We start from the raw sequence: 57,671 nt of genomic DNA on the forward strand, positions 1-57,671 counted from the left end.
GCTTGCCCATCAGGTCGGCTATGACACTGGTGCCATCGATGACGACGCATTTGGCTTCGCCACCTTCGTTGCCGCCAAGATGGCTCTGACCGACATGATCACCCTGCAAGGTACGCTGACCTATACCGACGGTGCCAACAGCTACCTGTACCGTTCTGGCGAAAACTTCGGTGCCGCCAGTGCCTACGTTGATGGCAGCGGCAGCGTTGAAACCCTCTCCGGCTACGGCGGCTCCATCGGTGCCGGCATCAACCTCGGCGGCGGCCGCAGTATCAACATTGGCTACGGCTATGTTGAGGTTGACTGGGACGATGCGGTGAGTGATCTCGGTGCAGCAGCAGTTGCTGATCAAAGCGAAAGCAACCAGGCCATTATGGCCAACTACCAGTGGACACCGGTCAAAAACGTCATGATGGGCGTTGAGTACCAGTTCCTGAAGCGTGAAAACGTGGACGGTACCGACGGTGATGCCAGCCGCATCCTGTTCGCTGCGCAGTACAACTTCTAACCCTTCCTGTTAGAAGTTAACTCAGAATTACCCCGGCTTCGGCCGGGGTTTTTCGTTTCAGGTTGGTGCAGTTTGCACCGCCATGAATCACTGCGCTCACTTGCCCCGAATTGCGCTTCACACCAACCCTGAAAACTCAACAAGTTAGCCGTTTCCGCACCTTTGGCACGACTGATGCAAAGTTCTGATTGCAAAGCCGGCCTCCGCAACGCTGCCCGGCCTCTACTGTCGCAACCCCATGAGGTGACACCATGAAAATAGCCCAAGACCAGTCTGTTCTGTTCGAGCTTACCCAGCCTTCTGAAGCCATTGCCATGCAGGATCTGCACGACTATTTCGATTGGATGTTCTTTGCTAATTGATCAAACCAGCAGCAGGCCAGCGGCCAAGGCCCTGACCTGCTGCTGAGGAACTCTATTAGCCAGTTTGCCGGGTTCATGGGAGCCTCATGTCATTGTTCTCAATGTTCATGGGGCTGATAGTGGATGGCTGGCATCGGTTCGGCATTGGCCGAGGCGACAGGCTCAGAAGAAAGCCTGAATCCCTGTCTGAGCCCGGCCAAGAATCAACGCGTGGACATCGTGGGTGCCTTCGTAGGTGTTCACCACCTCCAGGTTCACCAGGTGGCGGGCCACACCGAATTCGTCACTTATGCCATTGCCACCGAGCATGTCGCGGGCCAGGCGAGCTACCTCGAGTGCCTTGCCGCAGGAGTTGCGCTTCATGATGGAGGTTATCTCCACCGCCGCCGTGCCTTCATCTTTCATCCGGCCCAGGCGCAGGCTGCCCTGCAGGGCCAGGGTGATGTCCGTTTGCATGTCGGCCAGCTTTTTCTGGATCAGCTGGTTGGCGGCCAGCGGCCGGCCGAATTGTTGGCGGTCCAGCACATACCGGCGAGCGGTGTGCCAGCAGTCTTCTGCAGCACCTAGGGCACCCCAGGAAATGCCGTAGCGGGCGGAGTCCAGGCAGGTGAACGGGCCTTTCAGGCCGCGCACATCGGGGAAGGCATTTTCTTCCGGCACGAAGACGTTATCCATCACGATTTCACCGGTGATCGACGCCCGCAGGCCCACCTTGCCGTGAATGACCGGGGCGCTCAGGCCCTGCCAGCCCTTCTCCAGCACAAAGCCCCGAATCTTGTCGTCATCGTCCTTGGCCCAGACCACAAACACATCCGCAATGGGGCTGTTGGTGATCCACATCTTGCTGCCGGTCAGGCGATAGCCGCCGTCCACTTTGCGGGCACGGGTAATCATGGCACCGGGGTCTGAACCATAGTCCGGCTCGGTCAGGCCGAAGCAGCCAATCCATTCACCGGAGGCCAGCCTGGGCAGGTATTTCTGGCGGGTTTCTTCGTTACCAAATTCGTAGATGGGCACCATCACCAGTGAGGACTGCACACTCATCATGGAGCGATAACCAGAATCCACACGCTCGATCTCACGGGCGATCAAACCATAACTCACATAATTGAGACCACTGCCGCCGTATTGCTCCGGCAGGGTGGCGCCCAGCAGGCCGTTCTCGCCCATTTCGCGAAAGATAGCAGGATCGGTGTGTTCGTTACGGAAAGCCTCCACCACACGGGGGCGGAGTTTCTTGTCAGCGAACTGCCGGGCGCTGTCGCGCACCATGCGTTCGTCTTCGGAGAGCTGCTGGTCGAGCAGCAGGGGGTCTTCCCAGTTGAAGCTTGGTTTGTTGGCCATGACGGTTTCCCTGAACCAGAAAACCATCATCCTGCCAGTTTCTGCCGCCCCCGTCATCGCTAACGGAGGCGGCAGCAGGCATGCATTACAACAGCAGGGTACGAATATCCCCCAACAGCTGCGTCAGCAGGTTGGTAAACCGGGCTGCGTCCGCCCCGTTCACCGCCCGGTGGTCGTAAGACAACGACAGCGGCAACATCAGCCGTGGCTGGAATGCCTTGCCGTCCCACACGGGCTTCATGGATGCCTTGGAGACACCCAGGATGGCCACTTCCGGTGTGTTCACGATGGGCGTGAACGCGGTGCCGCCAATGCCACCCAGGCTGGTGATGGTAAAACAGGCGCCCTGCATTTCTGCCGGCTTCAGCTGCTTGTCCCTCGCCTTCTGGGCCAGTTCGGCGCTCTCGGCGGCCAGTTCCCACAGGCCTTTCTGATCAACGTCCCGGATCACCGGCACCATCAGGCCATGGGGTGTGTCCACCGCAATACCGATGTGGATGTACTTCTTGCGCACCACCTCTTTGCGCTCCATGTCCAGGGACACGTTGAACTGAGGCAGTTCCGCCAACGCGGCGGCGCAGGCCTTGAGCAGGAACGGCAGCGGGGTCATTTTCACGCCACGCTTTTCGCCGGCCGCTTTCTGGGCCTTGCGGAAGTCTTCCATCTCGGTGATGTCGGCATCGTCGAACTGGGTGACGTGGGGCACGTTCAACCAGCTGCGCTGCATGTTGGTGGCGGTAGCCGCCATCATGCGGGACATGCCTTCGCGCTCCACTTCACCAAACTGGCTGAAGTCCGGCAGCTTCACACCGGGAATGCCGGAACCTGTCGCCACACCCGTGCCCTGCTGGGCCTGTTGCAGCTGGCTCTTCACATAGGCGTGCACGTCGTCTTTCAGGATGCGGCTTTTCGGGCCGGAACCTTTCACCCGCGTGAGGTCGGCACCCAGTTCCCGGGCCAGCTTGCGCACGGCTGGGCCGGCATGCACCTTGGTGCCCGGCGCCGGTGGCTCGTAGGTGGAACCCTGGGGCTGGGGCGCGGCTTCCTGTTTGTCGGCTTTTGCTTCGGGCTTGCTGCCCTGGCTGTCAGCCTTGGCGCTTTCACCGGAATCTGACGTTTCTTCCTCGTCGCCACCCTCCTCTTCGATGGTCATTTCCAGCAGGTCAACGCCTTCAGAAAGTTTGTCGCCTTCCTTCACCAGAATCTTGCCGATCTTGCCGGCATAGGGCGACGGAATTTCCATGGTGGCCTTGTCGGACTCCACGGTGACCAGCGGATCATCCTCGCCAACGGTGTCGCCTTCCGCCACGTTGATTTCAATCACCGGCACGTCGTCAAAGCCATCCAGCGACGGAACCTTCACCACTTCGGTGCGGGAGCCGCCGGATTTTTTCCTGGGCGCCGGTTTGCTGTCTTCGGATTTGGCCTCGGTTTTACTTTCTGCTTTCGGCTCGGGCTCGTCGGCTTTGTCGCTGCCGTCGTCGTCAGAGCCGCCGGCACCACCTTCCATCATGCCGATCACATCGCCTTCCTTGACCTTGTCACCCACCTTCACGGTGATTTTGGTGATCTTGCCGGCGGCGGGCGCCGGCAGTTCCACGGAGGCTTTGTCGGATTCTACGGTGAGAATCGGATCTTCTTCTTCAACGGAGTCCCCTGCACTGACGATGATTTCGATGACCTCGACTTCATCAGCACCGCCGAGATCGGGAACCTTGATTTCCTGTTCACTCATGGCGGTCTCCTTAGCTCAGCACCGGGTTCGTTTTGTTGCGATCGATTCCGTACTTGCGCATGGCTTCGAGAACCTGTTCAAGCTTGATCTCACCATCTTTGGCCAGGGCAGACAGGGCGGTGACGGTGATGTAGTAGCGGTCCACCTCAAAGAAGCTACGCAGCTTCTCGCGGGTGTCGCTGCGGCCGAAACCGTCTGTGCCCAAAGTCATAAAGGTTTTCGGGATAAAGGCCCGCAACTGCTCGGAGTGCAGCTTGATGTAATCGGTGGCAGACACCACCGGCCCCTGGGCCTTCTCCAGGCACTGGGTAACATAGGCCTGGCGCGGCTTGTCGTCCGGGTGCAGGTGGTTCCAGCGCTCTACGTGCTGACCGTCACGGGCCAGTTCGTTAAAGCTGGTCACGCTCCACACATCGGAGGCGACGCCCCAGTCGTCCTTCAGCATCTGGGCGGCTTCGCGCACCTCGTTCATGATCGCGCCGGCACCCAGTAGCTGAACCCTCGGGCTCTTCTTACGGCCCTTGGTTTCCACCGATTCATACTTGTACATGCCCTTGATGATGCCGTCTTCGCAGTCTTTCGGCATGGCAGGCTGTTCGTAGTTTTCGTTTTCGATGGTCAGGTAGTAGAAGACATTTTTGTTGTCTTCGAACATTTCTTTCATACCGTGGCGAATCACCACGGCCATTTCGTAACCGTAGGCCGGGTCGTAGGCCTTGCAGTTCGGAATGGTGTTGGCCAGTACGTGGCTGTGGCCATCCTGGTGCTGCAGGCCTTCACCGTTCAGGGTGGTACGGCCGGCGGTACCGCCAATCAGGAAGCCGCGGGCCTGCATGTCGCCGGAGGCCCAGGCCAGGTCGCCCACACGCTGGAAGCCGAACATGGAATAGAACACATAGAACGGAATCAGCGGGTAGCTGTTGGTGCTGTAGGACGTGGCAGCGGCCATCCAGGTAGCCATGGCACCGGCTTCGTTGATGCCCTCCTGCATGATCTGGCCTTTCTTGTCTTCCCGGTAGTACATGATCTGGTCACGATCCTGGGGCACGTACTTCTGGCCTTCGGAGGTGTAGATACCGAGTTGACGGAACATGCCTTCCATACCAAAGGTACGGGCTTCGTCCGGCACAATGGGCACCACGCGTTTGCCGATGCGCTTGTCTTTCACCAGTGCGCTCAGAATCCGCACAAACGCCATTGTGGTGGAGATGGCTCGGCCGTCTGAGCCTTCCAGCACCTGCTTGAAGATATCCAGTTCCGGAATCTGCAGCGGCTGGCAGTCCTTGTTGCGCTTCGGATAGAAGCCACCGAGATCCTGCCGGCGCTTTTTCATGTACACCAGTTCCGGGCTGTCTGGCGCCGGGCGGTAGTAAGGCACCTCTTCCAGTTCGTCGTCTTTCAGGGGCACGCCGAAACGGTCCCGGAATTCCTTCAGGGTGTCTATATCCAGCTTCTTCAGGGAGTGCGCGGTGTTCTGGGCTTCGCCCGCCGCGCCAAAACCGTAGCCCTTAATGGTATGAGCCAGAATGACCGTCGGCTTGCCGTTGGCCTGGTTCACCGCCTTGTGGTAAGCGGCATAGACTTTGTAGGGATCATGGCCGCCACGGTTGAGTTTGCTGATTTCTTCATCAGACATGTCCTCAACCAGCTTCGCCAGCTCCGGGTAACGACCGAAGAATTCCTTTCGGGTGTAAGCCGGGCCCTTGAAGCTGAAGTTCTGCAGGTCGCCGTCGCAGATTTCATCCATGGCACGCTGCATGGCGCCGTTCTCGTCTTTGGCGTAGAGCGGGTCCCAATGGCGACCCCATACGACTTTGATCACGTTCCAGCCAGCACCACGGAACACGCCTTCGAGTTCCTGGATGATCTTGCCGTTACCACGCACCGGGCCGTCCAGGCGCTGCAGGTTACAGTTAACCACGAAGATCAGGTTATCCAGGTTCTCGCGGCCGGCCTTGGAAATGGAGCCAAGGGTTTCCGGCTCGTCGCACTCGCCGTCACCGATGAACGCCCACACCTTGCGGTTGTCCATATCGGTCAGCTCACGGCTGTGCAGGTACTTCATCACGTGGGCCTGGTAGATGGCCTGAATCGGCCCCAGACCCATGGAAACCGTGGGGAACTGCCAGTAATCCGGCATCAGCCAGGGGTGCGGGTAGGAGGACAGGCCTTCGCCGTCCACCTCTTCCCGGTACTTGTCGAGCTGTTCTTCGCTAAAGCGGCCTTCCAGGAAGGAGCGCGCATAGATACCCGGCGCCGCGTGGCCCTGGAAGTACACCAGGTCTGATTCCCGCTTGTCGTCGCCACCGTGGAAGAAATAGTTGAAGCCCACGTCATACAATGTGGCGGCAGAAGAGAAAGTGGAAATATGGCCGCCCAGGTCACCCGGGCGCTTGTTGGCCCGCACCACCATGGCCATGGCGTTCCAGCGGATCAGTGAGCGAATGCGCCGCTCCATGAACAGGTCGCCCGGCATCTGCGCCTGCTTGGCAACCGGAATGCTGTTGCGGAATGGCGTGGTGATGGAATACGGCAGCGCGGTGCCATCGCGGCTGGCGCGCTCAGACAGGCGCTCTAGAATGTATTTGGCCCGATCAACGCCTTCGTTCTCGATCAGAGATTCCAGCGCATCAAGCCATTCACTGGTTTCAATGGGATCATCATCCTGGTACATCAAACCCTCCCCTTGGACTCAAAAGGTGCCTCGTGGGCCACGATCAGCAGCCTGTCACGGTGCAAACTTGAAATGCTGCGATAACCTGCAGTTTTATTGTGGATACATCAGCTTGCGAGAAATGCTTAATAGCGCGTTTGACCTCTCTCAAGCATAGAACAGCTTTCACATTTTTCCTGCCGCGCGGGCCGGGCTGCGGGCGGAGCTTTTGGCCCCATTTTTTCCGACCCCGGCTGTGCTGGGTGCGCCGCACCACAAAACTTTCGTACTTTTACTACAAAATAAGCCAGAAAAACAAACAAACAGCCGTTTGAAATGTCGTTGCAACCAATTTATTTAGATTAGTTACGCAATAATGTCCGGTTTCGATAATTTTCACAACCAGGCATCAGACCAATGTCTGAGCGCATTGGTACTTACGAATTGCATCGCCCTGCTAAACACCTCAACACTGAAAAAATCTCCGATTTTTGGGCTATTTCACCTTAAATTAGCGACATTCGGCGAACTTAGACGATGAACTCAACCCACAAACACTGAATTATTAATTAGACCTGAAAATGAATTTCGATTTATGTATACTTGCCTGCCCGTTTTTTAACCAGTGAAGGAGGTCACTACCCCTCCTTTTATCTTTGGCACCTAATCAGAGGGCGATCTATGAACTCCATCGTCACCTTTCCGAACCGCATCCCGGTTCAGGAATTCGAGGAACGCCGGTTCAAGGTTTTTACCGACCGCCAGCTCGATAAAATTGAGGCGATCCAGAATCTCCCCGAAGAGACCCTGTTCGAAATGAAAGTGGTGGCCAGCGTGCTGCCATTCCGGGTCAACGAATATGTGATCAACGAACTGATCAACTGGGACAAGGTACCGAACGACCCCATCTATCAGCTCGTATTCCCTCAAAAGGGTATGCTCAAGGACGAACATTACGAACGAATGGCGGCACTGCATCGCGAGGGTGCCGACAAGAAGGAAATTCAGGCCGTGGCCAAGGAAATCCGGGACGAACTGAACCCGCACCCGGCGGGCCAGATGGAAATGAACATGCCGGAACTGGACGGCGAGGTGCTGGACGGCGTGCAGCACAAGTACCGCGAAACCGTGCTGTTCTTCCCGTCCCAGGGCCAGACCTGCCACAGCTACTGCACCTTCTGTTTCCGCTGGGCGCAGTTTGTCGGTGACAAGGACCTGAAGATGGCCAGCACCGACGCCGAGAAACTGCACGGCTATCTGCAGGAGCACACCGAAGTGACCGACCTGCTGGTCACCGGTGGCGACCCCATGGTCATGAAGACCAAGAACCTGGTGCAGTACCTGGAACCGCTGCTGCAGCCCGAGTTTGACCACATCCAGACCATCCGCATTGGCACCAAGGCCCTCACCTTCTGGCCGTACCGTTTCGTGACCGACAAGGATGCCGACGAGCTGATCGAACTGTTCGCCAAACTGGTTGATGGCGGCAAGCACGTGGCCATCATGGCCCACTACAACCACTGGCAGGAAATCACCACCGACATCGCGGAAGAAGCCATCCGCCGCATCCGCGCCACCGGTGCCGAGATCCGCGCCCAAGGCCCGCTGATCAAACACGTGAATGACAACGCCGATGACTGGGCCAAGCTTTGGAAGAAAGAAGTGAAGCTGGGCATCATCCCCTACTACATGTTTGTAGAGCGGGACACCGGCGCCAAGAACTACTTCGAAGTGCCCCTGGCTGAGGCCTACCACATCTACCGCGAAGCCATGAAAAAGGTCAGCGGCCTGGCCCGCACCGCCCGCGGCCCAAGCATGAGCGCCGGCCCCGGCAAGGTGGAAGTTCAGGGCATTACAGAAATCAAAGGCGAAAAGGTGTTCGTACTGCGCTTCCTGCAGGGCCGCAACCCGGACTGGGTACAGCGCCCGTTCTTTGCCAAGTACAGCGAGACAGCTACCTGGCTGCATGAGCTGGAGCCCGCCTTCGGGGAAGAGAAGTTCTTCTTTGAGGATGAGTTTGAGGCGATGAAGCAGGGGAAAGCATATAGTCGTTAGCTGGAACTGCCTTCAAAAGCCGGATGTGCCAGTCATCCGGCTTTTTTTGTTCTGCCATAGGAACAATAAAATCAAATACCTCTTCTGCCTATTGACTTGTCAAAAATCAAACAATCCGAAAGACTATATTTTACAGTTATTTACATTTTTTAAATTGCTGATATATCAGTAACAGCCTAACTTTTCCTGTAGCCCATTTAGACGTATTTGGGCTGCAGGATACGTTGTTCAGGGATGATTCAGGCTGCTCGTCATCACCCCTGCCCGATGTTCCTGTTTCCTGGCGCCAAACCTTGGCGCCGCACTCAAAGACTAATGACAACGGAAACAGTGATGTTTGAAAAAAACAAACTTTTGCTCGCTATTCTTGCAACTTCTCTCACCGCTGGATTAACAGCATGCGGCGGTGGATCCTCCGGCTCTTCAACCTCTGGCAGTGATCAAGATGGACAGCAGCAGGACACTGAGACTGCTGTCTCAGCAGGCTCCGAGACAGGCAGGTTCGTTGATAGTGCTGTAAGCGGCATTGAGTATGAAACCAGCAAGGGCTATAAAAGCCTGACCAGCGAAAACGGCGAGTTCCGCTATGACGATGGTGATACGGTAACCTTCCGCCTGGGCACTCTGAATTTCGGAACTGTTAATGCTGGCGGGCTGATCACTCCAATTGAGCTGTCAGGCAACAATCCTGACCGAGCAGCAAACATTGCCCGCGTTCTGCAAACTCTTGACGACGATGGCATTCCGGGTAACGGCATCACCATCACATCAGCTACTCGTGAAAAAGCCGCTAACCAGAACCCAACAGACGTGGCCACGGTTGATCTGGAGGAAGCAAAAGACGTTATTCTCTCACTCGCCAGCGAGAACACCGTTGCACCCACAGAACTCGTTACCCGCGAGAAGGCTGAAAGCCACCTGAATGAGACTTTGGCGGCAGAAAAGCCTGTAACCAGCTGCGGAGAAAGCACTACCCCAGTCACTAAAGGCCATCTCCAAGACAACACTTTTGGCTACATCAGACTCGAAGAGGACGATAAAGAAGTCAACCTGTTGAGTTTCGGTCCGAGCGATAGCTTGATCGAATTCCACAATGACATGGGCGATATCGAGAAGAAAACAGGGACTACCTGGAGTGTAAACAACGGTGAGGTGACATTCAGCGACTCAGAAGGAACAGAAACCTTCACGGCTTGCGCCGTTGGCCCAACCGATGCTCCCTACTACATGATCTTCAACAGCGACGACGGTGCCGTCACGCTCTACGCAACCAAGCCCTACGAAGCAACCAGCGCCTCCCAGTCTTACCTGTTGACTTCAATCGACAGCGTCCTGAACGAAACTCAGCACAACATTGTAACCATCGATTCTGAGCTAAATGCAGAGTTTCTGTCCGATGTTGGCTTTGAAAACGCCAGCATTGCGGATAACGGCGCATTGGAAGTTTCCGATAGCTCGGACAACAGCACCGATGCACTTTATCTGCTGGCCGCCCAAGGTAAGCAAATCGGTATCTACCTCGACTTCAACGCATCCGACACTTTGGTGGATGTAGGTATTGCTGCCGGAATCCCAGTAGCCAACCCTGTCTCAACGGCTTCCGTAGCTGGCAAAACCTTTATTGCGCGTAATGAAGCGGAGAATGAAACCATCATTCTCGTTCACAAGAGCGACGGTACGGCTTTTGACTACCACAATGATGACTACGACGGCAGCACCCAGAAAGCTGGCGTTTATATCAGCACCTGGGAGGTAAATGACGAAACCGGTGAACTGACCTACACAGAAACTAACGAGTTTGACGAAGAAGTCGCGGAAACCTTCCGCGTCTTTGAATCCAACACTCGAGTATATGGGCCTGATGACGAAGATGCTTCTATCGAGACACTGAGCAAAACAAAAGCGATCACTGAAGCAAGCTTCGTTGGTTCCTTCAACGTGAACGTGCCAACCGAGAATACGGTTGATAACGCTCTGGTCATCAACAGCGACAAGACCTGCTCCTACGATGGAACTGCTTGCTCTTGGGCAATTGATGCCAGTGGTAAAGCCGAGCTCTCCTTTGCCGGGGAGACCGTCGTGACCGAGATTTGGCAGTTGGCCACCAGCAACGATCAGTTCGCACTTCTTATGACCATGCCGGATGATGCTACCGACATTCAGGTAGGCTTCATGACCCGCAACTAAGCCAACAGGCTTCCAGGCCCGCTGCGGCGGGCCTGTTCATCTCCCCTTCTTCGGCACAAACCCCGCCGGCTTATCCCGAATCCATTCCACAAACGCCCTCACCTCCTCCAGTTCCAGCAGCCGTTCCCGCGTGTTGAAGTGCAACCCCAACTCACGCTCCGAACGCGCCCGATGAATCGCGTTATGGCATGGCCGGCACACCCACAAGGTGCGGGTGATCAGTTCCTCTTTGCTGAACAGTTTCTGAAACCGCTTTTTGCGGTGCAGGTGTTTGGGTATAAGGTGATGGCGGGTGAGCTTGAGCACGGCACGTTCGCAGAGTTCACAGTTGTCAGGCTGGGGCGGGAGTTTTAGCATGTTACTCGGTTCGCTGCGGTAAAACGGTTACGCTGCCTTGCGCTGCTCTAAACCAGAATACGTTGTTTGGGGGATTCGGGATGTATCTATGGTTCAAGCCGTGGCGAATGCTGGCCCTGCTGGCCGCTTTCCTGTCTACGGCCAGTCTCCAGGCGGGCGAACTGGTGCGCATCGCGGCGGCTTCGGATTTGCGCTATGCCCTGGACGACATCATTGAGCTGTATCGCGAGGCCAACCCGGCCGCCAATGTGCAGGTGGTGTATGGTTCCTCCGGCAAAATGACTACGCAGATCATTAACGGTGCGCCCTACGACATTTTCTTTTCGGCCGACATTGCGTTTCCCAGGCGGCTAGAGCAGGAGGGGCTGACGGCTACCCCGCCAGCGGTCTACGCCATTGGCCGCATTGTGCTCTGGAGCAACACCCTGGACGCCGGCAGCCTGACCCTCAACGATCTGACTTCGGATGCCATTACCCGCATCGCCATCGCCCAGCCGGCCCATGCACCTTACGGGCTGCGTGCCAGGGAAGCCATGCAGGCGGTCGGCGTATGGGAGGCCGTGCAACCCAAGCTGGTGTTTGGTGAGAACATTGCCCACGCGGCGCAGATGGCCGCATCTGGTGCCGCTCAGGTGGGTGTGATTGCACTGTCTCTGGCGAAGTTTCCGGAACTGGCCACCCACAGCCATTACCTGATCGACGACAACCTGCACAACCCGCTGACCCAGGGCTATGTGGTTACCCGGCGTGGCGGCGACAAGCCAGAGGCCATGCACTTTGCCGATTTCATGGCCACAGAGCAGGCACACTCTATAATGGAGCAATACGGATTTGTGATGCCCTGACCGGCGCACGGCCAACCGGCATCTTCACCTGAAAGGACCCCAATGTTTCAACTCGGCCCCGCAGAGTGGCAGGCCATTGAAGTCACCTTCAAGCTCTGCCTGTATACCACCATCATTCTGTTATTGCTGGCCACACCTTTGTCCTGGTGGCTGGCGCAAGGGCGCACCCAGTTCCGTACCGTAGTGCAGGCCATTGTGGCGCTGCCATTGGTGCTGCCGCCCACCGTGCTGGGGTTCTATCTGCTGATCACTCTTGGGCCCCGGGGCGTGGTCGGCCAAACCCTCCAAGACATGGGTTTTCAGCACCTGGCGTTTTCCTTTGAGGGGATTCTGATCGCCTCGGTTATCTATTCCATGCCCTTTGCCGTGCAGCCGCTGACGGAGGCCTTTCGCAACCTGGGCCGGCGCCCGGTCGAGGTGGCCAGCAGCCTGGGCGCCGGCGCCTGGGACCGGTTCCGAACGGTGATCTTCCCCCTCAGCCGGGGCGGTTTTGTGGTGGCAGCTACACTGACCTTCGCTCACACCCTGGGAGAGTTCGGCGTTATTTTGATGCTCGGCGGCAGCATTCCGGGTGAAACCAAGGTGCTGTCGGTTTTGATCTACGATCACGCCGAAGCCATGAATTACGACGCCGCCCATAGCCTGTCACTGATGCTGCTGATCTTCGCCTTTGTCACCCTGTTTGTGGTGTACAGCATTAACCGCCGGTTCGAGGTCGCCAAGCTATGACCCTGTACCTGCAGGCACACCTTCGCCACGGCAAGGACTTCGAACTCAAGGTTAACCATGAGCTACCGCTGGAGGGTGTCACCGCGCTGTTTGGCCGCTCCGGTTGTGGCAAAACCACCCTGCTGCGCATTATCGCCGGCCTGGAACGGCCACGGGGTGCGGTGGTGCGCTTTGGCGGGCAGCACTGGCAACGGGGCCGGCAGTTTCTGCCCCTGCACAAGCGCAGGATTGGCCTGGTGTTTCAGGAACACAGCCTGCTCCCTCACCTGTCCGCTCGGGAAAACCTGCTTTACGGATACCAACGAACACCGCCGGAGCAACGTCGGCTTCACCCGGATGAAGTAACCGCCATGCTGGGAATTGAGCACCTGCTGGACCGGCGGATTGATCAACTCTCCGGGGGCCAGCGCCAGCGGTTTTCCCTTGGCCGTGCGTTGTTGATCAGCCCTCAGTTGCTGCTACTGGACGAACCCATGGCGGCGCTGGATACCCAGACCAAACGGGAAATCATGCCGTTTCTGGCGCGCATGGCGGCGGAATCCGGGGTGCCGATTATCATGGTCAGCCATTCCCCGGATGAGGTCACCCGGCTGGCAGACCGGGTGGTGTTCATGCAGAACGGCCAGATTCAGAACGTGGAAACCTTGCGGGAGGCCCTGGCCCGGCCAGACTCACCGTTGTTCGATGATGCGGGTGCGGCTTCAGTTCTGGAAGGTACTTTGGGCGAAGCGGGAGAAGATAACGCCCGGCCTTTTGGTCCGCCGGAGGCTCGCCTGTGGTTAACGAGTTCTACGCCGGCAGCCGGGATGAACAGAACCCGGATCAGTATTCTTGCCCGGGATGTCAGTTTGTCTCTGGTAGACCCTCAACACATCAGCATCCAGAACCACCTGCCGGTGACCATTGAGCGCATAGACCCGCCCAGGGACAACCGTTGCGTGGTGGCCTGCCGAACGGCGGACGGTCAGCTGCTGTTGGCGGAAATCACCGCCCGGGCGGTCCAGCAACTGGGACTGGCAACGGGCAAGCAGGTGTACGCGCTGATCAAATCGGTGGCGTTGCTGGCCTGACATTGACAACCAGGCCAGCCACCCGTTGTCAGTGCATCAGGGTGTAGAGTTTGCGGCGGTATGTTCGTACATCCGGATTGTTGTTACCCAGCTTCTCGAACAGTTCCACCAGCGTGGCCTTGGCGATACCGTCTTTGTAGGTGCTGTCTGACTGCATCAGGCGAATCAGCAGATCCATGGCTTCGGCGTTTTTGTCCTGCAAAACCCTATGCAGGGACAACTGGTGCAGGGCTTCCGGGTCTTTCGGATTGGCTTCCAGCTTGGCTTCCAGTTCCGACTGCGCCGGCAGTTCACCGGACTGCTTCAGAAACTTCACCCTGGCTGCCAGCTGCTTGGCCTTATGCTGCATTTTCTCTTCCGGCGGAAGACTGTTGAGCACCTGCTCGGCGGTGTCCAGATCGCCCTGCTCGGCTTTCAGCTGGGCCAGGTCAATCAGCACATCCAGGTTTTCCGGGTCTTTCTGGTTCATCTCCGTAAGGATGGCCAGGGCACCATCCACATCACCGGCTTCCCACAGGGTGTGAGCTTTCTCGTAGGGGTCTTCAGACGGCGCCTCGATGTGCTTTTCCAGCACCTTGCGGATCTCGCTTTCCGGCAGGGCACCGTTAAAACCATCCACCGCCTGGCCGTTTTTCACCAGAATCACCGTGGGCAGGCTGCGCACACCCAGGGAAGCCGTCAGTTCCTGCTGCTCGTCGGCATTCACCTTGGCCAGCTGGAAATTCCCCTGATACTCCTCCGCCAGCTTCTGCAGAATCGGCATCAGCTGTTTGCAAGGCGCACACCACTCGGCCCATACGTCCACCAGGATTGGGGTGGTGGCGGAGGCTTCCATTACTTTCTGCTGAAAGTTGTCGGCGGTGGCGTCGAAGATATACGGAGAATTGCTCATATGTCGGGAACCTGAACCAGAATGAATGAAATTGTCTGAAGATATGGAGCCAACGGCGGAAAAATCAAGCCAGCTTGAAAACCCAGCTTTTGTCGCTACATAGGTCTTTAACCACTCAGCCTTGAGAGCAACACGGTATGAATGACGAGAACCGCAAAGACTCCCTGGAAGAATTTGAAGAAGATGTGACCGAGTACATCGGCAAAGACGAGAACAGCAAAAGCCTGGTCTTGCCTCAACAGGCCAGGCCGCGGCGTATGTATGTGTTGCCGGTGTCGAACCGGCCGTTCTTTCCGGCCCAGGTGCAGCCCGTGGTGGTGAACCAGGACCCCTGGCAGGAAACCCTGAAGCGGGTGGGCGAAACCGACCACAAGGTTCTGGGCATCTGCTTTGTGGAAGATCCGGAATCCGACACCGGTATTCCCGCCAGCGATGAGCTGGAAACTATGGGGTGTGCGGTGAAGGTTCACCACGCCCAGAGCGAAGGTGGCAAGGTTCAGTTTATTGCCCAGGGTATGCAGCGGTTCAGGATTGTTCAGTGGCTCCGCCGTCGCCCGCCTTATCTGGTGGAAGTGGAATACCCGGAGGAGCCGGAAGAACCGGCGGATGAGCTCAAGGCCTACACTCTGGCCATCATTGCTGCCATCAAGGAATTGCTGCGCACCAACCCTCTGTATGGTGAGGAAGTGAAGCAGTACCTGTCCCGCTTTGGCCCGGAAGACAGCTCGCCCCTGGCGGATTTCGGCGCCTCCATGACCAGCGCCCCGGGCCGGGAATTGCAGGATGTGCTGGATACCGTCCCCCTGCTCCGGCGCATGGAGAAAGTCCTGCTGCTCATGCGAAAAGAGCTGGAGGTGGCCCGCCTGCAATCCGAGATCAACGAGGAAGTGAACGAGAAGGTGCAGAAGCACCAGCGGGAATTCTTCCTGCGGGAGCAGCTGAAAGTCATCCAGCGGGAGCTGGGCATCGCCAAGGACGATAAGACCGCGGACGTGGAGCGTTTTGAAGAGCGCATGGCCAGGCTGAATCCACCGGAGGCGGTGCAAGAGCGGTTCAAGGATGAAATCCAGAAACTGCAGGTACTGGAACAGGGCTCCCCGGAATACGGCGTTACCCGCAATTATCTGGACTGGATTACCCAGGTGCCCTGGGGTGTGCATTCCGAAGACCATTTCGACCTGGCCGAAGCCCGCCGCATTCTGGACCGGGACCATGACGGCCTGAACGATGTGAAAGATCGCATCATTGAGTTCCTGGCCGAAGGCACCTTCAAGGGCGAAGTAAGTGGTTCCATACTGCTGCTGGTCGGCCCGCCGGGGGTTGGCAAAACCTCCATCGGCCGTTCGGTAGCGGATGCCCTGGGCCGTGAGTTCTACCGGTTCAGCGTGGGCGGTATGCGCGATGAAGCCGAAATCAAGGGTCACCGCCGCACCTACATTGGCGCCATGCCCGGCAAGTTCGTTCAGGCCCTGAAAGACAGCAAGGTGGCCAACCCGGTCATCATGCTGGATGAGATCGACAAGATCGGCAGCTCTTATCAAGGCGACCCGGCCTCTGCCCTGCTGGAAACGCTGGACCCGGAACAGAACCGGGAATTCCTGGACCACTACCTGGACGTGCGCATGGACCTGTCCAAGGTGCTGTTCGTGTGCACTGCCAACCAGTTGGACACCATTCCCCGGCCTCTGCTGGACCGGATGGATGTGATTCGCCTGTCTGGCTACATCGGCGAAGAAAAACTGGCCATCGCCAAGCACCACCTGGTGCCGCGGCTACTGAAACGGGCCGGTCTGCTGAAGAAACAGCTCAACATTACCGATGCCGCGCTCCGGCAGGTGATCGAAGGCTATGCCCGGGAAGCCGGCGTGCGGAACCTGGAAAAGCTGCTGCACAAGATCATTCGCAAAGGCATCGTGAAGCTACTGGAGAACCCGGACAAGCCGGTAAAAGTGGGCGTTGCCGACCTGCCGGACTACCTGGGCCAGCCCGCCTTCCGCAAAGAGAAATCCATGAAGGGCACTGGCGTGGTCACAGGCCTGGCCTGGACTGCCATGGGTGGCGCTACCCTGAGCATCGAAGCCTCCCGCATTCACACCAGCCAACGGGGCTTCAAGCTCACCGGGCAACTGGGGGATGTGATGAAGGAATCGGCAGAGATTGCTTACAGCTTTGTGTCTTCCAACCTGAAGCGTTTCAAGGGAGACCCGACCTTCTTCGATAAATCCTTCGTGCACCTGCACGTACCGGAAGGCGCCACCCCGAAAGACGGCCCGAGCGCCGGCGTCACCATGGCCACCGCCCTGCTCTCCATCGCCCGCAAAGAAGCCCCGCAGCAGAACATCGCCATGACCGGAGAGCTGACACTAACCGGGCAGGTGTTGCCGGTGGGTGGCATTCGGGAGAAGGTGATTGCTGCGCGCAGGCAGAAGATCAACAACCTGATACTGCCGGAAGCAAACCGCGGGGATTATGAAGAGTTGCCGGAGTACTTGAAGGACGGGATATCGGTGAATTTTGCCAAGCACTACAACGATGTGTTTCAGGTGTGTTTTGGGAATAAGCCCAAGCAGGGGTCTAGTGTGCATTAGTAATAGGGTCTGTCCCAGGGGTCTGTCCCCAAAGGGGACTGACCCACTTTTGCCCGTCCATGCCCCCAAACTAGAACCCATTGGTTCCAAGGTGGGTCAGTCCCCGAACGGGGACAGACCCCTAGCCAAACTCGAGCCCATGGGTCCAAAATGGGTCAGTCCCCATTCGGGGACAGACCCCTGAGACAGACCCCTTAGGCCTTCTCCTTCCACCCATCATCCTTCAACACCGATCCAACGGTCAGCACCGGTGAGGCATCAATATCGTCGGCATCCATCATGTTCGCCACCCGCTGTAATGAGGCCAGGATCATGGTCTGCTCCCATTCGGCCAGGCTCTGGAACTTGGCAATAAAGTCTTCCTGCAGCGGGTTGGGGGCGCGGGCGAGTATCTCGGCGCCTTGTTCGGTCAGGTGCGCGTGTACTTTGCGTTTGTCCTGGGTGCTGCGCACCCGGTACACCAGTTTGCGCAGCTCCAGGCGGTCCAGGATGGTGGTTACGGTGGCCTGACTAAGACTGACATTTTCGGCGATGGTGCCAATCGTCACCTCTCCGAGGTCCCGGATAGTGCGCATGATCAACAGCTGTGGCCCTGTCAGCCCGGCGTGCTTGCTCAACCGCTTGGAATGAAGATCGGTCGCCCGGATAACCCGCCGAAGCGCCACCAACACCTGCTCGTAATTGTTCACACCACTGCTCCAGAATCAACGCATTGTTTATACCTCTAATAATTAGAGGTCTTTGCACTGGTAATTGCAAGTGGGCATTATCACCTAGCTTGCGTCCTATATTGCTCAGCATGCCGCGCACCAGGTATGCGGCATTTTTTCTGGTGGCCATTATGCTATGGTCATCAGCTTGCCACTCACCCAGAAACGGATAACGGTTGATGATCAGGTTTTTCCTCACACTCGTTTTTGCTATCACTTTCGCCGGCGCCTCCATGGCCCAACAGCAACCTGCTGAATCGGCCCAGCAAGTGACGGACGAAGACGTTGAAGAGCGAATCGGTGAATTGGAAAGCCCCCTGTACAATCCATTCGTGGAGCGTTATCTGCTGGATGAGGTGAAAGCGTTGCGGCAGGAGATGCAGAACACCCGGGCCGAGTTAATTGAAAAAGTGGTCGACAAGGAGTTGTCGGTTGCCGACAAAACCATGTCCTATGCCACCGATACCGTCACCTACTTCTTTTACCTGATTGCCGGCGCTACCTCCATTCTGGTGGTGATTGGCTGGAACTCGATCCGCGACATGCGCAACCAGCTCACCAGTCTGGCCGAGAAACGGGTAAATGAACTGGTGGTGGAGTACGAGAAGCGCCTGAAATCCATCGAAGAGCAGCTGCAACAGAAATCCGAGATCATCCACCAGAACCAGGCAGAGATTGAACGCACTAACGAGGTGCACGCGCTCTGGTTGAAGGCAAGCCAGGAGACCTCCCAGCAAAACAAGATCTCCGCCTACGACCAGATTCTGGATCTACGCCCTGATGATGTGGAAGCCCTGAGCTACAAAGCCGACGCCGTTCTGGAAATGCGTGAACCCCTGTGGGCCATCAGCTTGTGCCAACGGGCACTGAAGCTGGCCCCGGATAACGGCCACGCCCATTACCAGCTGGCCTGCGCCTACGCGGAGATTGGCCGCTGGGAAGACGCCGTCAGCACTCTGGAGAAAGCCATCGACATCTCCGAAGCCTACCGGGACGATGCCTCCGTCGACCCCAGTTTCGAGCAGTTACACGATCACGAAAGTTTCAGGAATCTGGTCTTCACTGATCAGGACGACAGCACGGACGCATAACATCGCAGAGAACGGCACAGAGCTTGCTAATTCCACCCTGGAAAGCGACGCTGTGTTCCAGAGCAAGCCCTGGCCCGATCTGCTTGACAAGCAGCTGGCTGTGGTGTTTGTTTAAGTCTCTGAGAACATAACAATAACCCTGATCAAACAGGAACATCACGATGAAAATGTCCGTTAAGAAACTCGCTACCGCTGTAGGCGCTTCTGTTGCCCTGATGGCCGCCGGCCAGGCCGCCGCTGAAATCCGAATTGGTATTGCCGGCCCGATGACCGGCCCCGTTGCCCAGTATGGTGATATGCAGTTTTCTGGCGCCCGCATGGCCATTGAACGCATCAATGCTGCCGGCGGCGTTTTGGGCGAACAACTGGTGGGCGTGGAAGTGGATGACGTGTGCGACCCCAAGCAGGCCGTCACCGTTGCCAACCGCCTGGTCAACCAGGGTGTTCAATACGTGGTGGGTCACCTGTGTTCCAGCTCCACCCAGCCGGCGTCTGATATTTATGAAGACGAAGGCATCCTGATGATTACCCCGGCATCAACCAGCCCGGAAATTACCCAGCGTGGTTATGAGTTGGTATTCCGTACCATCGGCCTGGACAGCATGCAGGGACCGGTCGCCGGTGAGTACATCGTCAGCCAGAACCCGAATAAGGTCGCTGTCATCCACGACAAACAGCAGTATGGTGAGGGCATTGCTACTGCGGTACGAGACACCCTGCGCAATGCCGGTGTGGAAGTGGCCATGTTTGAAGGTATCACCGCCGGTGACAAAGACTTCTCGTCACTGGTTACCAAGATCAAACAGGCCAACGTGGATTTCGTCTACTACGGCGGCTACCACCCGGAGCTTGGTTTGATCCTTCGCCAGGCACGCCAGGCAGACGTGAACGCGAAGTTCATGGGGCCTGAAGGCGTTGGCAACAAAGACATCAACACCATTGCCGGCGAAGCCGCCGAAGGCCTGCTGGTTACCCTGCCGCCCAGCTTTGACGAGAAAGAAGAGAACCAGGATCTGGTAGCCGCCTTCGCTGACAAGGGTGAAGACCCATCCGGCCCATTTGTTCTCACCTCCTATACTGCTGTTCAGCTGGTTGCCGACGGCATCGAACAGGCCGGCACCAAAGATCCGTTTGAAGTGGCCAAGGCCCTGCGCTCCGGCACTTTCGAAACGCCCATCGGTACCGTTCAGTACAACCAGGCGGGCGATATGGAGTCCTTCGAGTTTGTCGTCTACGAATGGCACTCTGACGGCAGCAAGACTCCGGTCAACTGAGCCAACATCGTTTACAGACGGTCATTATGAGAACACCTTCCCGCCGTAACCCGGGGGAAGGTGTTTTTCTGGGCTTCTGCTGACCCGCTTTGCGACCAGGCGACCAACCCGTCAAAGGGACAAGGAGTGCGGGCAGCAGGCATTCGGAGTTCCACACAGATGCATGACCTCCTTTATTTCTCACAGCAGCTCATTAACGGGCTGACGATCGGCAGCACCTATGCCCTGATAGCCATCGGCTATACGATGGTTTACGGCATCATCGGCATGATCAACTTCGCCCATGGTGAGATCTACATGATCGGTGCCTACACCGCGCTGATCGCCATCACTGGCCTCGCCACCCTGGGCATCGCCTGGTTACCACTGGTGCTGATCGTCGCGCTGATCTGCGCCATGATCGTATCCAGCTCCATGGGCTGGGCGGTGGAAAGGGTAGCCTACCGGCCAGTGCGCGGCCGGCACCGGCTGATTCCGCTGATCTCCGCCATCGGCATGTCCATCTTCCTGCAAAACTATGTTCACCTGGCGCAGGGCTCACGCAATGTTGGCTTCCCGGCGCTGATTGATGGCAGTTTCCGTTTTGGTACGGGCGAAGGCTTCCAGCTGTCGATTTCCTACATGCAGATCACCATCTTCATCACCACCCTGGTCTGCATGACCATCCTTTCGCTGTTTATTTCCCGTTCGCGCATCGGCCGCGCCTGCCGGGCCGTATCCCAGGATCTGGGCATGGCCAACCTGCTGGGCATTGATACCAACCGCATCATCTCCGCCACCTTCGTGATCGGCGCCGCACTGGCGGCGGTGGCTGGCTTGCTGTTGGGCATGTACTACGGCTCGGTTGACCCGTTGTTCGGTTTTATCGCCGGCCTGAAAGCCTTTACTGCGGCGGTGCTCGGCGGCATCGGCAGCATTCCCGGCGCCATGCTCGGCGGGCTGATTCTGGGCGTTGCCGAAAGCATGACCTCCGGCTATCTGAGCGGGGAGTATAAAGACGTGGTGTCGTTCAGCCTGCTGATTCTGATTCTGCTGTTCAAACCCACCGGACTGCTGGGCAAACCGGAGGTTGAGAAGATCTGATGGCAGCACACAACTTCAAGCACGCTCTGTTCTGCGCGGTGGTCACCATGGTCATCGCCTTCCCCATCCTGGGCCTTAACCTGGTGGCCCGGGGCACCCGGGTCGGCCTTGAAGGCGCTGATGCCAGCACCATTATTTCGGTGTTCGTAGCCGCCGCCATTGTGTTTTTCTTCCAGCTGTATCGCGACACCATCAGGGGAAATCTCGGCAAACTGCCGGCACTGAACCCACTGGCAGGTCGTGAACCCATGCCCCAGGCCAAGCGGGTAAAACTGGAGTCCTGGGCCCTGACCGGCATCATTGTGCTGGCCCTGTTCTGGCCATTCTTCGTGTCCAGGGGCTCGGTGGATCTGGCGACTCTGGTGCTGATCTACGTCATGCTGGCGCTGGGCTTGAACGTGGTCGTTGGCCTGGCCGGGCTACTCGATCTTGGCTACGTCGCTTTCTACGCCGTGGGTGCCTATACCTTTGCCCTGCTGTCCCAGTACATGGGCATTTCGTTCTGGATGGCCCTGCCCATCGGTGCCCTGCTCGCCGCCCTGTTCGGCCTGGTACTGGGTTTTCCCGTACTGCGATTGCGGGGCGATTACCTGGCCATCGTGACCCTTGGTTTCGGGGAAATTATCCGGATTCTGCTGAATAACTGGACCTCCATCACCGGCGGCCCAAATGGTATCGGTGGCATTCCCGAGCCCACTCTGTTCGGTATGGAATTCGGCCGGCGCGTTAAGGAAGAAGGCAATACCTCGTTCCACGAAACCTTTGGCATTGCCTACAGCGGCGAGCACAAGGTGATTTTCCTGTACCTGATAGCCCTGGTACTGGCGGTGATTACCGCTCTGGTGATTCGCCGCCTGATGCGCATGCCAGTGGGCCGGGCCTGGGAAGCCCTGCGGGAAGATGAAATTGCCGCCCGCTCACTGGGCCTGAGCCGCACCGCGGTGAAGCTTTCAGCGTTCACCATCGGCGCGTTCTTTGCCGGCTTTGCCGGCACCGTGTTTGCCTCCAAGCAGGGCTTTATCAGCCCGGAGTCGTTCGTGTTCCTCGAATCCGCCATCATTCTGGCCATTGTGGTGCTCGGCGGTATGGGCTCGCAGATCGGCGTCATACTCGCCGCCATTGCGGTCACCATACTGCCGGAACTGGCCCGTGAGTTTGCCGACTACCGTATGCTGGTGTTCGGTGCAGCCATGGTGTTGATGATGGTGTGGCGGCCACAGGGCCTGATGCCCATGCGTCGGGTTCACATTGAACTGAAACGGCAGGAGTGACAGATATGCTGGATGTAAAAAATCTGTCCATGCGCTTCGGCGGCCTGCTCGCAGTCGATCAGGTCAGCCTGGATGTGCAGGAACACGAAATCGTTTCCATCATCGGGCCAAACGGTGCCGGCAAAACCACGGTGTTTAACTGCATCAGCGGGTTCTACAAACCCAGTGGTGGCAAGATCCTGTTCGAAGGCAAAGAGGTGCAAGGCAAGCCCGACTACAAAATCTCGCGGCTGGGCATGGTGCGGACCTTTCAGCACGTTCGCCTGTTCAACAAAATGACCGTGGTGGAAAACCTGCTGGTGGCCCAGCACCGGCACCTGAACACCAACCTGCTGTCCGGACTGATTAAAACCCCCAACTACCGATCACGGGAGCAGAAATCCCTGGACCGGGCAGCCTACTGGCTGGAGCGGGTGGGTCTGCTTGATCTTGCCAACCGGGATGCCGGCAATCTGGCCTACGGCCAGCAACGGCGCCTGGAGATTGCCCGCTGCATGGTGACCGAACCCAAGCTGCTGATGCTGGACGAACCGGCCGCCGGCCTGAACCCGGCAGAAACCAAAGACCTCAACCAGCTGATTGTCAGCCTGAAGTCCGACTACAACGTCTCGGTACTGCTGATCGAGCACGACATGAGCCTGGTGATGGACATTTCCGACCGGATTACCGTGATCAACCAGGGCCGTCCCCTGGCTGCAGGCACACCGGGCGAAGTGCGCCAGAACGATGACGTTATCAAAGCTTATCTGGGCGAGGCCTGAGGAAACACCATGCTAGTACTGGAAAACGTGCACACCCACTACGGCAAGATCGAGGCCTTGCACGGGGTATCGGTGGAAGTGAACAAAGGCGAGATTGTCTCGCTGATCGGCGCCAACGGCGCGGGCAAAACCACGCTGTTGATGACCGTTTGCGGCAACCCCCAGGCCAGCGCCGGGCGGGTGATCCTGGAAGGCCGGGATATTACCAATGAAGCCACCTCCAATATCATGCGCTCCGGTATCGCTATCGTGCCTGAGGGCCGGAGGGTCTTCTCCGGGCTGACCGTGGAAGAGAACCTGGCCATGGGTGGGTTCTTCAACACCAAGGCCGAGATCCGTAAAAGCCAGGATCACGTGTACGAGCTGTTCCCCCGCCTGAAGGAGCGGGAACACCAGCGGGCCGGCACGATGTCTGGCGGCGAGCAACAAATGCTCGCCATCGGCCGGGCACTGATGAGCAAACCCCGGATGATCATCCTGGACGAGCCTTCACTGGGTCTGGCGCCGATTATCATCAAACAGATCTTCGAGATCATCGGCCACCTTCGGGAGGAAGGCATCACCGTGTTCCTGGTAGAGCAGAACGCCCACCAGGCCCTGAACCTGGCCGACCGGGGTTATGTGCTGGAAACCGGGCGCATTCGGCTGCACGATACCGGCAAGAACCTGTTGGCCAATCCGGAGGTGCGGGAGGCGTATCTGGGTGGATAACATCATTACTTGTCGCCAATGGCGACAGGATAAATGGCGATGGAAGTCAATAACTCTTTGATCCATCTCTTGGAATCCTTCCCTAATACGAGTTTTGATCTATACTCAACCCAACGGTCACACCAATCACCGGTAACCATATCGGGGCCGTTAGCTTGCAGCCGATTCAGGACTTACAGGTTGCAGGGTATGCGACGAAAGCAAAAAACCACATAAAGGAGTGGATAATGAAAAAACTGATCGCAGGTGCAATTCTTCTTGGTGCTTCCTCCATGGCATTCGCTCAGCCTGGCTGTGGCGTAGGCGCCATGATCTGGAAAGGACAGTCCGGCGTTGCGCCGCACGTGCTGGCCGCCACCACCAACGGAACCTTCGGTAACCAGACTTTCGGTATGACTACCGGTACCCTCGGCTGCCAGACTAACCAGTCTGTTCAGTCCATGGCCATGTACATGGACAGCAACATCGACAAGGTTGCCCGTGACATGTCCCGTGGCTCCGGTGAAAACCTGGAAACCCTGGCGGTACTGCTGGGTGTAGACGCGGCTGACCGTGAGGCCTTCCGCAAAGTGCTGCAAGACAACTTCGCCAGCATTTTCCCGAACTCTGACACCACCTCGGGTGAAGCGGTAGATGCTATCGTTTCCCTGCTTGAGCAGAACGAGTCTCTGAGCAAGTACGTGGCTGCGTAATAACGCATTCCCAAAGGATTGACGCGGCGCCACGGATGGCGCCCTCCTGCACCCAATCGCAATCCGGACTCTGATCTCCCCTATGGGTAACATCTTGCGCTCCCGGCAGGCCGCTCTGTGGCTTGCATGCTCACTCTCGGCCCAGGCCGCCTTCGCCGTTGCATCCGATGAACTTCACCAGCACCCGGTATGGCTGACCCTTGGCCATTACCAGCCTGACCGATTTGGCGCCGGCTACACCAGTCAGGCGGACGACTCTGCGTTTTTTCTGAGCGAGAACGGCAAAACCTCACCCAGGGAAGAACTGGAAGCAACGCTTGCCGCTATTCAGGAGCCAGGTGAAGGTAACGATCACGCCCGATGCCGCTTTCCGGCCCGGGATGCCTGGCTTCGGGAACAGCTCGACCTGCCCGCTGATCCTGTCGTTTGCCCCGCTTATGACGAGTGGGCGGCCGAACTGAACACCGAGAAGGTCACACTGGTGTTCGCCGCCTCGTATCTGAACAGCCCATCGTCCATGTTCGGCCACACCTTCCTTCGACTGGACCCACCCCAGGAGGATGAAGAAGCCGACCTTCTGCTGGCCAATACTATTTCTTACGCGGCGGACGCAGCTGAACACGACAGCGAGCTGCTATTTGCCTATCGGGGAATTTTCGGCGGCTATCCCGGAATTACGTCCATCCGGCCCTATTACGAGATGATCCGGCTTTATAACGACATCGAACACCGGGACTTATGGGAATACACCCTGAACCTGACCCAGCCGGAAGTAGACACCATGCTGGCCCACACCTGGGAGATTCAGGACAAAAACTTCGATTACTACTTCTTTGACGAGAACTGCGCCTATCGCTTGCTGGCACTGATTGATGCCGCCCGCCCGGGCACCAACCTGCTGGATGAAGTAAGCACTCACGCAATCCCCTCCGACACGGTACGCTGGGTTCGGGATGCAGACCTTGTCGAGAGCATTCATTACCGGCCTTCGGCCGCCACAGCTGTTAGCCACAGCCTCGATACCCTGCCCCGTGACCATCAAACCCTGGCCGCAGCCATCGCCAATGGTTACGTGCAGGTGAATGGCCCTGAGATGCAACAGCTCTCGACACAGGAAAGAGCCTGGGTACTGGACGCCACCTACGATTACGTGCGCTATCAAAGCGAAGCCCGTGGCTGGCCAAGGGAATTTTCCGCCCCCCTGTCGCATCAGCTACTGATTTCACGCAGCCAGATAGACGACGCGCAGGAGATACCTCCTGTCCCGGAGCCTTTGGTTCGCGACGACCAGGGCCACGACACTTTTCGGGTAAGCCTCGGCAGTGGCCAACTGGACCACGCCGAATTCACCCAGCTCACCCTGCGCCCCGCCTACCATGACGTACTGGACCCGCCGGAGGGTTACCGCTCCGGCGCCCAGTTACAGTTCCTGCGGCTGGACGCCCGGCTCTACCACGACAATGACGAACTGCAGGTGGAACAGATTGTGGGTGTGGAGATCCGATCCCTGAGCCCTCGCAACCAGTTCTTCTCTCCCATTTCCTGGCAGGTAGGCTTCGGCGGGCGGCGCACAGACACCGGCACACAGCGAGTGCTCACGCCCTACCTGGAGGGCGGTGCCGGTGGGAGCTGGAGCCTGAACTACAACACCCAGGCCTTCGCCGTCGCCACCGCTGACCTGGAAATCGACGATGACATCCGCCGCGGCTACGACTTCGCCCCGGGCGCTGACCTGGGCCTGCTGCACCAGAACAACCGGTTCAGCCTTCTGGCCGGCGCCAAAACCAAGGCCTGGATCATCAGCAGCCAACACCGGCAGGACCAGCTGTACCTCAAAGGCAATCTGCATATCGGCCGGGAATTCAGCCTGTTTGCCGAATTCACCCGGGAAGACCACTTCAACAGGTACCAAAGCACATGGCAGGCTGGCATTCACGCGTATTTCTGATGAACTTCAGGCTGAGCAAACGTCCAACACAACTCATCCTGCTGGTCTTTATCGCCCTGCTGCAAACCGGCTGCAGCAGCGTGTTCTTCTACCCGGACAAGGTAACCTACATCACCCCGGACCGCCTGAACCTGGAGTATGAAGACATCTACCTGGATACCGCCGATGGAGAAACCCTCCACGGCTGGTGGCTGCCCGCCCTCACAGAAGAACCCGCCAAAGGCACGGTCTATTACCTGCATGGCAACGCCCAGAACGTCAGCGCCCACATCCTCAACGTCGCCTGGCTGCCGGAGCAAGGCTACAACGTATTTGCCATAGACTACCGGGGCTACGGCCAATCCACCGGCGCGCCAGACATAGAAGGCGCCCTGCACGACACCGAAACCGGCCTGCGCTGGCTTGCCAAGCGGCACCCCGACAAAGACCACCCCCTGTTCCTCCTCGGCCAAAGCCTCGGCGGCGGCCTCGGCATCGCCCTGGCCAGTGAATGGGTACAGCGCAGCGAACAACCCCAACTCAGCGGCGTGATCCTAGACGGCACCTTCTCCGGCTTCCGCCTGATCGCCCGTGAAAAACTCGGAGAATTCTGGCTCACCTGGCCACTCCAGATCCCCCTGAGCTGGAGCATCACCGACGACTACGAAGGTGTAGACCGCATCGCCAATATCGCCCCGGTCCCCGTCAAAATCATCCACAGCGCCCGTGACGGCATTATCCCGTTTCACCACGGCATGCGACTGTATGAAGCCGCAGAACAGCCCAAAGACTTCCTGAGGACCGACACACCCCATGGCGCGACGTTTGTTCTTCCGGCGTATCGGGAGGCGGTACTGGAGTTCATGGAAGGGACGTTTTAGCCACTCTATCCGGGGGTGAACGCCAATAGAAAGCACACTAAGAATGCTGCAGAATGCTTGGCGCGGAGGTTGGGGGAAGTCCTTTCCAAAAGTCTTGAGGGCCAAGGATGGCCCGAACGAAGCGCACATGGATGTGCTCGTAGCGTCTTTTGGAAAGGACTTCCCCCAACCTCTGCACGGCACCCAAACCAAAGCGCCCAGAAACGAGAAAACCCGCCATAAGGCGGGTTTTCTCACTACTGACTAACTGAAAATCAGTCAGCGAAGTCAGTCGGCTGCTCGCCTTCCTTAACTTCCTTCATGGACAGCTTAACGCGACCACGGTTGTCCACATCCAGCACCTTCACCAGAACTTCCTGACCTTCGCTCAGCTCGTCAGTCACGTTCTCGATACGGCGCTCGGAGATCTGGGAAATGTGCACCAGACCATCCTTGCCAGGCAGGATGTTAACGAAGGCACCGAAGTCCACAATGCGCTCAACGCGGCCCTTGTAGATAGCACCCACTTCGATCTCGGCAGTGATTTCCTTCACGCGATTCACGGCGGCTTGTGCAGCTGCTGCGTTGTCGGCGTAGATCTTCACGTTGCCGTCGTCGTCCAGGTCAATAGATGCACCGGTTTCGTCACAGATAGAACGGATCACAGAACCGCCCTTACCGATAACGTCACGGATCTTGTCCGGATGGATCTTGATGGTGGTGATGCTCGGTGCACGCTCAGACAGTTCGGCACGTGGCGTGGAGATCACCTTGTTCATCTCGTCCAGGATGTGCAGACGCGCAGCGTGGGCCTGCTCCAGGGCAATTTCCATGATCTCGTCGGTGATGCCCTGGATCTTGATATCCATCTGCAGGGCGGTAACGCCCTCTTTGGTACCGGCAACCTTGAAGTCCATGTCGCCCAGGTGATCTTCGTCACCCAGGATGTCGGTCAGAACGGCGAACTTGTCACCTTCCTTGACCAGACCCATGGCGATACCAGCCACCGGAGCCTTGATCGGCACACCGGCGTCCATCAGTGCCAGGGAAGAACCGCACACGGAAGCCATGGAACTGGAACCGTTGGATTCGGTGATCTCGGAAACCGCACGAATGGCATACGGGAACTCTTCCAGAGTCGGCATAACCGCCAGAACGCCGCGCTTGGCCAGACGACCATGACCCACTTCACGACGGCCCGGAGTACCAACGCGGCCGGCTTCACCTACGGAATACGGAGGGAAGTTGTAGTGGAACAGGAACGGATCTTTGCGCTCCCCTTCCAGAGCATCGATGATCTGCACATCACGGGTGGTACCCAGAGTGGCGGTTACGATGGCCTGGGTTTCACCACGGGTGAACAGGGCAGAACCGTGAACAGACGGCAGAATGCCAACTTCCACTTCGATCGGGCGCACAGTCTTGTTGTCACGGCCATCAATACGCGGCTTGCCATCGATAACCTGCTGACGCACCACAGACTTCTCAACCTTGCCGAAATACTTCTTCACCAGTTCTTCAGAAGGCTGGCCTTCTTCTTCACCGGCCAGTTTTTCGACGGCGGCAGCCTTGATCTCGCCCAGACGCTCGTAGCGAGCCATCTTGTCGCGCACGGCGTAGGCTTCTTCGATGGCACCACCGAACTCGGATTTGATGGCATTCAGAAGCTCGGTGTTTTCGGCTTCAGGCTGCCATTCCCAGCGCGGCTTGCCGTGTTCAGCGGCAAATTCCTTGATGGCGGTGATGGCCGCCTGCATTTCCTGATGACCAAACAGTACGCCGCCCAGCATCTGGTCTTCGGTCAGGCCTTTGGCCTCGGACTCAACCATCAGTACGGCGTCTTCGGTACCGGCAACCACCATGTCCAGATCAGAGCTGGCCAGCTCTTCAAAGGTGGGGTTCAGGAAGTAGCCTTTATCGTTGGTGAAACCAACACGGGCAGCACCGATAGGACCATCGAACGGAATACCGGAGATCGCCAGCGCAGCAGACGCCGCCAGCATGGCCGCGATGTCAGGATCGTGGTTCTTGCTGGCAGACATGACGGTACAGATCACCTGTACTTCGTTCATGTAGCCATTGGGGAACAGCGGGCGGATCGGACGGTCGATCAGGCGGGAAGTCAGCGTCTCTTTCTCGGACGGACGGCCTTCGCGCTTGAAGAAACCACCGGGGATTTTGCCGGCCGCGTAAGTCTTCTCGAAGTAGTTAACGGTCAGCGGGAAAAACGGCTGACCCGGCTTGGCTTCTTTGGCGCCAACAACGGTACCCAGAACAGCGGTATCGCCGGTAGACACGAGAACGGAACCGGTTGCCTGACGGGCAACACGACCCGTTTCCAGGGTGAAGGTTTCGCCACCCATTTCAAACGTTTTCTTACGTGGTTGCAGATCCACAATAAACTCCTGCTCTTTTCAACGGTTAATACCTGACCGGGTGACACTCACCCTCGCCAGGTTTTCTTTACCACCGCAGCAGTCTGATCTGTGAACCGAAAGGCAACCCGTCTGAAAGCTAACAGGCTGTTGCAAAACCCCGGTTTCGTTTGCAGCCAGTATTTGCTGCACCCGGGCTTTTCAACAACCTGCTATCAATATCGGCTTTCCATTAGACAGAGAAAATCCTTCGGTTTCACTGACAAATCAACTGCAGCATAAACACCGTCTGGCATCCCCTGAGCGGGTACACACAGACAGTGGGAGAGAAGCGCGGCTGACCCGGGCAACCCCGGGCCAGCCTTCAGGTCGCTAAACCGGATTAGCGACGCAGACCCAAGCGCTGGATGAGTTCCAGGTAACGGTCAGCGTTTTTACGCTTGAGGTAGTCCAGCAGCTTACGACGCTGGTTTACCATCCGGATCAGGCCGCGGCGGGAATGGTGATCCTGCTTGTTGGCCTTGAAGTGATCCTGCAGCTTGTTGATGTTGGCGCTCAGCAGTGCAACCTGAACTTCAGGAGAACCGGTATCGCCTTCAACTTGCTGAAAATCCTTAACGATCTGAGCTTTCTCATTGGCAGACAGTGCCATATTACACCTCATAGGTTGCGATGCTGTTAAATCCGGCCGAACCGCGCATCTCTACAGCCCGGCTAATCAGCGGCGGTGTTACCCGCCGCTGTTCTTTACCAGACGGCGTGGCACCAGCTTGGTGTCATCGCCCTCCGGCATAGCTTCTGCCAATCCCACGAAGTTACGATCGCCGTAAACACGCACGAAGCCTTCAAGGGACTGACCCGGTATTCTAACCGGTTGTCCGTTCAATATCGATACCAGTGCCGAGCCTGACAGCCGGTGCTCGGGAAACATCGTCAGCGCGCTTTCCGGCGGCAGCAGCAAGCCGTCGAGGCTCTCACCGCGCTCGCGCATGGCTTCCAGGTCTTTGACATCGTGAGCATTTTCCAGCGTGTAGCCAGAGGCCAGGGTACGCCGCAGGGCACTGACATGGGCACCGCACCCAAGTACCGCACCAATATCTTCAACCAGTGAGCGTATATACGTACCCTTTGTACAGGTCACCGCCAGGTCAAGCTCCTGCTCGCGAACCGCCAACAGGGTCAACTCATAGATCGTAACAGGGCGCGCCGGGCGCTCGATCTCAATGCCTTCACGGGCATACTCGTAAAGTGGCCGGCCTTTGTGCTTCAGCGCGGAATACATCGACGGTACCTGCTGGATATCGCCCCGAAACTGCTCCAGTACCGCTTCCACCTGAGCTTCAGTCAACGCTGGCACCGGCTTTTCTTCAACCACTGCGCCTTCGCTATCACCGGTTTCTGTCCGTATGCCCAACCGAGCGGTAGTGACATAAGCCTTGTCACTGTCGAGCATGGTCTGGGAAAACTTGGTTGCTTCGCCAAAACACAGGGGCAAAACACCAGTAGCAAGCGGATCAAGCGCACCTGTGTGGCCCGCCTTTGCGGCGCCATACAGGCGTTTTACCTGCTGAAGAATCCCGTTGGAGGTGACACCCTGGGGCTTGTCGATCACCAGGATGCCATTTACGTCACGGCCTTTACGTCTTCGGCTCAAGCATCACGCTCCGGATTATCTGAAACCGGATCGTCGTTATCATCGCGAGGAACAGCAGGCTGATCCCCCACGGCTTCGCGAATCAGACGGTCCATCTTGCGACTCTGGTTAAGCAGGCTGTCGAAGTGAAAACGCAGGTGGGGTACCACCCGCAGCTTCATCGCCCGCCCGACCTGGCCTCGCAGGAACCCCGAGGCCTTGTTGAGCACCGCCAGGGAATCCTGAACTTCCGGAGATTGCTCGGTAAGCTCTTCGGTCGACAACAGGGAAACGTAAATATCGGCATAGCCCAGATCGCGGCTGACCTTGACGGCATTCACCGTAACCATACCAACGCGAGGGTCTTTGACCTCGCGCTGGATGAGTTGGGCCAGTTCACGCTGCATCTGATCGCCGATACGATCTATGCGACTGTATTCCCGTGCCATCAGGCCCCCGTTGATTCGAGCTGACGCTCAACGCGAACGCGATCGAACACCTCGATCTGATCGCCCACTTTCACGTCGTAGCCTTTAACACCGATACCACACTCCATACCGTTGCGGACTTCCGGTACGTCATCCTTGAAGCGACGCAGGGATTCCAGCTCGCCCTCGAAGATAACCACGTTGTCACGCAGTACGCGGATCGGCTTGTTACGGTATACGGTACCCTCGGTCACCATGCAGCCGGCCACCTGGCCAAACTTCGGTGAACGGAACACGTCACGCACATCGGCGATACCCACGATGTCTTCCCGGAATTCGGGCTTGAGCATACCAGTCAGGGCCGACTTAACATCATCAATCAGGTTATAGATGATGCTGTAGTAGCGCAGATCCAGACCTTCCTGCTCAACCAGGCGCTTGGAAGCGGTATCCGCACGCACGTTGAAACCGAAGATAACGGCGTTGGTAGCCATGGCCAGGCTCACGTCTGTCTCGGCAATCCCGCCGACACCAGATGAGACAATCTTGACCTGAACTTCCTCGTTACCCAGGTCCTGCAGGGCCTTGGTGATGGCCTCCAGGGAACCACGAACGTCGGTCTTGAGAACAACGTTAAGGGTTTTGACTTCGTCTTTACCCATGTTCTCAAACATATTCTCCAGCTTGGCGGCCTGCTGGCGCTGCAGGCGCTGCTCGCGCTCGCGGGTCTGGCGGAATTCGGCCAGTTCTTTGGCTTTCTTCTCATCAGCCACGGCGAAGAACTCATCGCCAGCGTCCGGCGTGCCGTTCAGGCCAAGAATCTCGACCGGAATGGACGGGCCCGCTTCCTTGACCTGCTTGCCGGCTTCGTCGGTCATCGCCCGAACCTTGCCGTAGAATGAGCCGGCCACCACCATGTCACCCTGGCGCAGAGTGCCGTTCTGAACCAGAACGGTCGCAACAGAACCACGGCCACGCTCCAGGCTGGACTCAACAACCACACCACGGGCGGGGGCATCCGGTGACGCTTCAAGTTCCAGAATCTCGGCCTGCAGCAGGACGGCTTCCAGCAGATCATCAATACCAAGACCGGTATGGGCCGACACAGGCACAAACTGCACGTCGCCGCCCCAGTCTTCCGGAATCACATCCAGAGCAGACAGTTCGTTTTTGATGCGGTCCGGGTCGGCTTCTTCCTTGTCCATCTTGTTGATGGCGACCACCAGCGGCACACCGGCAGAGCGTGCATGCTGAACCGCTTCCTTGGTTTGCGGCATAACACCGTCATCCGCAGCCACAACCAGGATAACGATATCCGTGCACTGGGCACCGCGCGCACGCATGGCGGTAAACGCTGCGTGGCCCGGGGTGTCCAGGAACGACACCATGCCGTGATCGGTTTCTACGTGGTAGGCGCCGATGTGCTGGGTAATACCACCGGACTCACCCGCGGCCACCTTGGTGCGCCGAATGTAGTCCAGCAGGGATGTCTTACCGTGGTCAACGTGACCCATTACGCTCACAACCGGGGCGCGCTTGATCTTTTCCTTGCCTTCATGCTGCACGGTAATCTCGCTCAGCACTTCTTCTTCAAAGGCATCTTCACTGACCGCTTTGGGCTTGTGGCCCAGCTCTTCGGTTACCAGAACGGCGGTTTCCTGATCCAGTGCCTGGTTGATGGTGGCCATAACGCCCATTCCCATCAGGGTTTTAATGACATCAGCGGCTTTGACAGCCATGCGCTGGGCAAGATCACCGACGGTGATGGTTTCCGGAATCTGTACTTCTCTAACCATTGGCTTTGTGGGCCTCTCGAAAGCATGACGCTTTTCTTTCGGTTTCTTTTTAGCCCGCAGCTGCTTGCGAGGAACGGTTTCTTCCTCGTCTTCAGAAATCACCAGAGGTTCTTCAACCGGACGGCTGCGAGGGCCGCGATGGCCAGCCTGCTTCTTCTTCGGCTTGCCTTCTTCGATATCGTCGCCGCGCTCGCGTACCTTTTCTTTCTTTTTCTTTGGCTTGCGATCCCGACCTTCGTCTTCAGGCGGAGGCATGGGAATGTCCTCCGGCGCTGTTTCCAGTTCGGGTTCGGACTTTTCTTCCTGAACAGGCTCAGCCGCTGCCGGCTCTGATGGAGCGGCGGTTTCTGCTGGCTGCTCCTGCTGCTCTGCAGCCACTTTTGGTGCTTCATCGACCACCGGGGATTCAGCCACAGGCTGTTCCGCTACCTCTTCCGGCTTCGGTGCTTCAACCTCTGGTTCCGGCTGCAGTTCCGCACGCTTGATATAGGTGCGGCGCTTGCGCACTTCCACGTTCACGGTCTTGGCCTTGCCGGCCTTGAGCGTGGTGGTGGTTTTACGCTTCAGGGTGATCTTGTTCGGCTCTGCCTGAGCTTCACCGTGGGTCTTTCTCAGATAGGTCAGCAACTGCTGCTTCTCATCACTGGTGACAGCGTCGTTCTCACTGCGGGCTTTCAGGCCCGCTTCCACGATCTGCTTCAGCAAACGATCCACGGGAGCGCCTACATCTGCGGCCAGTTGTTTTACCGTTACATCAGCCATACTGGTCCTCCTCTCCCGAATCAGGCCTGGTCTTCAAACCAGGGGGCACGCGCGGTCATGATCAGCTGACCAGCACGCTCTTCATCCATACCTTCAATTTCGAGCAGTTCGTCAATTGACTGCTCAGCCAGATCTTCCATCGTACGCACGCCCATACCAGCGAGTTTGAACGCCAGTGAACGGTCCATGCCTTCCATGTTGAGAAGATCTTCGGCGGGCTCTGCGCCCTCCAGGGCTTCTTCACTCGCCAGCGCCTGGTTCAACAGGACGTCTTTGGCACGACGGCGCAGCTCTGTGACGGTTTCCTCGTCAAAGCCATCGATGGCCAGCATTTCTTCCATCGGCACGTACGCCACTTCCTCAATCGAGGTAAAGCCTTCGTCGATCAGGACACCGGCAAATTCCTCGTCAACGTCCAGGTGCGCGGTAAAGTGCTCAACCAGGCGAGAGTATTCCTGCTCCTGGCGCTCGCCGGCTTCTTCCTCGGTCATTACGTTCAAAGTCCAGCCGGTCAGCTCAGTGGCCAGACGAACGTTCTGGCCGTTACGGCCGATGGCCTGGGCCAGATTGTCTTCGGCGACGGCAACGTCCATGGTGTGGCGGTCTTCATCCATCACGATGGAGGCAACCTCGGCCGGCGCCATGGCGTTGATGACCAACTGGGCCGGGTTGTCGTCCCACAGCACAATATCAACACGCTCGCCGCCCAGTTCGTTGGACACAGCCTGGACCCGGGAGCCCCGCATGCCCACGCAGGCACCCACGGGATCAATACGGCGATCGTTGGTCTTCACGGCAATCTTGGCACGGGAGCCGGGATCACGGGCTGCACCACGGATCTCAATCAGGTCTTCAGCAATCTCCGGCACTTCAATGCGGAACAGCTCAATCAGCATCTGCGCGTCGGTACGGCTCAGGATCAGCTGCGGGCCCCGATGATCGGTGCGAATCTCCAGCAACAGGGAACGCACGCGGTCGCCCATGCGGAAGGTTTCCCGGGGAATCAGATGCTCACGGGGCAGAAGTGCTTCGGCATTGCCACCCAGATCCACAATAACGTTGTCCCGTGTCACCTTCTTGACCGTTCCGGAAACCAGCTCGCCAACGCGGTCGCGGTAGCTGTCGACGATCTTCATGCGCTCAGCTTCGCGAACCTTCTGGAAAATAATCTGCTTGGCTGCCTGGGCACCGATACGTCCAAAGGCGACTGATTCCACTTTCTCTTCGTGGATGTCACCCGGCTTCAGATCTGGACTGATTTCTTCGGCTTCCTGGAAGGTAAGCTCTGTACCCAGCGCTGGAACGGCGTCGTTGTCTACCACCAACCAGCGGCGGAAGGTCTCGTACTCTCCGGTGCGGCGGTCAATGGCAACCCGGATGTCCGCTTCTTCATCTTCATAACGCTTCTTGGCAGCGGTCGCGAGCGCCAGCTCGATCGCCTCGAAAATCACGTCTTTCTCGACACCTTTCTCGTTCGAGACGGATTCTACTACCAGCAAGATCTCTTTACTCATTGGATTGCCCTGCCCTCAATATAATCGATGCATCCACAGTCTTGTTCGAATGGGTCATTCAAAAACCGGTACGATGTTGGCCTTTTCAATACTGTCAAAAGGCAACAGGTATTCGTGGTCATCAACAACCACGATGACTTCATCGCCCTCTATACCTTTGATCAGGCCTGTAAATTTGCGCCGGCCTTCAAACGCCATGCGCAGCTTGATCTGAACCTGATGGCCAACGAATTCCTGATACTGCTCGAGACGAAACAGCGGCCGGTCCATACCCGGCGACGACACCTCAAGGGTGTATTCACTCTGGATGGGGTCTTCCACATCCATCACGCCGCTTATCTGACGGCTGACTTTCTCGCAGTCTTCAATGCTGATGCCATTTTCCGCATCATCAATAAACACCCGAAGCATGGACTGATAGCCCCGGGAACGATATTCGATACCCCAGAATTCATACCCGAGCCCTTCCACTACCGGGCGCAGAATGTCTTCCAGTTGTTTAAGCTTGGCTGACAAGTGTCGCCGCCTCCGTATTCAGATTTTCGGACTACAAAAACAAAAAAAGGGCTGTTGATCAGCCCTTTTTATGCACCAGGGCCCTTTGCGCCAGGCCCCTTAATCAAAAAGCCCCTATGAATGGGGCCTTTTGTTGCAAGAATTCGCAGAAAGCTAACCCAACTCTGCCCTCTGCCGACAGACACCTGGCCTGCCTGGACACCACAACGCCGTTGCAAGGTCCAATATCCGCCGGAGTATAGAGACGCCGCGCAGACTGGTCAAGGACTGACCAAAAAAAACGGCCTGGAACTTCCAAGCCGTCTTACTCAAATATGGTGCCCGGGGCCGGACTCGAACCGGCACAGCTTTCGCTACCACCCCCTCAAGATGGCGTGTCTACCAGTTTCACCACCCGGGCATCATTCTTTACTCGAGGTCAGGGAGCTGAGACTCCCCACCCTCGCTTTCGCCACCTGCAGATTCTTCGATACCAGGCGCAGCTTCAGCCGGCGCCTGACGGGATTCCTGAACTGTCGGAATACCGGCCTCACCTGCCACTTCAGCACGCTGCTTGGCGAAGATTGCCAGCGAAAAACTCGTCACAAAAAACACAACCGCCATAAACGTGGTCAGACGGGTCAGAAAGCTACCACTGCCCTGACTACCGAACACGGTCTGGGACGCACCGCCACCGAAAGCAGCACCGGCATCTGCACCCTTACCCTGCTGGATAAGGACCAGACCCACCAGAGCCACGGCGATCACGACGTGAACAACGACTACCAGTGTTTCCATCCAATCCATACAGACTCTCGTAAACGTTTTGGCTTACGCACCCACCGGAAACGCACGGCAGATACTTACAAAATCTTCAGCCTTAAGGGAAGCACCACCTATAAGACCGCCATCAATATCGGGCTCTGCAAACAGAGCGGCCGCATTATCCGCTTTTACACTGCCGCCGTAAAGTACTGAAATCGTCTCAGACGGCGCACCCATCTCTGCAAGCACCCGGCGAATATCCGCGTGCATGGCCTGGGCATCTTCTGCAGTCGCCGTCTTTCCAGTGCCTATCGCCCATACCGGCTCGTAGGCAACCACAATTTTCGACCACTGGTCACCAGCCACCGACGCCAGACCTTGCTGAACCTGGCTGGCCACTACCTGCTCAGCCGAACCGGCCTCGCGTTCTTCCAGAGTCTCACCGACGCAAAGTACCGCCGTCAGCCCGGATGCCAGAACACGCTCGATCTTCCTGGCAACCACTTCGTCGGACTCACCAAACAACTGGCGACGCTCGGAATGACCAACCAGAGCGTACTGACACCCCAGATCTTTCGCCATATCAGAGGACACTTCACCAGTGTAGGCACCTGACTGCCACTGACTGACGTTCTGCACGCCAGCAACCAATTCAGAGCCACAAAGCGCAACCACAGAGTCAACATAAAGGGCAGGAGGTATGACAACCACCTCTACCCTGGCATCAAGACTGGCAACCTGCTCGCGGACCTGACCGACCAGCTGCTGCACCAGGTCTTTCGACCCGTTCATCTTCCAGTTTCCAGCTACGATCTTGCGACGCATACCAAATCTCAATCGTCCCGACCTGAGGGAGGGCGAACTATACAGCAGACATTTGTCTCGCACAACCCGCCCTATTCCACAAAATCAGGGTGTTGAACGCTCCACGACGAGGGCCAGCTGCTCGGCAACCCGGGCAATGTCATCGGCATTCTGACCTTCTGCCATCACCCGAATCAGGGGCTCCGTTCCCGACGCCCGCAACAGGATTCTGCCGGCCTCGCCCAGGTCAGCCTCTGCCCTGCGCATCGCCTCAACGATGTCTGACCGGCTGAGCGGATCAAATCGCTGGGCCACCCGCACATTCACCATCGTCTGGGGCAACTTGGCCATACCCTGACGTAGCTCTCCCAGGGTCTTGCCAGACCGGCGAACCGCCAACAGCACCTGCAACGCAGAGACAATACCGTCGCCGGTACTGGTGCAGTCACGAATCACCATATGGCCGGAGCCTTCTCCGCCAATAATCCAGTTGTTGGCCAGCAGCCGCTCCATCACATAACGGTCACCCACATTGGCACGCTCGAATTCGATGCCAATCTCGCGCAGCGCCAGCTCAACCCCCAGATTGGTCATCAGGGTTCCAACCACGCCACCGTTCAACCGACCTTCAGCATGACGCTGGGAGGCCAGAATAAACAGCAATTCGTCTCCATCCACCTCGGAGCCGTCCCGGTCGACCATCAGCACACGGTCGCCATCGCCATCGAAAGCAATGCCCAGATCAGCCTGCTTCTCAGCAACGGTTTGTTTCAGAGCATCCAGGTGGGTCGACCCCACATTGAGATTGATATTCAGCCCGTCCGGTTCTGCGCCAATCACCGAAACCCTGGCTCCGAGCTCTTTAAACACCTTGGGGGCAACGTGGTATGTGGCGCCATGGGCACAGTCGAGCACGATATGCAGTCCATCGAGGGTAAACTCATTGGGCACCGTACTCTTGCAGAACTCCACGTACCGGCCCGGGGCGTCGTCGACACGGCTTGCCTTGCCCAGCTCATTGGGCTCGCACACCTGAATCGGCTGCTCGAGCCAGCGCTCGATCTCAGCCTCCAGGGCGTCATCGAGCTTGGTGCCGTTAGCCGAGAAGAACTTGATGCCGTTGTCGTGGTGCGGGTTATGAGAGGCACTGATCACAATGCCTGCAGATGCCCGAAACGTTCGGGTCAGGTAGGCAATGGCCGGCGTCGGCATCGGGCCAAGCAACTTCACGTCCACCCCCGCAGCAGACAATCCCGCCTCAAGTGCGGATTCAAACATGTAACCTGACAAGCGGGTATCCTTTCCAATCAGCACGCTGTTTCGCTGGCCCTGCCTCTTGAATGCCTGGCCTGCTGCCCACCCAAGGTGCAACATAAACTCCGGGGTAATCGGACTTTCGCCCACTCTCCCCCGGATTCCGTCGGTTCCAAAATACTTGCGCTGGGACATCAGATTGCCTCCTTAACTGCCGTCACGACCTTGACGGCGTCCACCGTCTCCCGCACATCATGCACCCTGAGGATGCTTGCGCCTTTCATGGCGGATATTGTCGCGGCAGCGAGGCTTGCCGGCAACCTTTCGTTGACGTCTCGGCCGGTAATCGCTCCGAGCATGGATTTCCGGGACACCCCGATCAACAACGGATGCCCCAGCAAATGCAACTGCTCCAGAGTCGCCAACAACTGGATGTTGTGCTCAACGGTTTTCCCGAAGCCAAATCCCGGGTCCAGGATGATGTTTTCCGGCCGCACGCCGGCTTTTTCTACCACCCGCATCCGTTCGGTCAGAAACGAACTCACGTCGCGCCGGACGTTATGGTATCGGGGGTTATCCTGCATGGTGTCCGGCTCACCCTGGATGTGCATGATGCAGACGGGTACGCCGGCTTTGGCCGCCACTTCCGGTGCACCCTCTCGCTGGAGCGCCCGCACATCGTTGATCAAACCGGCACCGAGACTGACCACTTCCGCCATCACCACGGGGTTGCTGGTATCCACTGAAATCACCGTATCCAGCTCACGGGCAATGGCCTCCACCACGGGGCAAACCCGGTCCAGTTCTTCCTGGGTTGACACTGGTGCGGCGCCGGGCCGGGTTGATTCACCGCCAACATCAATAAACGAGGCGCCGTCTTCGACCATGGTCCTGGCGCGAACGAGCGCGGCATCGGCGGTATTGAAACGACCACCATCAGAAAAGGAATCGGGCGTAACATTGAGAATCCCCATCACCTGGCAACGGGACAGGTCTACCGAACGGCCAGCAAAATTCATTTTCATAGCAGGTATTCCGAAGTTTTCTGTTCAGGGGTAACAAAAACAAACGCCGCCCGGAGGCCGGGCGGCGCTGTATTTGACTAGGCCTTGCGCGTGCGATCAGTGCTCGCCGGCGGGCCTGCCTACTCCGGGCTGACGCCCGTCATCCGATGACCGGGGCTCCGGAGCTGGCTCTTCAGCTTTCACTCCGCCGGTGGGACCACTATCGCCCCAGTTTTTCGGGGGCCGCGGCTCTTTGCCTGCCATGATGTCATCGATCTGGTAGCGATCAATGGTCTCGTACTTCATCAGGGCCTCAGCCATCAGGTCCAGCTTGTCACGGTTCTCAATCAGGATCTGCTTGGCCGTGGCATAACACTCATCAATGATATTTCGAACTTCCTCATCAATCCGCTGGGCGGTCTCCGGAGAGTGATGGGAGTGCGACTGGCCGGCAGAACGACCCAAGAACGGCTCTTCGCTGTCGGTATCGTACTGCAGGGGACCCAACTTTTCCGACAACCCCCACTTGGTGACCATGTTGCGGGCCAGGCTGGTGGCACGTTCGATGTCGTTGGAGGCGCCAGTCGTCACACCGTCAAAGCCAAGCGTCAGCTCTTCGGCAATTCGGCCACCGAACAGACTGCAGATTGAGCTGGTCAGGTAGCGCTTGGAGTGACTGTACTTGTCCTCTTCCGGCAAGAACATGGTCACACCCAGAGCGCGCCCCCGGGGAATGATACTGACCTTATAGACAGGATCATGTTCAGGCACGAGGCGACCAACAATGGCATGGCCAGACTCGTGATACGCGGTGTTCCGCTTTTCTTTCTCGCTCATCACCATGGATTTGCGCTCGGCGCCCATCATGATTTTATCTTTCGCCAGTTCCAGCTCTTCCATGGAAACCAGACGCTGGTTACGACGCGCCGCGAAAAGGGCCGCCTCGTTCACCAGGTTAGCGAGGTCAGCACCGGAGAAACCAGGCGTACCACGGGCAATAACTGCCGGATCAATACCGTCGGCCAGGGGCACTTTCTTCATGTGCACCTTAAGAATCTGCTCTCGACCAAGAATGTCTGGAAGGCTCACCACCACCTGGCGGTCAAAGCGACCCGGACGCAGCAGCGCAGGGTCCAGAACGTCCGGACGGTTGGTAGCAGCGATCACGATGACGCCTTCGTTGCCTTCAAAGCCGTCCATCTCAACCAACAGCTGGTTCAGGGTCTGTTCACGCTCGTCGTGGCCACCGCCCATACCGGCGCCACGATGGCGACCAACCGCATCAATCTCATCGATAAAAATGATACAAGGGCTTTGCTTCTTGGCCTGCTCGAACATGTCACGAACACGGGAAGCACCCACGCCCACAAACATCTCTACGAAGTCAGAACCGGAGATGGAGAAAAACGGCACTTTCGCTTCACCGGCGATGGCTTTTGCCAGCAGCGTTTTACCAGTACCCGGAGGGCCCACCATCAACACGCCTTTCGGAATGCGGCCACCCAGACGCTGAAACTTGCTCGGGTCACGCAGGAAGTCCACCAGCTCTTTGACGTCTTCCTTGGCTTCGTCGACACCGGCGACGTCGCCAAAGGTAGTTTTGATCTGATCTTCACTGAGCAGGCGTGCCTTGCTCTTGCCAAAGGACATGGGGCCTTTGCCGCCGCCACCGCCCTGCATCTGGCGCATGAAGAATACGAACAACGCGATGATGATCAGAATCGGGAAGGCAGCCACCAAAAGCTGCGTCCACAGGCTCTGGCGCTCAGGCTCCTTGCCGATCACTTCGACGCTATTGGCGAGCAGATCATCCATCAGTTTGTTGTCAGAGACCTGCGGGCGAATGGTCTGGAACTGGGAACCGTCACCACGGACACCCTGCACCTGAAGACCGTCAATGGTCACTTGCCGGACCTGGCCCTGCTGGACCATCTCCACAAACTGGGAATAGTTGACTTGTTGGCCGGTGGTGGTGGGAGAGAAATTCTGAAACACCATCAACAGCACGGCGGCTATGATTAGCCAGAGAACCAGATTTTTTGCCATATCGTTCAAGGATCATCACCTGTGAATTGCGGGGCTGTAGCCATGTGGCCGCCAACCCTTTTCCGACACCTTACACCAATTGTACGCCTGTCCACCAGAAACGGCCCATCCGTATCGACCACAGACCCGCTGACTGACCCCGCAAAAACACAATCTGAGGACTGTAACCAGCACCACTTGAGATTTCTGAAACCTTTGACCCTGACCGCACAGGAAGGTTCCGGCCGACAACCGACAGGGCGCCAGGACCCGTCATCCCGCTGTGCACCGCGCCAGCGGGCGCGATTGTAGGTGATTACGACCATTTTTAGCGGGAATCTATCTGTTACAATTGCGAAATTATACGACGTCGTCAGCCGTTTCGCCGCTGACCTTTTGTTAATTGCACCGATAAAGAGATTACATCATGAGTCTTTCTCCGGAACAGCGCCGGGAATACCGGGCGATTGCCCACAATCTGAAGCCCGTCATTATTGTTGGCGATAAAGGCCTGTCTGAGGGCTTGCAGGATGAGCTTGAGCGCGCCCTGAATGATCATGAGCTGATCAAGATCAAGGTGGCCAGCACTGATCGCGAGGCGCGCCAGGAAGCGATTCAGGCGTTGTGCGAGAGCTCCGGGGCGGAGCTGGTGCAGACGATTGGTAAGATTGCGGTGATTCTGCGGCGGGCCAAGAAACCTAATCCGAAGTTGTCGAATTTGTTACGGAATAAGTAATTTTTCGCCAGGGATGATGTAAAAAGCCGCGCTGGGGAGTGCGGCTTTTTTTGTTTGGCTTGGGAGATCGGCGGGGTAAAAGGGGGTCAGTCCCCGTTCGGGGACAGACCCGTAAGACAGACCCGTAGGACAGACCCTTTGACCCTAGACGTACTCTACTTCGGAGATTTCGTATTCTACGGTGCCGGAGGGGATGCGGATGGCGACTACGTCGCCTTCGTTCTTGCCTATCAGCGCACGGGCAATCGGTGAGGATACAGACAGCTTGCCGGCCTTGATGTCGGCTTCGTCTTCGCCAACGATCTGGTATTTAACCTCTTCGTCGGTGTCCATGTTCACCAGGTGTACCGTGGTGCCAAAGATCACCTTGCCGGTGTTCTCCATGGTGGTCACATCGATCACCTGGGCTACCGACAGCTTGCCTTCGATTTCCTGAATCCGGCCTTCGATGAAGCTTTGCTGCTCACGGGCGGCATGATACTCAGCATTCTCCTTGAGATCACCGTGCTCACGGGCGTCGGCGATTGCCTGAATCACCCGGGGACGATCTTCGGACTTCAGCTTTTTCAGCTCCTCGCGCAGGCGGGCTTCGCCCGCCTTGGTCATGGGTACTCTGTCAGCCATAGTCTTACTTTCCTGCGTGTAGATCCTGGAGGCGACGTACTGTGCGCTCCGGGCCAAATTTGATGGCCCGACAGAAGGCTTCGCCGCCTGCCAGTGTGGTTGTGTAGGTCACCTTGGTCTGCAGGGCGGACTGGCGAATCTGGGCCGAGTCGGAAATCGCCTTGCGACCTTCAGTGGTATTGATAATCAGCTGAACCTGACCATTCTTGATGGCGTCAACAATGTGCGGGCGACCCTCGCGAACCTTGTTTACCCGCTCCACGGCAACACCTTCGGCTTCCAGCGCCTTGGCAGTGCCAGTGGTGGCAATCACTTTGAACCCGGCCTCAACCAGGTCACGAGCCACCTTCGCCGCACCGGGCTTGTCGACATCCCGCACAGACATGAACGCGGTACCCTGGGCAGGCAGGCGCTCACCGATGGCCAGAGCCGCCTTGGCAAAGGCTTCGTCGAAGCTGTCGCCCAGACCCATCACCTCACCGGTGGACTTCATTTCCGGCCCAAGGATCGGATCTACCGCCGGGAACTTGTTGAACGGGAATACCGATTCTTTTACCGCATAGTAAGTCGGCACGATTTCCTGGGTGAAGTTCAGTTCTTTCAGGGTCTTGCCGGACATTACCCGGGCCGCCACTGCCGCCAGGGACACACCAATGGCCTTGGAGACAAAGGGCACGGTACGGGAGGCGCGGGGGTTGACCTCAATCACGTAGATTTCGCCATCCTGCCACGCCAGCTGCACGTTCATCAGGCCGATAACGTCCAGCTCGATGGCCATCTTCCTAACCGCTTCGCGCATTTCATCCTGCACCTCTTTAGGCAGGCTGTATGGCGGCAGCGAACAGGCGGAGTCACCGGAGTGAACACCGGCCTGCTCAATGTGCTGCATGATGCCACCAATGACCACATCTGTGCCGTCGCAGATAGCATCAATGTCTACTTCAACGGCGGCATTCAGGAAGTGGTCCAGCAACACCGGGCTGTCATTGGACACCAGCACCGCGTTACGCATGTAACGCACCAGCTCGGTTTCGTCATAGACGATTTCCATCGCCCGACCACCCAGTACGTAGGACGGGCGCACCACCAGCGGGTAGCCGATTTCGCGGGCCGCCAGGATGCCTTCCTCGTGACTGCGTACGGTGGCGTTTTCCGGCTGTTTCAGCCCCAGGCGCTGGATCATCTGCTGGAAACGTTCACGGTCTTCGGCACGGTCAATGGCATCCGGGCTGGTGCCGATAATGGGCACACCGGCCGCTTCAAGACCACGAGCCAGTTTCAGCGGGGTCTGGCCGCCGTATTGCACGATCACGCCCTTGGGTTTCTCAACGTGGATGATTTCCAGCACGTCTTCCAGGGTGATCGGCTCAAAATACAACCGGTCGGAGGTGTCATAATCGGTGGACACGGTCTCCGGGTTACAGTTGATCATGATGGTTTCATAGCCGTCTTCACGCATGGCCAGGGCCGCGTGCACACAGCAGTAATCGAACTCGATGCCCTGGCCGATCCGGTTCGGGCCACCACCGATCACCACGATTTTCTCGCGATCACTGGCATCTGCCTCGCACTCTTCCTCATAGGTGGAGTACATGTAGGCGGTGTCTGAGGCAAACTCGGCGGCGCAGGTGTCTACGCGCTTGTACACCGGGCGGATGCCCAGATCGTGACGCAGTTTGCGCAGGCTCACCTCGGAAATGCCCAGCAGTTTGGCCAGGCGAGCGTCAGAGAAGCCCTTGCGCTTGAGACGGAACAGGGTGGCCTGATCAATGTCCGCCTTGCCTGCGGATTTCAATGCGGCCTCTTCGCGCACCAGATCTTCAATCTGGACCAGGTACCAGGGATCCACCTTGGTGTGCTGGAACACTTCTTCCACGGTCATGCCGGCACGGAATGCGTCGCCGATGTACCAGACACGGTCAGCGCCCGGCACGTTGAGTTCCCGGGTCAGGGTTTCCCGGGAATTCTCGGAATCCAGGTCATCCAGCTTCTCATCAAAACCTTCAGAACCCACTTCCAGGCCGCGTAGCGCTTTCTGCATGGACTCCTGGAACGTGCGGCCAATGGCCATAACTTCGCCAACAGACTTCATCTGGGTGGTCAGGCGAGCGTCGGCCTGGGGGAACTTCTCAAAGGTAAAGCGCGGGATTTTGGTGACGACATAATCGATGCTCGGCTCGAACGAGGCCGGGGTCACACCACCGGTGATTTCGTTCTGCAGCTCATCGAGGGTATAGCCAATCGCCAGCTTGGCCGCCACTTTGGCAATCGGGAAGCCAGTAGCCTTGGAGGCCAGGGCCGAGGAACGGGACACCCGCGGGTTCATCTCGATCACCACCATGCGGCCGGTGTCCGGGTTGATGCCGAACTGCACGTTGGAACCGCCGGTTTCGACACCGATTTCACGCAGTACCGCCAGCGAGGCGTTCCGCATGATCTGGTATTCCTTGTCAGTGAGGGTCTGGGCCGGTGCCACGGTGATGGAGTCACCGGTATGCACGCCCATGGCATCGAAGTTTTCGATGGAGCAGACGATGATGCAGTTGTCGTTCCTGTCGCGAACAACTTCCATCTCGTACTCTTTCCAACCGATCAGGGACTCGTCAATCAGCAGCTCGTTGGTCGGGGACAAGTCGAGACCACGGGTACAGATTTCCTCGAATTCATCCTTGTTGTAGGCAATACCGCCGCCTGAGCCACCCATGGTGAAGGACGGGCGGATGATACACGGGAAGCCGATGTCTTCGGACGCCGCCCAGGCTTCGGCCATGGAGTGAACGATGGTTGCGCGCGGGCATTCCAGGCCGATTTTTCTCATGGCCTTGTCGAAACGGTCGCGATCTTCGGCTTTGTCGATGGTGTCGGCATTAGCACCGATCATTTCGACGCCATGCTTCTCCAATACACCATGCTTTTCCAGGTCCAGGGCGCAGTTCAGCGCGGTCTGGCCACCCATGGTGGGCAGCAGGGCGTCCGGTTTTTCTTTCTCGATGATCTTTTCGACCGTCTTCCAGGTGATGGGCTCGATGTAGGTGGCATCGGCCATGGCCGGGTCGGTCATGATGGTGGCCGGGTTGGAGTTCACCAGGATAACCCGGTAACCCTCTTCGCGCAGCGCCTTACAGGCCTGGGCCCCGGAGTAATCGAATTCGCACGCCTGCCCGATCACGATGGGACCTGCGCCCAGGATCAGGATGCTTTGGATGTCTGTACGTTTTGGCATGTCTCGGTAAACCTGTCAGCAACTTTTGAATTCTTTCAGCGCGTACGATGCGCCAGTGAGCTATCTATGATGGCCTTGCCCTCAGGCAGATCGCGCTTCCATCAGCTGGATAAACTCGTCGAACAGGGGCGCCACATCATGGGGGCCCGGGCTGGCTTCCGGGTGACCCTGGAAGCTGTAAGCCGGCTTGTCGGTGCGGCGAATACCCTGCAGCGTGCCGTCAAACAGCGACTTGTGGGTGGCTTCCACATTAGCCGGCAGGGTTGCTTCGTCTACCGCAAACCCATGGTTCTGGCTGGTAATCATCACGGTGCCTTTGGCAATATCCTGCACCGGGTGGTTGGCGCCGTGGTGGCCGTGGCCCATTTTCATGGTTTTGGCGCCACTGGCCAGAGCCAGCAACTGGTGACCGAGGCAGATGCCGAACACCGGGATTTCGGTTTCCAGCACTTGCTGGATAGCCGTGATGGCATAGTCGCAAGGCTCGGGGTCGCCGGGGCCGTTGGACAGGAAGATGCCGTCGGGATTCATGGCCAGCACTTCCGAGGCCGGGGTTTGCGCAGGCACCACGGTGATGTCGCAGCCACGGGCGGCGAGCATGCGCAGGATGTTGAACTTCACACCGTAGTCCCAGGCAACGACCTTGAATTTGGCGGCGGCCTGGTCACCGTAACCGTCTGTGATATCCCACTCGGTCTGGCTCCACTGATAGGATTTCTCGCTGGTGACTTCTTTGGCCAGATCCATGCCCTTGAGGCCTGGGAAGGCTTTCGCCAGTTCCAGGGCGCGCTCGGCGGTGGCGTTCTCGCCAGCAATGATGGCACCGTTCTGGGAGCCTTTGTCACGCAGGATGCGGGTCAGGCGGCGGGTGTCGATGTCCGCAATGCCAACAATGTTGTTGCTTCGCAGGTACTCGCCCAGGCTCTGCTGGTTACGCCAGCTGCTGGCGACCAGGGGCAGATCGCGGATGATCAGACCGGATGCGTGGATGCGGTCTGATTCTACGTCTTCTTCGTTTACACCGGTGTTGCCAATGTGGGGATACGTCAGGGTGACGATTTGGCGCGAGTAGGACGGGTCGGTCAGGATTTCCTGGTAGCCGGTCATGGCAGTGTTGAACACTACCTCGCCGCTGGTTTCTCCGTCTGCGCCGATGGCGGTGCCGTAGAAGAGGCTTCCGTCTGCGAGTGCAAGGATTGCTGGTGTGCTCAAGGCTTGTATCCTCATCGAGTGGCGTAAGTTCGTCACGAACAGGAACGCAAGCGCAAATTCAGGTTGCAAAAAAGCGAGACAAGGTAAAAACCCGGTCCCGCTTTCTTATAAACTTTTCAAAGGTACGCTTGGTGCAGTCAAATCGCCTTATTGTAAGCTATTTTGGCGTTTTCTGTCCACGTCGAATTCTTGCCGGGAGTATGGCGGTTGTCCGGCAGGAGGGCTGGATCGCCTTCCCGAAAAACGCTACGAGCACATCCCTGTGCGCTTCGCTCCGGCCATCCATGGCCTCCGAGATTTTCGGGAAGGCGATCCAGCCCTCCTGCCTCAAAGTCCGCTGTTCCACAGCCGTTCACTCGAGGTCAACTTTCCACGAGGACGTTCAGCCCTTCAGATTCAAGACATCCTGCATGTCATATAGCCCAGCGGCCTTCCCTTTCAACCAGAGTGCGGCCCGCATAGCCCCCTTGGCAAAGGTCATCCGGCTACTGGCCTTGTGGGTGATTTCGATGCGCTCGCCTTCGGTGGCGAACAGAACGGTGTGGTCGCCCACCACGTCGCCGGCACGGATGGTTTCGAAGCCGATTTCCTTGCGGGTGCGTTCGCCGGTGAAGCCTTCGCGGCCGTAGACGGCGCATTCTTTGAGGTCGCGGCCGAGGGCGTCAGCTACGACTTCGCCCATGCGCAGGGCGGTGCCGGAGGGGGCGTCTTTTTTGTGGCGATGGTGGGCTTCGATGATTTCTACGTCGTAGTCGTCACCCAAGGTAGCCGCGGCCGTGCGCAGCAGGTTGAGGACGACGTTGACGCCAACGCTCATGTTGGGGGCGAAGACCACGGGGGTGGATTCGGCGGCCAGGGCCAGCTGTTCTTTTTCAGCATCGGTCATGCCGGTGGTGCCAATGACGATCATTTTGCCGTTGGCGCTGCAGAACTTGGCGTTTTCCAGGGTGAGGTCCGGGAAGGTGAAGTCCACCAGTACGTCGAAGTTGTCTTTAACGTCTTCGAGGCTGCCGGCCATTTTGATGCCGGTTTTGCCGATGCCAGTCATTTCGCCGGCGTCGGCGCCAATCAGGCTGCTGCCTGGCTCAACGATGGCGGCGCCGAGCTCGAGGCCTTCGGTGCCGTCTACGGCTTCGATCAGAACTTTGCCCATGCGCCCGGCGGCGCCGATGATTGCTACCCGCATCTGTTATGCCCTCAGAATTTCATTTCGTCGAAGAAGCTTTTCACACCCTCAAACCAGGAGGTTTTCTTCGGAGCATGGTGGGTGCCGTTGTTGCCGCTCAGGGTTTCCTGGAACTCTTCCAGCAGCTCTTTCTGGCGCTTGGTCAGGTTGACTGGCGTTTCCACCATCACGCGGCACAGCAAATCGCCTGCAGGGCCACCGCGAACGGGGCTAACCCCCTTGTTGCGCAGGCGGAAGAGTTTGCCGGTCTGGGTTTCCGGTGGAATCTTGAGTTTGACCCGGCCATCCAGGGTCGGTACTTCGAGCTCACCGCCCAAGGCTGCATCCACGATGCTGATTGGCACTTCGCAGTATAGATTACGGCCATCACGGGTGAAGATGGAATGCTCGCGCACGGCAATCTGCACATACAGGTCACCTGGCGGCCCACCATCAACGCCCATTTCGCCCTCTCCTGAGAGACGAATCCGATCTCCGGTATCCACACCGGGCGGCACTTTCACAGACAGGGTTTTTTCCTGCCTCACGCGGCCCTGGCCGTGGCACACTTTACAGGGATTCTTGATGACCTGACCGGAGCCCCGGCAGGTCGGGCATGCCTGCTGCACGGTGAAGAAGCCCTGCTGCATGCGAACCTGCCCCATACCCTGACAGGTTCCACAGGTTTCCGGACGGGAGCCTTTTTCAGCACCGCTGCCGTCGCAGGCTTCACACTCTTTGTGGCCAGGAATATTGATCTTTACGGTTTTGCCTTTGACGGCTTCTTCCAGATCGATTTCCAGGGTGTAGCGCAGGTCGGAACCGCGAGTGTTGCGGCCCCGGCCACCGCCACCGAAAATGTCACCGAAGACATCACCAAAGATATCGGAGAAGCTGGCACCACCGCCGCCAAAGCCACCGCCGGCCTGGCCATCCACGCCGGCATGACCAAACTGGTCGTAGGCCGCACGCTTGCTGCCATCGGCAAGAATTTCGTAGGCTTCGCTGGCCTCCTTGAACTTGTTCTCGGCGTCTTTGTCGTCCGGGTTACGGTCCGGATGGTATTTCATCGCAAGCTTTCGGTAAGCCCGCTTTATGTCCTTCTCGTCCGCGTCCCGGGAGACCCCGAGTACTTCGTAATAATCGCGCTTGGCCATGCTTAAAACCCTGTTGCTATAACGCGGAAAACGCGGGGCTTACCCCCGCGTTTTCCAACTACCTGATGTACTTAGGATTTACTTCTTGTCGTCGTCTTTGACTTCTTCGAATTCGGCGTCCACCGCATCGTCAGCCGCCTGGGACTGGGCACCTTCCTGCCCGCCAGCCTGCTGAGCTTGGTCTGCCTGATCCGCGTACATCTTCTGTGCCAACTCGGAAGACACTTCGGTCAGTTTCTGAGTCTTGGTTTCGATGGCTTCCTTGTCAGAGCCGGTCAGGGCTTCTTCCAGATCCTTGATAGCCGCCTCGATAGACTCCTTTTCACTGTCAGAAACCTTGTCGCCGGCTTCGGTCAGGGTCTTGCGCACGGCGTGAACCATGGCATCACCCTGGTTACGGACCTGAACCAGCTCTTCGAACTTGCGATCTTCCTCGGCGTTGGCCTCGGCATCGCGAACCATCTTCTCGATCTCATCATCGTTCAGGCCAGAAGAGGCCTTGATCACGATGGACTGCTCTTTACCGGTGGCCTTGTCTTTGGCAGACACGTTCAGGATACCGTTGGCATCGATGTCGAAGGTTACTTCGATCTGCGGCACACCGCGAGCGGCCGGCGGGATGTCAGCCAGGTCGAAACGGCCCAGAGACTTATTCTGGGCAGCCTGCTTGCGCTCACCCTGGACTACGTGAATGGTGACCGCAGTCTGGTTGTCATCCGCTGTCGAGAAAGTCTGCGACTTCTTGGTCGGGATGGTGGTGTTCTTGTCGATCAGAGGAGTCGCCACGCCACCCATGGTTTCGATACCCAGGGTCAGCGGGGTTACGTCCAGCAGCAACACGTCTTTCACGTCACCGGAAAGAACGGCCGCCTGGATGGCAGCACCCATGGCCACGGCTTCGTCCGGGTTCACGTCTTTACGGGCTTCTTTGCCGAAGAACTCTTTAACCTTTTCCTGCACGAGCGGCATACGGGTCTGACCACCAACCAGGATAACCTCGTCGATTTCAGAAGCCTTCATGCCGGCGTCCTGCAGGGCCACTTTACAGGGCTCCAGGCTGCGATTAACCAGGTCTTCCACCAGGCTTTCCAGCTTGGCACGGGTCAGCTTCACGTTCATGTGCTTGGGCCCAGACGCATCTGCAGTAATGTATGGCAGGTTCACGTCTGTCTGCTGGCTGCTGGACAGCTCGATCTTCGCTTTCTCACCGGCTTCCTTCAGGCGCTGCATGGCCAGGGAATCGCCGCGCAGGTCGATGCCACTGTCTTTCTTGAACTGGTCTGCCAGGTACTCGATGACTTTCAGGTCGAAGTCTTCACCACCCAGGAAGGTGTCACCGTTGGTGGCCAGAACCTCGAACTGATGCTCACCGTCGACATCCGCAATTTCAATAATGGAGAGGTCGAAAGTACCACCACCCAGATCGTATACAGCAACTGTGCGGTCACCGCTCTTCTTGTCCAGGCCATAGGCCAGGGCAGCCGCGGTCGGCTCGTTGATGATACGCTTCACTTCCAGACCGGCGATCTTACCCGCGTCTTTGGTGGCCTGGCGCTGACTGTCATTGAAGTAAGCCGGCACGGTGATAACTGCTTCCGTTACCTTCTCGCCCAGGTAGTCTTCTGCAGTCTTCTTCATTTTCTTCAGAACTTCTGCAGAGATCTGGGGCGGTGCCATCTTCTGGCCCTTCACTTCAACCCAGGCGTCGCCGTTGTCGGCCTTGGAGATCTTGTAAGGCACCATCTTGATGTCTTTCTGAACCACATCGTCCTCAAAACGACGACCGATCAGACGCTTGATGGCGTAAAGGGTGTTATGGGGGTTGGTGACCGCCTGGCGCTTGGCGGACTGACCAACCAGGGTCTCGTTATCGTCGGTGTACGCGATAATGGAGGGAGTCGTACGATCACCCTCAGCATTTTCAATAACCTTTACCTTGTCGCCATCCATGATGGCCACACAGGAGTTGGTGGTTCCCAGGTCGATACCAATAATCTTGCTCATCGAATCACTCCAAATCTTTCTGAATGCTGTCCCAGGGAGGTTTGCCCTGACTGTCGCTGTTTAATCGCTATATTGGCGCTTTAATCGGCTTTTCAAGCCTGCTCGTCGATTTTTGGTGCATCTTCGGCCTTGGCCACAACCACCATGGCGGGACGAACCACGCGACCGTTCAGCAGGTAGCCCTTCTGCACCACGGCAACCACACTGTTCGGCTCGGCATCTGGCGCGGGCACCATAGACATCGCCTCGTGCTGCTGCGGATCGAACGGTTCACCCACCGGGTTCACCTGTTCAACGTTGAATTTCTTGAGGCCGTTCATGAACAGGCCCAAAGTCATTTCCACACCTTCGCGAATGGAGCCAACCAGCTCCCCGGCGTTTTCATGACCTTCAGTACTTTCCACTGCCTTTTCAAGGCTGTCCGCCACCGGAAGAAGCTCTTTCACGAACTTTTCCAGGGCGAACTTGTGGGCCTTTTCCACATCAATTTCGGCACGACGACGCACATTCTGCATCTCAGCCTGGGCTCTCAGCGCCTGGTCCTGATATTCCTGCAACTGCGCCTTCAGCAATTCCAGTTCGGAACCTTCTTCAGCTCCGGCGGTTTCTGCTTCGCCCTGCTCTTCTGTGGCGTTTACCGCCTCGTTCAGCTCGTCTACCTGTTCGTTGCGCTTATCGTCAGCACTCATGACAACTCCTGATGACTTTCCCTGGGCCCGAAGGCCTGCGGCTAAATGAGCCCCGCCTTGCACAGGCAGGAAAATACGACTTTGCGAACGGATATGGGGCCCGCCCCTCAGGTTTCAACCTCAAACGATGCATTCTTTCAGATTTTCACGATTCGATTGTTTGCAAACAGGAAAAACCCTGTATATATTCACAGCAACTGTATAGATCAACAGTGCCCAGACAATTTTCAGAGAGTCTCCAATCCTGAGCGGAGGTTATCGGCATGCTCACACAACTTATGGTCTCCAACTACGCCATCGCTGAACGGGTCGACCTGCATTTCAGCAAAGGCATGACGGCCCTGACCGGTGAAACCGGCGCTGGCAAATCCATTGTTCTGGATGCGCTCAGCCTGGCCATGGGCGGCCGAGCGGATGCCGGTGCCGTGCGCCACGGCGCAAAACGAGCCGATATCACCGCCAGCTTCGACATCTCACGTATTCCGATTGCCCGGCAATGGCTGGAAGAACACGAACTGGATGACAAAGACGACTGCATCCTGCGCCGGACCATCAACAAAGATGGTCGTTCAAAAGCGTTTATTAATGGCCAGCCCTGCCCACTCTCCCAGCTCAAGGAATTGGGCAGCCTGCTGATGGACATTCACAGCCAGCACCAACATCAGTCACTGCTGCAAAAAGACACCCACCGGAAACTGCTGGACGAATTCTCCGGCGCCGAAGACCTGGCAGAGCAAACCCGGGATGCCTGGAAAGCCTGGCATAGAACCAGCCAGAAACTGGAACAACGGCGCCAGAACGCCGACGAGGCAGAGGCAAAACTGCAACTGCTCCGGTATCAGGTGGAGGAGCTGGACCGGCTCGCACTGGGCGACGGCGAACAGGAAACCCTTGAACAGGAACAAGCGCAGCTGAGCCAGGCCGACGCGGTACTGCATAGCAGCCATCAGGCTGCCCTGCTGTGCACTGAGGACGAAACCAGTGCCGCCGACCTGGTGCGTCAGGCACTTCAGCAACTAGAGCAACTCCCAGTGGATGTGCCGGCACTGGCTGACACCATCCAGATGCTGACCGAGGCACAGATCCAGATTTCAGAAGCCGGAGACAACCTTCGGCACTTTGTTGAAGACTACGAAGCAGACCCCGCACGGCTGGCCGAGGTCGAGGAACGCCTGAGCGCCATTTATCAGATGGCCCGAAAGCACCGCATCACACCGGAGGAATTGCCGGAGCTGCATCAACGCCTGTCGAACGAACTGGCAGAGCTGGACGGCGGAGAAGGCAGCCTCGAGCAACTAGAGGCAGAGCAGCAATCCCTGCGCAAACGGTTTGATGAACTGGCCGGGCAACTAACGGCCAAACGGGAGCAGGCGGCGGCGGAACTGGATCAGCGAATTGCTCAGGAGCTTGCACAGCTGAGCATGCCGGCTGTCCAGTTCGTCACCAAACTGGGCCGCAACAGCAATGACGAACCAGCCCCCCATGGGATGGAAGATGTCGAGTTTCTGGTCAGCGCCAACCCGGGGCAACCCGCACGCCCACTGGCCAAGGTTGCCTCCGGGGGTGAACTGTCTCGGATCAGCCTCGCCATTCAGGTGGTTGTCGCCCAGACCTCTACTACCCCCACCCTCGTATTTGACGAAGTGGACGTCGGTATTGGTGGCGGCACAGCCGAGGTGGTTGGGCGTTTGCTTCGGTCTCTGGGCAGCAACGGCCAGGTACTGTGTGTCACTCATTTGCCCCAGGTAGCAGCCCAGTGTCACCAGCACCTGTTCGTCAGCAAATTCACCGAACAGGACGCAACGTATTCACGCATTGAAACGCTGGATGACCAGGGAAGAATCAGCGAAGTGGCAAGAATGCTGGGCGGCGTAGACATGACAGAGCACACCATTGCCCACGCCCGGGAGATGTTCGTTAAGGGTCAGGCGACCCATCACTGAATCCCCCTCTCGATTCGGAGAGCTGTTGGGGCCGGCGCTTGCTGGCCCCTTTTTTTGACTTATTTCTTGGAAGAACCCAATGGCTTAACGTAGAGGATCAGGCTGTGATCAACAATCTCATAGCCGTGCTCCCTGGCGATCTTCTGCTGGCGCTCCTCGATGATCTCATCCACAAACTCGATCACTTCTCCGGTTTGGGTACATACCATGTGGTCATGGTGATCATCGCCCGCCATTTCGAAGACGGCGTGGCCACCCTCAAAGTTATGGCGCAACACCAGGCCCGCGGCCTCGAACTGAGTCAGCACCCGGTAGACGGTTGCCAGCCCCACGTCATCCCCCTGATCCAGCAGCTTCTTGTAAACATCCTCGGCACTCAGATGGTGCTCTTCGGCGTTCTCCAGAATATTGAAGATTTTGACTCTCGGGAGAGTAACCTTCAAACCGACCTTTCGTAATTCGGCGTTTTCAGATGACATGTTACTATTCACTCTTTGGTGTGCCTCACGGCTTCCGGTATGATGAAGCCGCCGTTCAACGGACTACCCGTTTCACACCTGCTTGATGCAGGCGATTTCAAGATAGAGGATTTCCCCCGGCGATGCAAAAGCTCACCGCTATCGTTCTTATTAGCATTTTATCCTTGTCCGGTTGCGTATTCCCTGGCGTTTACAAAATCAATGTGCAACAGGGGAATATCGTGACCGAAGACGACCTCAAGAGCCTCTCCCAAGGCATGGCCCGCAGTCAGGTTCATGCGGTTCTCGGGTCGCCGCTGATGCTCAATCCGGTGGACCCCTCGCGCGAGTACTACGTGTACACCTTCCAGCGCCGTGGCGGGGATATCCAGGAGCAGCGCATCATCGTCTATTACGAAGGTGACGAGTTCAGCCATTACGACGCGCGACTGCTGGAAGAAACGCCTGCTTACTGATCGTTCAGGCTTTCTTTTTGGCCCGGTTCAGCCGGGCCTGCTTTGGATCTATCTTCAGCGGTCGGTATAGTTCAACCCGGTCTCCCTCGCGCAGCTCATGGCCCGCGGGGTCTTTAATGACTTTCCCAAACACGCCCATATCCGTTGCGTCCGGGTCAATTTCCGGGAAAATATCCGTTATTCCAGACAGCTTCACGGCCTCGATGGCGGTGGTTCCCTCAGGCACTTCAATCGCCACGATTTGCTGCTTGTCTGGCCGGGCATACGCTACCTCTACCTGCATCAAACTACCCCTCCCCGATAAATCTGGTCTGCCCGACGGCAAAAAGCATCCACCATGGTGTTGGCAGCTTGGTTGAATACCGGGCCAAAGGTCATTCGGGACAAGGAGCCCGAAAATTCAAACTCCAGGGTCAGGATCACCTTACAGGCCTGCTCGTTGAGCGCCTTGAAGTGCCACCGACCCCGCAGATTTTTCAGCGGACCATCCACCAGGCTCATCTCGATCGCCTCGGGCATCAACAGCTGATTGCGCGTGGTCAGGCGGTGGCGCACACCGCCCTTGGCAATCTCCAGAGACGCCATGATCTCTGCATCCGTTTGCTCGTGCACCTCTGCCCCGGCGCACCAGGGCAGAAACTCGGGATACCGTGCAATATCATTGACCAGATGGAACATGCGCTCTGCGGAGTGCATGACCAATGCGGTCTTATCAATCTGATGCGCCATGAAAACCGGGGTTCCTGCGTTTTTTGCAACAAAAGAGCCTGACTGGCCTGCGGAGGCCAACTACACACTATGATAAAGGATATCGTCCCCGTTGGGGGCGTTTTCCGCCGGCTGGTTTTCTGCGCCCTGACCAGACGCGTCACCTTCTGGCTCCGCCCCCTCGCTTTGCGGGCTTGCGGGCACGCCGTTACCGTCATCGTTTGCTGTCGCAGGCATCGGGTCTTCCGGCGCGCCATCTTGTGTGCACCAGATGGCTGCGCTGCCGTTATCACACAGGTTTGACAATGAGAACACCGTGTATTGTATGCCAATCCAGGCCACCAGAACCGGCAGAACAAGGCGCATGACCCAATACCAGATCTTGCGAATAGCCACCGGGGTGTTGCCAAGAATCCTTGCGGCATAGCGCCGGGTCAGGCACCAACCGGCAAAGGTGGCAATCAGCAGGGCCACCAGCGGAATCAGGATGCCGCCCGTCGTCAGCTCCAGCCATCGGAACAGGGTGGCACCGGCAAACCGGTAGTCTGCCCAGAGATTGAAAGAGAATAGCGAACCCAGGCCGGCAGCCCACACGGCGACACCGGCAATAACCGCAGACCAACCCCTGGGTGCGCCAGTCCACTCACGGAACCAGCCCACCACAGGCTCCAACAGCGATATGGCGGTCGCCCACACGATCATGAGTACCAGCAAGA

Annotated in this window: 48 protein-coding genes and 1 tRNA gene (2 of these 49 cut by a window edge); 19 read left to right on the forward strand and 30 right to left on the reverse strand. The window is 57.6% G+C overall.

Annotation, left to right across the window (positions count from 1 at the left end; translation table 11 throughout):
* Window positions 1–508: the 3' portion of a porin gene (locus FIV08_RS16025; protein ID WP_172972289.1), read on the forward strand. Its footprint begins 638 nt before the window's first position; only the last 508 of its 1,146 coding nucleotides appear in the window; the start codon falls outside the window, past its left edge; its stop codon occupies window positions 506–508.
* Window positions 509–1,032: 524 nt separating this feature from the next.
* On the opposite strand, the gene FIV08_RS16030 is transcribed toward FIV08_RS16025, so the two are convergent.
* The 3 genes from FIV08_RS16030 to aceE form a co-directional block, all read right to left on the reverse strand.
* Window positions 1,033–2,214, reverse strand: a complete 1,182-nt coding sequence (locus tag FIV08_RS16030) for an acyl-CoA dehydrogenase (protein ID WP_152439058.1) — start codon at window positions 2,212–2,214, stop codon at window positions 1,033–1,035.
* Between the two features lie 85 nt (window positions 2,215–2,299).
* Window positions 2,300–3,949: a dihydrolipoyllysine-residue acetyltransferase gene (aceF, locus tag FIV08_RS16035; RefSeq protein ID WP_152439059.1), complete on the reverse strand. Its 1,650-nt coding sequence runs from the start codon at window positions 3,947–3,949 to the stop codon at window positions 2,300–2,302.
* A gap of 10 nt (window positions 3,950–3,959) precedes the next feature.
* On the reverse strand, window positions 3,960–6,623 hold the full coding sequence (aceE, locus tag FIV08_RS16040; RefSeq protein WP_061330614.1) for a pyruvate dehydrogenase (acetyl-transferring), homodimeric type: 2,664 nt from the start codon (window positions 6,621–6,623) through the stop codon (window positions 3,960–3,962).
* A gap of 660 nt (window positions 6,624–7,283) precedes the next feature.
* On the opposite strand from aceE, the gene FIV08_RS16045 reads away from it, so the two are divergent.
* Complete coding sequence (locus FIV08_RS16045) at window positions 7,284–8,657, forward strand: KamA family radical SAM protein (RefSeq protein ID WP_152439060.1); 1,374 nt, start codon at window positions 7,284–7,286, stop codon at window positions 8,655–8,657.
* Window positions 8,658–8,891: 234 nt separating this feature from the next.
* Window positions 8,892–10,844, forward strand: coding sequence for a hypothetical protein (locus FIV08_RS16050; protein WP_152439061.1), 1,953 nt, complete (start codon window positions 8,892–8,894; stop codon window positions 10,842–10,844).
* Window positions 10,845–10,880: 36 nt separating this feature from the next.
* Here the strand turns inward: FIV08_RS16050 and FIV08_RS16055 are convergent, their stop codons facing one another.
* Entirely contained in the window at window positions 10,881–11,201 is a 321-nt protein-coding gene (locus FIV08_RS16055) for a hypothetical protein (RefSeq protein ID WP_152439062.1), read from the reverse strand.
* Window positions 11,202–11,281: 80 nt separating this feature from the next.
* On the opposite strand from FIV08_RS16055, the gene modA reads away from it, so the two are divergent.
* Genes modA through modC form a run of 3 tightly spaced genes read left to right on the forward strand, consistent with a single transcriptional unit; the run spans window position 11,282 to window position 13,845 of the window.
* Window positions 11,282–12,046: a molybdate ABC transporter substrate-binding protein gene (gene modA / locus FIV08_RS16060; protein ID WP_228715440.1), complete on the forward strand. Its 765-nt coding sequence runs from the start codon at window positions 11,282–11,284 to the stop codon at window positions 12,044–12,046.
* 42 nt (window positions 12,047–12,088) lie between these two features.
* Complete coding sequence (gene modB / locus FIV08_RS16065) at window positions 12,089–12,775, forward strand: molybdate ABC transporter permease subunit (RefSeq protein ID WP_152439063.1); 687 nt, start codon at window positions 12,089–12,091, stop codon at window positions 12,773–12,775.
* Window positions 12,772–13,845, forward strand: a complete 1,074-nt coding sequence (modC, locus tag FIV08_RS16070; RefSeq protein ID WP_152439064.1) for a molybdenum ABC transporter ATP-binding protein — start codon at window positions 12,772–12,774, stop codon at window positions 13,843–13,845. Before modB ends, modC begins: the two co-directional genes overlap by 4 nt.
* A gap of 28 nt (window positions 13,846–13,873) precedes the next feature.
* On the opposite strand, the gene trxA is transcribed toward modC, so the two are convergent.
* Complete coding sequence (trxA, locus tag FIV08_RS16075) at window positions 13,874–14,737, reverse strand: thioredoxin (RefSeq protein WP_152439065.1); 864 nt, start codon at window positions 14,735–14,737, stop codon at window positions 13,874–13,876.
* Between the two features lie 137 nt (window positions 14,738–14,874).
* Here trxA and lon point away from each other — a divergent pair, with 137 nt between their 5' ends.
* Window positions 14,875–17,325: an endopeptidase La gene (lon, locus tag FIV08_RS16080; protein WP_152439066.1), complete on the forward strand. Its 2,451-nt coding sequence runs from the start codon at window positions 14,875–14,877 to the stop codon at window positions 17,323–17,325.
* Window positions 17,326–17,519: 194 nt separating this feature from the next.
* On the opposite strand, the gene FIV08_RS16085 is transcribed toward lon, so the two are convergent.
* A complete protein-coding gene (locus FIV08_RS16085) occupies window positions 17,520–18,014 on the reverse strand; it encodes a MarR family winged helix-turn-helix transcriptional regulator (RefSeq protein ID WP_152439067.1) in 495 nt (164 codons plus the stop codon).
* 200 nt (window positions 18,015–18,214) lie between these two features.
* Between FIV08_RS16085 and FIV08_RS16090 the strand changes: the two genes are divergently transcribed.
* The 9 genes from FIV08_RS16090 to FIV08_RS16130 all read left to right on the forward strand — a co-directional run bounded on the left by FIV08_RS16090 (window position 18,215) and on the right by FIV08_RS16130 (window position 27,726).
* The gene (locus tag FIV08_RS16090) at window positions 18,215–19,126 is read left to right on the forward strand and encodes a TPR end-of-group domain-containing protein (RefSeq protein WP_152439068.1); all 912 of its coding nucleotides are present in this window, start codon (window positions 18,215–18,217) and stop codon (window positions 19,124–19,126) included.
* 161 nt (window positions 19,127–19,287) lie between these two features.
* Entirely contained in the window at window positions 19,288–20,400 is a 1,113-nt protein-coding gene (locus tag FIV08_RS16095) for a branched-chain amino acid ABC transporter substrate-binding protein (protein ID WP_152439069.1), read from the forward strand.
* Window positions 20,401–20,559: 159 nt separating this feature from the next.
* Window positions 20,560–21,483, forward strand: a complete 924-nt coding sequence (gene livH / locus FIV08_RS16100; protein WP_152439070.1) for a high-affinity branched-chain amino acid ABC transporter permease LivH — start codon at window positions 20,560–20,562, stop codon at window positions 21,481–21,483.
* Window positions 21,483–22,754 (forward strand): high-affinity branched-chain amino acid ABC transporter permease LivM, encoded by a 1,272-nt coding sequence (locus FIV08_RS16105; RefSeq protein ID WP_152439071.1) that lies wholly within the window; start codon window positions 21,483–21,485, stop codon window positions 22,752–22,754. Before livH ends, FIV08_RS16105 begins: the two co-directional genes overlap by 1 nt.
* Window positions 22,755–22,759: 5 nt before the next feature.
* Window positions 22,760–23,515, forward strand: a complete 756-nt coding sequence (gene livG, locus FIV08_RS16110; RefSeq protein ID WP_152439072.1) for a high-affinity branched-chain amino acid ABC transporter ATP-binding protein LivG — start codon at window positions 22,760–22,762, stop codon at window positions 23,513–23,515.
* 9 nt (window positions 23,516–23,524) lie between these two features.
* Complete coding sequence (locus FIV08_RS16115; RefSeq protein ID WP_138435758.1) at window positions 23,525–24,226, forward strand: ABC transporter ATP-binding protein; 702 nt, start codon at window positions 23,525–23,527, stop codon at window positions 24,224–24,226.
* Window positions 24,227–24,453: 227 nt separating this feature from the next.
* The gene (locus FIV08_RS16120) at window positions 24,454–24,918 is read left to right on the forward strand and encodes a DUF3015 domain-containing protein (protein ID WP_061330628.1); all 465 of its coding nucleotides are present in this window, start codon (window positions 24,454–24,456) and stop codon (window positions 24,916–24,918) included.
* A gap of 82 nt (window positions 24,919–25,000) precedes the next feature.
* A complete protein-coding gene (locus tag FIV08_RS16125) occupies window positions 25,001–26,866 on the forward strand; it encodes a DUF4105 domain-containing protein (RefSeq protein ID WP_152439073.1) in 1,866 nt (621 codons plus the stop codon).
* A complete protein-coding gene (locus FIV08_RS16130) occupies window positions 26,836–27,726 on the forward strand; it encodes an alpha/beta hydrolase (RefSeq protein ID WP_416376896.1) in 891 nt (296 codons plus the stop codon). Before FIV08_RS16125 ends, FIV08_RS16130 begins: the two co-directional genes overlap by 31 nt.
* Before the next feature lie 254 nt (window positions 27,727–27,980).
* On the opposite strand, the gene pnp is transcribed toward FIV08_RS16130, so the two are convergent.
* The 13 genes from pnp to ftsH all read right to left on the reverse strand — a co-directional run bounded on the left by pnp (window position 27,981) and on the right by ftsH (window position 42,590).
* The gene (gene pnp / locus FIV08_RS16135) at window positions 27,981–30,095 is read right to left on the reverse strand and encodes a polyribonucleotide nucleotidyltransferase (protein ID WP_228715560.1); all 2,115 of its coding nucleotides are present in this window, start codon (window positions 30,093–30,095) and stop codon (window positions 27,981–27,983) included.
* Between the two features lie 367 nt (window positions 30,096–30,462).
* Window positions 30,463–30,732, reverse strand: coding sequence for a 30S ribosomal protein S15 (gene rpsO / locus FIV08_RS16140; protein ID WP_058092554.1), 270 nt, complete (start codon window positions 30,730–30,732; stop codon window positions 30,463–30,465).
* 78 nt (window positions 30,733–30,810) lie between these two features.
* Entirely contained in the window at window positions 30,811–31,734 is a 924-nt protein-coding gene (gene truB, locus FIV08_RS16145) for a tRNA pseudouridine(55) synthase TruB (protein ID WP_152439075.1), read from the reverse strand.
* Window positions 31,731–32,162 (reverse strand): 30S ribosome-binding factor RbfA, encoded by a 432-nt coding sequence (gene rbfA / locus FIV08_RS16150; protein WP_061330634.1) that lies wholly within the window; start codon window positions 32,160–32,162, stop codon window positions 31,731–31,733. Before rbfA ends, truB begins: the two co-directional genes overlap by 4 nt.
* Window positions 32,162–34,699 carry a translation initiation factor IF-2 gene (infB, locus tag FIV08_RS16155; RefSeq protein ID WP_152439076.1) on the reverse strand — a complete coding sequence of 846 codons (2,538 nt, stop codon included), beginning with the start codon at window positions 34,697–34,699 and terminating at the stop codon, window positions 32,162–32,164. Before infB ends, rbfA begins: the two co-directional genes overlap by 1 nt.
* Before the next feature lie 20 nt (window positions 34,700–34,719).
* Window positions 34,720–36,213, reverse strand: a complete 1,494-nt coding sequence (gene nusA / locus FIV08_RS16160) for a transcription termination factor NusA (protein WP_152439077.1) — start codon at window positions 36,211–36,213, stop codon at window positions 34,720–34,722.
* Between the two features lie 54 nt (window positions 36,214–36,267).
* The gene (rimP, locus tag FIV08_RS16165) at window positions 36,268–36,729 is read right to left on the reverse strand and encodes a ribosome maturation factor RimP (protein ID WP_058092549.1); all 462 of its coding nucleotides are present in this window, start codon (window positions 36,727–36,729) and stop codon (window positions 36,268–36,270) included.
* Window positions 36,730–37,044: 315 nt separating this feature from the next.
* Window positions 37,045–37,129, reverse strand: a tRNA-Leu gene (locus tag FIV08_RS16170).
* Between the two features lie 8 nt (window positions 37,130–37,137).
* On the reverse strand, window positions 37,138–37,515 hold the full coding sequence (secG, locus tag FIV08_RS16175; protein ID WP_152439078.1) for a preprotein translocase subunit SecG: 378 nt from the start codon (window positions 37,513–37,515) through the stop codon (window positions 37,138–37,140).
* 24 nt (window positions 37,516–37,539) lie between these two features.
* Window positions 37,540–38,298 (reverse strand): triose-phosphate isomerase, encoded by a 759-nt coding sequence (tpiA, locus tag FIV08_RS16180; protein WP_152439079.1) that lies wholly within the window; start codon window positions 38,296–38,298, stop codon window positions 37,540–37,542.
* 84 nt (window positions 38,299–38,382) lie between these two features.
* A complete protein-coding gene (glmM, locus tag FIV08_RS16185; protein WP_152439080.1) occupies window positions 38,383–39,726 on the reverse strand; it encodes a phosphoglucosamine mutase in 1,344 nt (447 codons plus the stop codon).
* On the reverse strand, window positions 39,726–40,556 hold the full coding sequence (folP, locus tag FIV08_RS16190) for a dihydropteroate synthase (protein ID WP_152439081.1): 831 nt from the start codon (window positions 40,554–40,556) through the stop codon (window positions 39,726–39,728). Before folP ends, glmM begins: the two co-directional genes overlap by 1 nt.
* Window positions 40,557–40,652: 96 nt before the next feature.
* Window positions 40,653–42,590, reverse strand: coding sequence for an ATP-dependent zinc metalloprotease FtsH (gene ftsH, locus FIV08_RS16195; protein WP_172972290.1), 1,938 nt, complete (start codon window positions 42,588–42,590; stop codon window positions 40,653–40,655).
* 397 nt (window positions 42,591–42,987) lie between these two features.
* Between ftsH and yhbY the strand changes: the two genes are divergently transcribed.
* Window positions 42,988–43,296, forward strand: coding sequence for a ribosome assembly RNA-binding protein YhbY (gene yhbY, locus FIV08_RS16200; protein WP_058092544.1), 309 nt, complete (start codon window positions 42,988–42,990; stop codon window positions 43,294–43,296).
* Between the two features lie 144 nt (window positions 43,297–43,440).
* On the opposite strand, the gene greA is transcribed toward yhbY, so the two are convergent.
* The 7 genes from greA to grpE all read right to left on the reverse strand — a co-directional run bounded on the left by greA (window position 43,441) and on the right by grpE (window position 53,370).
* Complete coding sequence (greA, locus tag FIV08_RS16205) at window positions 43,441–43,920, reverse strand: transcription elongation factor GreA (RefSeq protein WP_082780474.1); 480 nt, start codon at window positions 43,918–43,920, stop codon at window positions 43,441–43,443.
* A gap of 4 nt (window positions 43,921–43,924) precedes the next feature.
* A complete protein-coding gene (carB, locus tag FIV08_RS16210; protein WP_106694149.1) occupies window positions 43,925–47,143 on the reverse strand; it encodes a carbamoyl-phosphate synthase large subunit in 3,219 nt (1,072 codons plus the stop codon).
* Between the two features lie 81 nt (window positions 47,144–47,224).
* Window positions 47,225–48,355, reverse strand: coding sequence for a glutamine-hydrolyzing carbamoyl-phosphate synthase small subunit (carA, locus tag FIV08_RS16215; RefSeq protein WP_228715442.1), 1,131 nt, complete (start codon window positions 48,353–48,355; stop codon window positions 47,225–47,227).
* 382 nt (window positions 48,356–48,737) lie between these two features.
* Window positions 48,738–49,541: a 4-hydroxy-tetrahydrodipicolinate reductase gene (gene dapB, locus FIV08_RS16220; RefSeq protein WP_152439083.1), complete on the reverse strand. Its 804-nt coding sequence runs from the start codon at window positions 49,539–49,541 to the stop codon at window positions 48,738–48,740.
* Window positions 49,542–49,552: 11 nt separating this feature from the next.
* Window positions 49,553–50,677 carry a molecular chaperone DnaJ gene (gene dnaJ, locus FIV08_RS16225; RefSeq protein ID WP_058092540.1) on the reverse strand — a complete coding sequence of 375 codons (1,125 nt, stop codon included), beginning with the start codon at window positions 50,675–50,677 and terminating at the stop codon, window positions 49,553–49,555.
* Window positions 50,678–50,755: 78 nt separating this feature from the next.
* Complete coding sequence (gene dnaK / locus FIV08_RS16230) at window positions 50,756–52,681, reverse strand: molecular chaperone DnaK (RefSeq protein ID WP_152439084.1); 1,926 nt, start codon at window positions 52,679–52,681, stop codon at window positions 50,756–50,758.
* A gap of 92 nt (window positions 52,682–52,773) precedes the next feature.
* The gene (gene grpE, locus FIV08_RS16235) at window positions 52,774–53,370 is read right to left on the reverse strand and encodes a nucleotide exchange factor GrpE (protein WP_061330645.1); all 597 of its coding nucleotides are present in this window, start codon (window positions 53,368–53,370) and stop codon (window positions 52,774–52,776) included.
* Window positions 53,371–53,633: 263 nt separating this feature from the next.
* Between grpE and recN the strand changes: the two genes are divergently transcribed.
* A complete protein-coding gene (gene recN, locus FIV08_RS16240) occupies window positions 53,634–55,313 on the forward strand; it encodes a DNA repair protein RecN (RefSeq protein WP_152439085.1) in 1,680 nt (559 codons plus the stop codon).
* Between the two features lie 59 nt (window positions 55,314–55,372).
* Here the strand turns inward: recN and fur are convergent, their stop codons facing one another.
* A complete protein-coding gene (fur, locus tag FIV08_RS16245; RefSeq protein WP_106694153.1) occupies window positions 55,373–55,792 on the reverse strand; it encodes a ferric iron uptake transcriptional regulator in 420 nt (139 codons plus the stop codon).
* A 122-nt stretch (window positions 55,793–55,914) separates the two neighbouring features.
* Here fur and FIV08_RS16250 point away from each other — a divergent pair, with 122 nt between their 5' ends.
* A complete protein-coding gene (locus FIV08_RS16250) occupies window positions 55,915–56,247 on the forward strand; it encodes an outer membrane protein assembly factor BamE (protein WP_152439086.1) in 333 nt (110 codons plus the stop codon).
* 4 nt (window positions 56,248–56,251) lie between these two features.
* Here FIV08_RS16250 and FIV08_RS16255 read toward each other — a convergent pair whose 3' ends face one another.
* The 3 genes in view from FIV08_RS16255 to FIV08_RS16265 are tightly spaced (at most 60 nt apart) and all read right to left on the reverse strand, a layout consistent with a single transcriptional unit that may run on beyond the window.
* The gene (locus FIV08_RS16255; RefSeq protein ID WP_058092534.1) at window positions 56,252–56,530 is read right to left on the reverse strand and encodes an RnfH family protein; all 279 of its coding nucleotides are present in this window, start codon (window positions 56,528–56,530) and stop codon (window positions 56,252–56,254) included.
* Window positions 56,530–56,976, reverse strand: a complete 447-nt coding sequence (locus FIV08_RS16260; RefSeq protein WP_061330648.1) for a type II toxin-antitoxin system RatA family toxin — start codon at window positions 56,974–56,976, stop codon at window positions 56,530–56,532. The genes FIV08_RS16255 and FIV08_RS16260 overlap by 1 nt, the downstream gene beginning before the upstream one ends.
* A gap of 60 nt (window positions 56,977–57,036) precedes the next feature.
* A protein-coding gene (locus tag FIV08_RS16265; protein WP_152439087.1) for a sodium-dependent transporter crosses the window boundary here: on the reverse strand, window positions 57,037–57,671 show its 3' portion. The gene runs 961 nt beyond the window's last position; only the last 635 of its 1,596 coding nucleotides appear in the window; its start codon lies beyond the right edge, outside the window; it ends in the stop codon at window positions 57,037–57,039.

Source organism: Marinobacter sp. THAF197a (assembly GCF_009363275.1).
Taxonomy (GTDB): Bacteria; Pseudomonadota; Gammaproteobacteria; order Pseudomonadales; family Oleiphilaceae; genus Marinobacter.

Bases quoted from the DNA above. Each gene is read 5' to 3' on its own strand.
- greA (WP_082780474.1), bottom strand. From the start codon at position 43,920: ATGGCTGACAGAGTACCCATGACCAAGGCGGGCGAAGCCCGCCTGCGC.
- FIV08_RS16255 (WP_058092534.1), bottom strand. From the start codon at position 56,530: ATGCAGGTAGAGGTAGCGTATGCCCGGCCAGACAAGCAGCAAATCGTG.
- FIV08_RS16130 (WP_416376896.1), top strand. From the start codon at position 26,836: ATGGCAGGCTGGCATTCACGCGTATTTCTGATGAACTTCAGGCTGAGC.
- lon (WP_152439066.1), top strand. From the start codon at position 14,875: ATGAATGACGAGAACCGCAAAGACTCCCTGGAAGAATTTGAAGAAGAT.
- modB (WP_152439063.1), top strand. From the start codon at position 12,089: ATGTTTCAACTCGGCCCCGCAGAGTGGCAGGCCATTGAAGTCACCTTC.
- rpsO (WP_058092554.1), bottom strand. From the start codon at position 30,732: ATGGCACTGTCTGCCAATGAGAAAGCTCAGATCGTTAAGGATTTTCAG.
- livG (WP_152439072.1), top strand. From the start codon at position 22,760: ATGCTGGATGTAAAAAATCTGTCCATGCGCTTCGGCGGCCTGCTCGCA.
- rbfA (WP_061330634.1), bottom strand. From the start codon at position 32,162: ATGGCACGGGAATACAGTCGCATAGATCGTATCGGCGATCAGATGCAG.
- aceF (WP_152439059.1), bottom strand. From the start codon at position 3,949: ATGAGTGAACAGGAAATCAAGGTTCCCGATCTCGGCGGTGCTGATGAA.
- modA (WP_228715440.1), top strand. From the start codon at position 11,282: ATGTATCTATGGTTCAAGCCGTGGCGAATGCTGGCCCTGCTGGCCGCT.
- nusA (WP_152439077.1), bottom strand. From the start codon at position 36,213: ATGAGTAAAGAGATCTTGCTGGTAGTAGAATCCGTCTCGAACGAGAAA.
- FIV08_RS16260 (WP_061330648.1), bottom strand. From the start codon at position 56,976: ATGGCGCATCAGATTGATAAGACCGCATTGGTCATGCACTCCGCAGAG.
- livH (WP_152439070.1), top strand. From the start codon at position 20,560: ATGCATGACCTCCTTTATTTCTCACAGCAGCTCATTAACGGGCTGACG.
- fur (WP_106694153.1), bottom strand. From the start codon at position 55,792: ATGTCATCTGAAAACGCCGAATTACGAAAGGTCGGTTTGAAGGTTACT.
- modC (WP_152439064.1), top strand. From the start codon at position 12,772: ATGACCCTGTACCTGCAGGCACACCTTCGCCACGGCAAGGACTTCGAA.
- FIV08_RS16050 (WP_152439061.1), top strand. From the start codon at position 8,892: ATGATTCAGGCTGCTCGTCATCACCCCTGCCCGATGTTCCTGTTTCCT.
- dapB (WP_152439083.1), bottom strand. From the start codon at position 49,541: ATGCGGGTAGCAATCATCGGCGCCGCCGGGCGCATGGGCAAAGTTCTG.
- FIV08_RS16090 (WP_152439068.1), top strand. From the start codon at position 18,215: ATGATCAGGTTTTTCCTCACACTCGTTTTTGCTATCACTTTCGCCGGC.
- FIV08_RS16105 (WP_152439071.1), top strand. From the start codon at position 21,483: ATGGCAGCACACAACTTCAAGCACGCTCTGTTCTGCGCGGTGGTCACC.
- FIV08_RS16045 (WP_152439060.1), top strand. From the start codon at position 7,284: ATGAACTCCATCGTCACCTTTCCGAACCGCATCCCGGTTCAGGAATTC.
- FIV08_RS16055 (WP_152439062.1), bottom strand. From the start codon at position 11,201: ATGCTAAAACTCCCGCCCCAGCCTGACAACTGTGAACTCTGCGAACGT.
- FIV08_RS16125 (WP_152439073.1), top strand. From the start codon at position 25,001: ATGGGTAACATCTTGCGCTCCCGGCAGGCCGCTCTGTGGCTTGCATGC.
- infB (WP_152439076.1), bottom strand. From the start codon at position 34,699: ATGGCTGATGTAACGGTAAAACAACTGGCCGCAGATGTAGGCGCTCCC.
- FIV08_RS16250 (WP_152439086.1), top strand. From the start codon at position 55,915: ATGCAAAAGCTCACCGCTATCGTTCTTATTAGCATTTTATCCTTGTCC.
- folP (WP_152439081.1), bottom strand. From the start codon at position 40,556: ATGAAAATGAATTTTGCTGGCCGTTCGGTAGACCTGTCCCGTTGCCAG.
- aceE (WP_061330614.1), bottom strand. From the start codon at position 6,623: ATGTACCAGGATGATGATCCCATTGAAACCAGTGAATGGCTTGATGCG.
- dnaK (WP_152439084.1), bottom strand. From the start codon at position 52,681: ATGAGCAAGATTATTGGTATCGACCTGGGAACCACCAACTCCTGTGTG.
- FIV08_RS16030 (WP_152439058.1), bottom strand. From the start codon at position 2,214: ATGGCCAACAAACCAAGCTTCAACTGGGAAGACCCCCTGCTGCTCGAC.
- FIV08_RS16115 (WP_138435758.1), top strand. From the start codon at position 23,525: ATGCTAGTACTGGAAAACGTGCACACCCACTACGGCAAGATCGAGGCC.
- tpiA (WP_152439079.1), bottom strand. From the start codon at position 38,298: ATGCGTCGCAAGATCGTAGCTGGAAACTGGAAGATGAACGGGTCGAAA.
- carB (WP_106694149.1), bottom strand. From the start codon at position 47,143: ATGCCAAAACGTACAGACATCCAAAGCATCCTGATCCTGGGCGCAGGT.
- FIV08_RS16120 (WP_061330628.1), top strand. From the start codon at position 24,454: ATGAAAAAACTGATCGCAGGTGCAATTCTTCTTGGTGCTTCCTCCATG.
- glmM (WP_152439080.1), bottom strand. From the start codon at position 39,726: ATGTCCCAGCGCAAGTATTTTGGAACCGACGGAATCCGGGGGAGAGTG.
- yhbY (WP_058092544.1), top strand. From the start codon at position 42,988: ATGAGTCTTTCTCCGGAACAGCGCCGGGAATACCGGGCGATTGCCCAC.
- secG (WP_152439078.1), bottom strand. From the start codon at position 37,515: ATGGATTGGATGGAAACACTGGTAGTCGTTGTTCACGTCGTGATCGCC.
- grpE (WP_061330645.1), bottom strand. From the start codon at position 53,370: ATGAGTGCTGACGATAAGCGCAACGAACAGGTAGACGAGCTGAACGAG.
- trxA (WP_152439065.1), bottom strand. From the start codon at position 14,737: ATGAGCAATTCTCCGTATATCTTCGACGCCACCGCCGACAACTTTCAG.
- recN (WP_152439085.1), top strand. From the start codon at position 53,634: ATGCTCACACAACTTATGGTCTCCAACTACGCCATCGCTGAACGGGTC.
- dnaJ (WP_058092540.1), bottom strand. From the start codon at position 50,677: ATGGCCAAGCGCGATTATTACGAAGTACTCGGGGTCTCCCGGGACGCG.
- FIV08_RS16095 (WP_152439069.1), top strand. From the start codon at position 19,288: ATGAAAATGTCCGTTAAGAAACTCGCTACCGCTGTAGGCGCTTCTGTT.